The following is a 56,329-nucleotide window of genomic DNA, read 5'->3' on the forward strand; positions in this document are numbered from 1 at the left end:
CTGGAATGGCTGCCAATCGAATCGCAGTTGTAGCGTTGGCAATTCTCCAACTGTGGGAGCGACGTAAGTCGCGAATGCTTTTCAGCCATGTGGCCAACGGCAATCGCGACTCACGTCGCTCCCACAAATCCGGCAGGCATCGGCCAGTGGGGTAGAGGCACCGCCAAGCCGCTGGAATGGCTGCCAATCGAATCGCAGTTGTAGCGTTGGCAATTCTCCAACTGTGGGAGCGACGTAAGTCGCGAATGCTTTTCAGCCATGTGGCCAACGGCAATCGCGACTCACGTCGCTCCCACAAGATGCCACAAGGTCGATTCCGGCCGTCAGGCCACCTTGAGCGTGGTCAACAGTCCCTTGGCGGCATTGAAGCGATCCGCCGGTTCCACCATCGGCAGCTTGATGCGCAGTTTGTCCGGACCATCCATGCTGTAGATGCGCGGCTGTTTCTGAATCAGTTGGATGACCGACATCGGATCGATGTTCGGTTTGGCCTCGAACACGATGCGACCGCCGGCATCGCCCAGATCCAGCTTGCGGATACCCAGCGCGGTGGCGTCGAGTTTCAGTTCGGCGGCGGCGAACAGGTACTTCACCGGATCCGGCAGCAGGCCGAAGCGATCGACCATCTCCACCTGCAGGTCGCGCAGCTCGTCGCGGTCGCGCGCGCTGCTGATGCGCTTGTACAGGGTCAGGCGGGTATGCACGTCGGGCAGGTAGTCGTCCGGAATCAGCGCCGGCACATGCAGTTCGACCTCGGCGCCGCGCGCCTCCTGGCCCAGGTCCGCGTCCGGCAGCTTGCCCTGGCGGATCGAGCGCACCGCGCGCTCCAGCAGTTCGGTGTACAGGCTGAAACCGATCTCGGCCATCTGTCCGCTCTGGTCCTCGCCCAGCAGTTCGCCGGCGCCGCGGATTTCCAGGTCGTGGGTGGCCAGCAGGAAGCCGGCGCCCAGTTCGTCCATCGCCGCGATCGCGTCCAGCCGGCGCTCGGCGTCGGCGGTCATGCTGCGCTTGTCCGGCACCACCAGGTAGGCATAGCTGCGATGGTGCGAACGGCCGACGCGGCCACGCAACTGGTGCAGCTGGGCCAGGCCGAAGCGGTCGGCGCGATGGATGACGATGGTGTTGGCGTTGGGAATGTCGATGCCGGACTCGATGATCGTCGTACACAGCAGCACGTTGAAGCGCTGCTTCTGGAAGCCCAGCATCACCTGTTCCAGCTCGCGCTCGGGCATCTGTCCGTGGGCGACGCCGATGCGCGCCTCCGGAACCAGTTCCTGCAGATCGCGCTGCATGCGGCCGATGGTCTCGACGTCGTTGTGCAGGAAGTACACCTGGCCGCCGCGCGAGAGTTCGCGCTGGAAGGCTTCGCGCAGCAGGGTGCCGTCCCACGGGGTGATGAAGGTCTGCACCGCCATGCGGTTGGCCGGCGGGGTGGCGATGATCGACAGATCGCGCAGTCCCGCCATCGCCATGTTGAGCGTGCGCGGAATGGGCGTGGCGGTGAGGGTCAGCAGGTGGACATTGGCGCGCAGCGCTTTCAGCGCTTCCTTCTGGCGCACGCCGAAACGCTGTTCCTCGTCGACGATGACCAGGCCAAGATCCTTGAACTTCACGTCCGGCTGCAACAGCCGATGGGTGCCGACGATCACGTCCAGCGTGCCCTCGGCCAGCTTCTCCAACTCGGCCTTGATCTCCTTGGCGGTCTTGAAGCGCGACAGAACTTCCACCCGCAGCGGCCAGTCGGCGAAGCGATCGCGGAAGTTGCGGTAGTGCTGCTCGGCCAGCAGCGTGGTCGGCACCAGCACCGCCACCTGCTTGCCGGCGCTGGCGGCGGCGAAGGCCGCGCGCACCGCCACCTCGGTCTTGCCGAAGCCGACGTCGCCGCAGACCACCCGATCCATCGGCTGGCTGCTGCCCAGATCGCGCAGCACCGCCTCGATGGCGGCGTGCTGGTCCGGGGTTTCCTCGAACGGGAAGGCGGCGGCGAACGGTTCGTACATCGCCCGGTCCACCGGCAGCGCCAAGCCGGCGCGGGCCTGCCGGCGGGCCTGGATTTCCAGCAGTTCGGCGGCCACGTCGCGGACCTTCTCGGCGGCCTTCTTCTTGGCCTTGGTCCACGCCTCGCCACCCAGCGAATGCAGCGGCGCGGTTTCCACCGAGGCGCCGGAGTAGCGGCTGATCAGGTGCAATTGGGCGACGGGCACGTACAGGCGATCGCCCTTGGCGTATTCGATTTCCAGGTACTCGCCGGGCAGGCCGCCGGCTTCCAGCACCACCAGCCCGCGATAACGGCCGACGCCGTGATCCTCGTGGACGATCGGCGCGCCTTCGCTCAGCTCGCCCAGGTCGCGGATGATGCTGTCCGGCTCGCGGCCGGTGCGCTTGCGGCGATACGGCTGGGTGGCGCGTTCCGGGAACAACTGGCGTTCGGTGAGCACCGCCACGGCGGGCGCATCCAGGGCGAAGCCGTCTTCCAGCGGCGCGACCGCGATGCCGAAGCGGGCACCGTCGGCGAGGAAGGCGGGCAGGTCGTGCAGCACCGCCGGTTTCAGTTCGGCCGATTGCAACACTTCCAGCAGCGCCTCGCGGCGACCGGCGGAGTCGGCGGCGATCAGCACCCGGCCCGGATAGTGATCCAGGAACGAACGCAGTGCCTGGCCCGGCGCCTGATCCTTCTGCGCCAGCGGCAGCGTCGGCGAAGGCTGGTCGCCCAGCGGCGCGGCTTCGGCATGGCGCGGGTGATCCGTTCCGCAGACTTCGATGCGCGATGACTGGTTGAGGCGTTCGCGCAGGTTGTCCGGCGGCAGGTACAGCTCTTCCGGCGGCAGCAGCGGGCGCTCGATGTCGTGGCGGCGCTGCTCGTAGCGGCCCTGCGTCTGCGTCCAGAACGCGTCGGCGGCGGCGCTGGCGCCATCGGCCAGCAGCGGCAGGGCACGTTCGCCCAGGTAGTCGAACAGGGTGGCGGTCTGCTCGAAGAACAACGGCAGGTAGTACTCCACGCCGGCCGGCGCCAGCCCGGATTTCAGATCCTGGTAGAGCGCGCTGCGGCGGGTGTCGACGTCGAAACGGTCGCGCAGCAGGTTCATCGCACGCGCCAGCGAGGCATCGTCCAGCGGTACCTCGCGGCCGGGCAGCAACTGCACCGCATCGGTCCTTTCCAGCGAACGCTGGCTTTCCGGATCGAACTGGCGGATCGAATCGATGGTGTCGTCCAGCAACTCGATGCGCAGCGGCGCGTCGGCGCCCATCGGATATACATCGAGCAGGCCGCCGCGCACGGCGAAGTCACCCGGATCCAGCACCTGCGGCACGTGCCGGTAGCTGGCCGTTTCCAGCCGGCGCTTCTCGGCGTCGAAGTCCAGCACCTGTCCGACCCGGTAGTCGAAGCTGCCGCCGACCACGTGGCGCAGCGGCGGCAGGCGCTGCATCAGCGTCTGCACCGGCACCACCACGATGCCGCGCTTCAGCGCGGGCAGGCGGTGCAGCGCGGCCAAGCGCTGGGAAACGATGTCCGGATGCGGGCTGAAGCGATCGTAGGACAGCGTTTCCCAGTCCGGGAAAGGCAGCACCGGCAGATCCGGGCGTCCGTGTTCGCCCAGCAGCGTGCGCAGATCGCCTTCCAACTGGTGCGCCTGGTGGTTGTCGCGGGCAATCGCCACGATTGGACCGTCGTGGGCGAGCGCCGCGCGGGCCAGGAACCAGGCCAGCGCGGATGGCGAGGCCGGCGCCCGCCACCAGGCGCGCGACTGGGCGCCGCGGGGCAGGGGAGGAACGGGAGTGGAGGAGGCGGAATTCGGATCGGTGGTCATCGGTGCACAAAACAGCGGCAGCGCCGGAGGCGTCGTCCGCCACCAGCGCAAGGGACCGCCAGTCTACCGCGCCGCCGCTGCCGCCCGGGTAAACGTCGGCACCGGCACCGTCATCATTGCCGTCATTCGGCGGTGACCGGGTCGATCACCGCATGGACTTCGGCGATGCGATTGGCGGGGAAACCGCCCATCCGCGCGTGCTCGCGGATCAGGTCCTCGTTCGGCGCCACGTAGATGCAGTAAACCTTGTCGGCGGTGACGTAGCTTTGCATCCACTGTACCTGTGGGCCCAGGTCCTCCAGCACCTCGCAGGATTTGCGCGAGATGGCGCGCAGTTCCTCCGCCGGCAGCAGGCCGGCGCCGGGCAGATCGCGTTCGATCACATAGCGTGGCATGGGAATCTCCCGTGGTTCAGGGGCGTGCTTCGAACACCAGGTTGAACGGGGTCTGCGCCGCGCGCCGGAAACGGCCGAAGCCGCCGGCTTCCATCACCGCGCGCAGGCGCGCCTCGCCGGCCTGCGCGCCCAGCGCGGGGCCGTGGCGGGCCAGCGACACCGGCACGCAGATCTGCGAAGAAGCACCGTAGTAGACCCGGCCGACCGGATTGAGGTTGTCCTCGACGTTGTCGCCGGCGAACGGTTCCACCAGCAGGCAGTGCCCGTCCGGCTTCAGCGCCTGGCGGGCATGGCGCGCCGCGCCGACCGGATCGGCCATGTCGTGCAGGCAGTCGAAGAAGGCGATCAGATCGAAGTCATGCTCGCCGTATCCGGTGGCGTCGGCGACTTCGAAGCGCGCGTTCTCCAGCCCGGCCTCGCGCGCGCGCTCGCCGGCCACCCGGATCGATTCGGGATGGTAGTCGTAGCCGACGAAGCGCGAGCGCGGGTAGGCGCGGGCCATCAGCAGGGTGCTGGCGCCATGGCCGCAGCCGACATCGGCGACCTGCGCGCCGGCGGTGAGCTTGGCGACCACGCCGTCCAGCGCGGGCAGCCATTCGCCGAGCAGGTGGGCGTTGTAGCCGGCGCGGAAGAACCGTTCGGTGCCATGGAACAGGCAGGCGTGGTGATCGCCCCATTCCAGCCCCGCGCCGGTGCGGAAGTTGTCCACGGTGCGATCCAGCGCGTGGAATACCGCCTCGATGATGTAGTACGCGCCCGCCAGATCCACCGGACTGGCCGGGTCGGCCAGGCACAGCGCCTGTTCGGGCTCCAGCCGGTATTCGCCGCTGCCGGGATCGTAGGTGACGTAGCCGCCAGCGGCCTGATTGGCCAGCCATTCGCGCAGGTAGCGTTCGTGGGTGCCGGTGCGCTCGGCCAGCGCCGCGGGCGTGAGCGGCCCCTCCGCCAGCGCCTTGTACAGGCCCAGCCGATCGCCTGCCAGGATCAGGGTGGCGCTGATCGCCGCGCCGAGGTCCTCGACCGCCTTGCCGAGGAAGGTGTTGAGCCGGGTTTCGTCGATGCCCATCGGGGAGCCCTCCGACCGCGCGCGACAATGCCTGTCGCAGGCCTCCCCTGACAGTCATGATGACGGCGATGTGGGTGGAGGACGGCCGTCCGCCGGTCGGAAAGTGGTCCGCGCGGGGGCTTCCGGATCAGCTTCCGGATCAGGCGACTTCGTTGAGGTCCAGCACCACCCGCACCAGGCCCGGCGCGGAGTCGGCTTCGCGGACCTGCTTGAAGCCCAGCGACTGGGCCAGTTGCAGCATCGGCAGGTTGCTGTCCAGGACGTCGCCGTAGAGCCGGTCCAGCTTCTTCGAACGCGCCCACTTCACCAGCCGGCGCATCAGGTGGCGACCCAGGCCCTGGCCGGCGATGAAATGGCTGACCAGGATGGCGAACTCGGCCTCGCGGGTGCGGTTGACCACAGACGCGCGCGCCACCGCGCCGACCAGCGCTTCGCCCGGCGGCAGCGATTCGGCGGCGACCAGCGCGAACTCGGTCTGCGGATCCGGCTGGCTCAGGCGCTGGGCCATTTCCGGGGTCAGTTCGCGCAGGGCGTACAGGAAGCGCTGGCGGATTTCGTCCGGTCCGAGCAGGGTGAAGGCGCCCTGGATGGGACCGGCGTCCTCGGGTCGGATCGGGCGGATCAGCAACTCGCGCCCGCTGGGCAGGCGGAAGTGTTCATGCCAGGGGGGCAGTCGTTTCGGCGCGGTCATGTGATCATGCTCGCACGAAATCCCCCAGGCAGGCGAGGCGCCTGAACAGCGGTTCAGGCAGCGTGGCGTTTCCCGCGCAGCCGCCCGATCAGCACCGTGACCGCCACGATCAGGGCACCGGCGACGATGCCGACGCCGGCGTTGAACAGCATCGACAGCAGCCCGCCGAGCGCGCCCTGCGCGTACGGCTCGATGAAGTGGTGGAGGGCGCCGATGCCGTGCACCAGGATGCCGCCGCCGACCAGGAACATCGCGGCGGTGCCGGCGATGGACAGGAATTTCATCAGGTAGGGCGCGCTGTGCAGGATGCCGCGGCCCAGGGCGCGCTTGAAGCGCGGCCAGCCGCCCGCGCGCTCGTCGCGGTTCAGCGCCAGGCCGGCGTCGTCGAGCTTGACGATGCCGCCGACCAGTCCGTACACGCCCACGGTCATGATCAGGGCGATGGCGACCAGCGTGAGCAACTGTTCGATGAAGGTTCGCCCGGCCAGGGTGCCGAGCGAGATGACGATGATCTCCGCCGACAGGATGAAATCGGTGCGGACCGCGCCACGGATGCGCTGCTGCTCGAAGGCGACCATGTCGACCTGTTCGTCCTGCACCGCGCGCACGCGTTCGGCGTGCTCCTGTTCGTCCTCGCCCTTGCCGTGCAGGAACTTGTGCGCCAGCTTCTCGACGCCCTCGTAGCAGAGGAAGGCGCCGCCGAGCATCAGCAGCGGGGTGATCAGCGGGATGTTGATCCCGCGTCCGTGCAGCCAGGTTTCCAGCGCGCTGATCGCCAGCGCGGCCGGTACCAGGATTGCCTTGTTGACCATCGATCCCTTGGCCACCGCCCATACCACCGGCAGTTCGCGGTCGGCCTTGATGCCGGAGACCTGCTGGGCGTTGAGCGCCAGATCGTCGCCAAGCACGCCGGCGGTCTTCTTGGTGGCGATCTTGGTCATCGCCGAGACGTCGTCCAGCAGGGTGGCGATGTCGTCGATGAGGGCGAACAGGCTGGATCCGGCCATGGAGGGATGCGCGAGGAGGGGAGCGGCGATTCTCGCACAGCCTCCCGACGGGATCGTGGCGGGCGCGCCTAGCCCGGACGTTTGCCGGGCGCGGCGGCGGTTTCGCGCTTGATCCACTCCAGCCGGCTGCTGGCGCCGGCTTCGCCCAGCGCGGTCTGCAGGGCGGGCAGCACCGGCGCGATGGCGGCGTCGAACTGCCAGGGCGGATTGATCACCAGCATGCCGCTGCCGTTGAGCCGCAGCGGCGAATCGTCCGGACGGACCTGCAATTCGGCTACCAGCGCCGACTTGGCCGGCAGGGCGGCCACCTTGCGGAAGAACGGCAGCAGGCTGCGCCGCTGCTTGATCGGATACCAAACCGCGTAGGTCGCGGCGGGCCAGCGTTGCAGGCCTTCGCGCACGGCATCGAGGATCTGCGGATACTCCGCGTCCTGCGCCTCGTAGGGCGGATCGATCAGCACCAGCCCGCGCGCGAAGCGGGTTTCGCCGAGCCGTGGCGGCAGCAGGGCGCGCATCGCCGCATAGCCGTCTCGCGCATGCACCGCCACCCGCGGGTCGTGGGCGAACAGCGCCTTCAGTTCGGCCGCTTCCTCGGGTTGCAGTTCGCAGGCGGCCAGCCGGTCCTGCGCGCGCATCGCCTGCGCCGCGAGCAACGGCGAACCCGGATAGGCCACCAGCGCGCCCACCGGGTTGTCGGCCTGCACCGCGCGCAGGTAGTCCTCCACCGGCGCGGGCAGGCGGGCGCTGTCGAACAGGCGGACGATGCCGCCATCGGCCTCGGCGGTCTTGCGGCTCTCGCTGGCGCCCAGCAGGTAGCGCCCGCGGCCGGCATGCGTGTCCAGCACGAAGAACGGCGTGTCCTTTCGCTTGAGTGCATCCAGCAGGGCCAGCAGCAGGACGTGCTTGAGGACGTCGGCGTGATTGCCGGCGTGGAAGGCGTGGCGATAGTTCATCGGTGAAGTATGCCGGGATTCAATCCGTCGCCGGGAAAGCATCGGCGAGGTTACCGGTACCCGGTGACGCTTCGGCCTGTTCCCGCAGCCAGGCGCGCACGCGCGCCACCGCGTCGTTGCCCGCGTGTCGTGGCGGCCAAAGCACCCGGATCGGATGGCCTTCCAACACCGGACCGAAGGGTTGCACCAGGGTGCCGTCGCGCAGTTCGCCGGCCACCAGCGCCAGGTTCGCCAGCAGCACGCCCTGGCCCGAGATCGCGGCGACGATGGCATGCGACTCGTCGGAGAACATCCGTTCCGGCGCGTCGCCGGCGGCCACTCCGGCCTTGCGGAACCACGGCGGCCAATCGGGCGTGGCGCGATCGCGCTGCCGCCACTCGAAGCGCAGGCGCGGGAACGAGGACAGCCGCGCCGGATCGTGCAGGTCCAGGCGCGGACTGCACACCGGCGCGAAACGGCACGCAAGCAGATGGTCCGCGTGCAGGCCGGGCGGCGGCGTCCGGCCGTAGCGCAAGGCCAGATCGACCTGGCCGGCGAGCAAATCCACCGGCGCGTCGGAGGCGTGCAGGTGCAGATCGATGTCCGGATGCGCATCGGCGAATGCCGGCAGCCGCGGCAGCAGCCATTGCGCGGCAAAGCCACGGGTGGCCGAAACCGTGACCGCCAGGCGCGGCGAGGGCGCGCGCAGCGCCGCCAGGGTCTGGCCGATGTTGTCGAAGCTGTCGCGCAGCACCGGATACAGCCGCTGGCCGGCCTCGGTGAGCGCCACCCGCCGGGCCTGGCGGGTGAACAGTGGCAGGCCCAGCCGGTCTTCCAGCAGACGGATCTGGTGGCTGACGGCGGTGGGGGTGAGCGCCAGTTCCTCGGCGGCCCGCCGGAAGCTCAGATGCCGTGCAGCGGCTTCGAACACGCGCAGCGCGTTCAGGGACGGTAGTCGGGCTATGGGATGAATTTCATTCATCTATGAGGGTTCGCAAATATCGTTTTTTCTGGGGGTTGGTCCCCGGGAAAATGCGCATCATGCACCTGTTCCGGTGCGCTGCCAAAGATGAACGAAAATGAACATCCTGTGCATCGACTCCAGTGCCCGCGCGGGCCGCTCGGACCAGCAGGCGCATGGCTCGCACACCCGCCGCCTCAGTGCCGGATTCCTCCGTCGCTGGAAGGCGCGGCGTCCGCACGACCGGGTGGCGCATCGCGACGTGGGCCTGCATCCGCCCGCGCCAGTGACCGGCGACTGGGTACGCGCGGCGTTCACCCGGCCGGAGCAGCGCGACGAGCGGATGCGCGAGGCCCTGCGCGAGAGCGATGACCTCGTGGACGAACTGATCGCCAGCGAACTGATCGTGATCGCCGCGCCGATGTACAACTTCGGCATGCCGGCCCAGCTCAAGGCGTGGATCGACAACGTGGTGCGGGTCGGGCGCACGTTCGGCTTCGACCGCAGTCGGGCCGGGGAGCCGTACTGGCCGATGCTGGCCGGGCAGGGCCGGCGACTGGTCCTGCTGGGCGCGCGCGGCGATTTCGGCTATGACCCGGGCGGACGCCTGGCGCATCTGAACCATGTCGAGGACGGCATCGCCGTGCCGCTGGCGTACCTGGGCATCGATCGGGTGGACCGCATCGCGGTGGAGTACGACGAATTCGCCGACGTGCGCCTGGCCGGTTCGCTGGCGGCGGCCGAGGCCGAACTGGATGCGCTGGTGCCACGCCTGATTGCGGAAATGGCCGATGGCGCCGGCGCATCCCCGGTCCGGATGGCGACAGGCTGAGGCAGGGCGCGTGGCGGCCCGCGCGGGGGCCGACTATCCTGTGCCGCATGCCGCTGATCCTGATTGCCGAAGACGAAGCCGCCATCGCCGACACCGTGTTGTATGCGCTGCGCAGCGAGGGACTGGAAACCGAGCATTGCCAGCTCGCGCGCGAGGTCGTGCCGCGGGTGCGCGCCGGTGGCGTGGACGTGGTGGTGCTGGACGTCGGCCTGCCCGACGCCAGCGGCTTCGACGTCTGCCGTGAATTGCGCGCCTTCAGCGACGTGCCGGTGATCTTCCTGACCGCGCGCAACGACGAGATCGACCGGGTGCTGGGGCTCGAACTTGGCGCGGACGACTATGTGGCCAAGCCGTTCTCGCCGCGCGAACTGGTGGCGCGGGTGCGCGCGCGGCTGCGCCGGTTGCATCCGGCCACGCCGGATGCGGGCTGGATCCGCCAGGGCGGTTTCGCCATCGATCGCGACGGGCACCGGATCCATTACCAGGATCGCCCGCTGGATCTGACCCGCTACGAATACGCCCTGCTGGCGGCGCTGCTGCAGCGGCCCGGCGCGATCCTCAGCCGCGCGCAATTGATGGATCGCGGCTGGGACAGCGACGCCGATAGCATGGACCGCACCGTCGATACCCACATCAAGACGCTGCGCGGCAAGCTGCGCGCGGCCGGCGCGGAGCCGGATCCGATCCGCACCCATCGTGGTCTCGGCTACGCCATCGAGCTCTGATCATGCGCCTGGGCGCCCGCCTGTTCCTCGCCTTCTTCCTGATTGTCGGACTGGCCGCGTTCTTCGTGATGCGGGTGTTCGTCAACGAGGTCAAGCCGGGCGTGCGCCAGGCGATGGAATCCACCCTCGTGGATACCGCCAACCTGCTGGCGGTGATGGCCGCGGACGATCTGAAGGCCGGCCGCATCGCCGACGGCGACTTCGCGGCCAAGATGTCCGAAGCCGCGGGACGTGATCTGCGCGCACGCATCTGGAGTTTCCCCAAGCGCCACATCGAGTACCGGGTAACCGTCACCGACGCGCGCGGCATCGTGGTCTACGACTCGCAGGGCCGCGACCTCGGCCGCGACAACTCGCGCTGGAACGACGTCTACCTGACCCTGCGCGGCGAATATGGCGCGCGCTCCAGCCCGGAGACGCCCGACGATCCGGAGCGCACGGTGATGCACGTGGCCGCGCCCATCCGCGACGGCGACCGGCTGATCGGCGTGCTGACCGTGGCGCAGCCCAACCACACCATCGATCCCTTCATCACCGCCAGCCAGCGCAGCATCATGCGCCGCGGCGCCTGGCTGATCGGCCTGTCCGCGCTGATCGGCATGCTGATCACCTGGTGGCTGGTGAGCGGCATCCGCCGCCTGAACCGCTACGCGCAGGCGGTGGCCGCCGGCGAGCCGGTCCCGCCGCCCAAGCCGCGTCGCGACGAAATTGGCGATCTGGGCCGCGCGCTGGAGGCGATGCGGCGCAAGCTGGAGGGCAAGGCCTACGTCGAGCAGTACGTGCAGTCGCTGACCCATGAGATGAAGAGTCCGCTTGCGGCGATCCGGGGCGCGGCCGAGCTGTTGCAGGAACCGCTGCCGGAAACCGAACGGCAGCGCTTCGCCCGCAATATCCAGACCCAGGAGCAGCGCCTGACCGAGACCATCGACAAGCTGCTGGCGCTGGCCGAGGTGGAACAGCACGGCTGGCTGCAGAAGCGCCAGACGATGATGGCGGACGAATTGCTGGAGGCCGTGCGCGAGGCCGCGGAGATGCGCGCCACCGGCCTGGATCTGCGCGTGCGCGGCGCCCCGGGCCTGCGCCTGAGTGGTGATCCCTTCCTGCTCCGGCAGGCACTGAGCAACCTGCTCGACAACGCCATCGCGTTCTCGCCGTCCGGCGCGGAGGTGGTGCTGGCCGCCGAGACCGCCGGCGATCGCGTCCAGCTGAGCGTGCGCGATCACGGACCGGGCATTCCCGACTACGCGCGCGAACGCATCTTCGAACGCTTCTATTCGCTGGCCCGTCCGGGCAGCGGCCTGCGCAGTTCAGGCCTGGGCCTGCCGTTCGTGCGCGAAGTCGCGCGCCTGCATGGCGGCGACATCGTCCTGCGCAACCATCCCGACGGCGGCGCCGAAGCCGTGCTGACCCTGCCCGCGGCCTGATCGAACCCTATCTTGTGGGAGCGACGTAAGTCGCGATTCGACCAAGCCGGGTTTCGCGACTCACGTCGCTCCCACAAAAGGGAGAAGGCGCCGGCCACCCACTTCACACAGACTTCAAATCCGCTTCCACGCCCGCCCACCGGCCGGCGCCAGGCTTTGTCCATCTCCACACCCGGATGGGCGAAGACATGAAGTCGTTGAAGCTGTTGTTGCGGTTCCTGACCGTGGGCGGTCTGGTGCTGCTGTTGATGATTCCCCTGCTGATGGTGCGCGGCGTGATCAGCGATCGCGAACGCTACCAGGCGCAGGCGGTCGAGCGCATCGCCGAGAGCATGGCCGGTCCGCAGCAGGTGATCGGGCCGTTGCGGGTGGTGCCGTGGCAGAAGACCAGCAACACCACGGTGGTCAACGCCGAAGGCAAGCCGGAAATTCGCCAGGAAACCGTGCGTGGCTACGTGCTGCAGACGCCCAAGACGCTGCAGGCGGGCGGCGGGTTGAAGCCGGCGCTGCGGCGCATCGGCCTGTATGACGTGCGCACCTACCAGTGGTCGGCGCGCATGAGCGCGCACTTCGAGTCGCTGGTGCTGGAGCAGACGGACGGCCGCACCTATGGCAAGCCCATCCTGGTGATGGGCTTGAGCGATGTGCGCGGACTGGTGGGGACGCCGGTCGTCAAGGTCGACGGACGTACGCTCGCCTTCGAGGGCGGCACCGGCGCGATGTCCGCGCGGATGAGCGGCGTCCACGCGGTGCTGGGCGGCGAGGGCGGGGTGCTCCTGCCGGCCAGCAACGTGCAACTGGACTTCGGCCTGGCCGGCACAGAATCGCTGGGCATCAGCCCGATCGCCGACAGCAACCGCATCGATGTCCATTCGGAATGGCCGCATCCGCTGTTCGGCGGTCGCTTCCTGCCGACCCAGCGCACCGTCGAGGCCAGCGGCTTCACCGCCAACTGGGAAATCTCCTCGCTGGCCAGCAACGCGCAGGCGCAACTGGCCAGCGCCGAAGGCGATTTCACCCGACGCATGCCGCTGACCGGCCAGGTCGCCATCGACGCATCCTCGGAAGGTCCATCGCTGACCCGCATCGACAGCGCCGACATCCACCTGGTCGATCCGGTGGACATCTATACCCAGGCCGATCGCGCCAGCAAGTACGGCATCCTGTTCGTGGTGCTGACCTTCGTCGGGTTCGCCCTGTTCGAACTAATCAAGCGCCTGCCGATCCACCCGCTGCAGTACCTGCTGGTGGGCCTGGCGCTGGCGATCTTCTTCCTGCTGCTGCTCAGCCTGTCCGAACACATCGCATTCTGGAAGGCGTACCTGGTGTCGGCGGTGGCGTGCATCGGCCTGCAGTTCTTCTACCTGTCCGGCGTGCTGCGCAGTTGGCTGCGCGCGGCCGGGTTCGCGACGATGCTGACCGCGCTGTACGGGGTGCTGTACATGCTGCTGCTGTCGGAGACCAACGCGCTGCTGATGGGCACGCTGCTGCTGTTCGGCATCCTGGCGGGGATCATGTGGATCACGCGCAAGGTCGACTGGTACGACCTGGGCAACGGGTTGCGCTGAGGCACACCCATGCTGGACCCGCAGACATTGCATCGCCGCGCGTGCCGCGTGTTGCCCGCCTGCCTGCACACCGAGGCCGTCATCGCCCTCGACGGCGGTGACGGCAAGCCAGCCGGTATCAGCGAACGCGCGCTCGCCACGCTGCTGCTGCCGCTGCGGCACGTGCACCGGGGTTGGCTGGGGTTCCGGTTGGCGGCGGAGACGCGCAACGCGCTGCGCCGCCGGCCGATGGTGTTGCTGCAGGACGCGACGCAGGCCAGGGAAGGCCTTTCGCGGCATGCCGTCCCCATTGCCTGGGGACCGTGGCAGGCGGCGGGCGAGCCACCGCGCGCCCGTCGCTTCATGACCTGCTCGCGGGATGGCCGCGCACGCCTGTGGGTGTTGCCCGAATCCGGAATCGTGGTCTATGACTGGGATGATCGCCGCTGCCTGCCGGCGGGAGGCGGCGAACGATGCCGGTGATGTTGGTGGGAACGGTCCTGGTCCTGCTGTTCTACGTCATGGCGGCGGTGATTTCATGGCGCTTGTATGGCGTACTGTTCCTGCTCCCGCAATTGCTGTTCTCGCTGCTGTGGTTGCAGCACTGCCATGCGTCATCGCAGCCGGGCCACGACGGGGGGCCGGGCGAAGGCCTTGGCGTGCTGATGGTGATGGCCGCGCAGGCGATGCTGATCGTGGGCGGCCTGCTTGCAGGCGTGGCGGTGGCGGCGGGGCGCGGGGTCGCCGGCGCGGGTATCGAGCCGCCACCGGGTGGGACCGGCGAGGATCCCACGCCGTGACCGCGCGTCGCCATGCCGGGGCTGCGGTAAAGTTCGCGGATGGATTCCCGCTTCGACATCCGTGTATTCCGTGGACCGGACATCGGACCGTGGCTGGCCGACGTGGCGCGCCTGCGCGTGGCCGTGTTCCGCGACTGGCCCTATCTGTACGAGGGTGATTTCGACTACGAGCGCGACTACCTGGCGGCCTACGCGGCGTCGCCGCGCAGCGTGTTCGTGCTGGCGCTGGACGGGGAGCGGGTGATCGGCGCGTCCACTGGGCTGCCGCTGCTGGATGACGGCGAAGCTTTCCGCCAGCCGTTCCTGGCATCGGAGATCCCGCCGGACGAGGTGTTCTATTTCGGCGAATCGGTGCTGTTGCCGGAGCATCGCGGTCGTGGCATCGGCCATGCCTTCTTCGATCGGCGGGAGGCGCATGCGCGCGCGCTGGGCGGATTCCGCTGGACCGGGTTCTGCGCGGTGGATCGCGACCCGATGGATCCGCGTCGGCCGGCGGAACATCGCGGCAACGACGCGTTCTGGCACAAGCGCGGCTACCGGCGCAGGGAGGGGATGACCATGCAGCTGGCGTGGGACGAAATCGGTCGCGGCGAAATCCCGCATGCGCTGACGTTCTGGCTGCGTCCGCTGGAGGCCGCGCCATGAAGGTGGCCGTGGCCAAGTATCCGATCCAGGCGCCGCGCGACTTCGCCGCCTTCGCCGAACGACTGGGGCGATTGCTGGGTGATGCGGCCGCACAGGGCGCGAAGGTGGCGGTGCTGCCCGAATACCTGTCGCTGGAACTGGCCGCGACCTTCGCGGCGGACGTAAGCGGCGATCTGGAAGCCTCGCTGGCGGCGACCCAGGCGCTGCACGCGGACTGGATGAGCTTGTTTCCGAGGCTGGCGACGGAACTGCGCCTGCATGTGGTCGCCGGCTCGTTCCTGCTCGCCGTGGGCGAACGGCGCTACCGCAATCGCAGCTACTGGTTCACGCCCGATGGCCGCCACGGTTGGCAGGACAAACTGCAGCTCACCGGTTTCGAGAAGACCACCGGCGTGATCGAGGGCGGCGACGCACTGAATGTGTTCGATGTCGAGGGCGTGCGGGCCGGCGTCGCGGTCTGCTACGACAGCGAGTTCCCGCTGCCGGTGCGCGCGCAGTACGAAGCCGGCGCACGCCTGCTGGTGGTGCCCAGTTGCACCGACACCGAGGCAGGCGCCACCCGCGTGCGGGTCGGTTGCCTGGCGCGCGCGCTGGAGAACCGTTTCTTCGTGGCCCAGGCGGTTACCGCCGGTATCGCCGAATGGAGTCCGGCGCTGGACGTGAATACTGGCGAGGCGGCCCTGTTCGCGCCGATGGATCGCGGTTTCCCCGCCGACGGCGTGCTGGCGCAGACCCGTGGCGACGAGGTCTGGGCCATCGCCGATCTCGATTTCGACGCGCTGGATGCCAGCCGCGGCCAGGCGCAGGTCGCCAACGATCAGGACTGGACCGGACAGGGCATTCCCGCACTGCAGCGCGCCCGCCGCGAACCGTTCCGCTGAGCCCGACTCTCGCCGGCTCTCAGCACGACCATGACTGATGGCAGGGGGACCATGACCTTTGGCCGGGGCAGACTCGATCCTTTATGCACATTCGGGGACGGACCCGGGGAGAGCAAGGGCGTGTTGAAGCGGAGCGTGATGGCGTTGTGCCTGGGCCTGGCCGGAATGGCGCAGGCGAATGAGCCGGTGGACCTGGACATGGTCAACCGCATCCGCCAGGAGGCATTCCACCGGTCGCAGGTGATGGCGACCTTCGGCCACCTGACCGAGGAAATCGGGCCGCGCCTGACCAACTCGCCGGGCATGGCGCAGGCCAATGCCTGGTCGCGCGGCAAGTTCACCGAGTGGGGTCTGTCCAATGTCCATGACGAGGCGTTCGACGACTTCGGCCGCGGCTGGACGTATCGCTCGGCGAGCGTGGAACTGCTGGCGCCGCGGGTGACCTCGCTGCGCGCGGTGCCCAAGGCCTGGACGCCCGGCACGCAGGGCCCGGTCGAAGGCGAGGCGGTGGTCGTCACCCTCAAGACCAAGGCGGACCTGGACAAGTACAAGGGCAAGCTGAAAGGCAAGATCGTCCTGCTCAGCGAAGCCCGCGAGTACAAGCCCGGCACCGAGCCGGATTCGCGCCGCTACGACGAAGCCGGCCTGACCGAGCTGCTGTCCTTCAGCGTGCCCAAGGACACCAATCCGGCCGATCGTGGCAAGCGACTGGCTGAGTACCGGCAGCGCCAGGATCTGGTGCAGGCGACCAACCGTTTCCTGACCGAGGAAGGCGCGCTGGCCGCGCTGAGCATCAGCGGCTGGGACAACGGCATCATCCGGGTCGGCGGCGGCGGTTCGCGTCGTGCCGGCGAGCCGGCCGGCATTCCGGAACTGGCGGTGGCGGCCGAGCACTACAACCCGCTGCTGCGCGCGATCGAGCGCAAGCAGGACGTGCGCCTGCGCATCAACGTGGACGCGCAGTTCACCAGCGAGACCAATGATCCCGGCTACAACACGATTGCCGAGATCCCGGGCAGCGGCAAGGCCGACGAGATCGTGATGATCGGCGCGCACATGGACTCCTGGCACGCCGGCACCGGCGCGGCCGACAACGCCGCCGGCGTGGCGGTGATGATGGAAGCCATGCGCATCCTCAAGGCGGTGGGCGCCAAGCCGCGCCGCACCATCCGGGTGGCGCTGTGGAGCGGCGAGGAGCAGGGCCTGATCGGTTCGGCTGCTTATGTCGCCAAGCACTTCGCCGACTATCCGGAAGCCACCGATCCGGAACAGAAGAAGCTGCCGCGCTACTTCCAGGAGCGCACCGGCCCGCTCCAGCGCAAGCGCGACTACGACAAGTTCTCGGCCTACTTCAACCTGGACAACGGCTCCGGCAAGATCCGCGGCATCTACGCGCAGGAAAACCAGGCGGCGATGCCGATCTTCGAAGCCTGGCTGAAGCCGTTCAACGATGTCGGCGCCACCATCGTGACCGTGCGCAACACCGGCAGCACCGATCACGTCTCGTTCGATCGCGTCGGCCTGCCGGGCTTCCAGTTCGTGCAGGACGGCCTGGACTATTTCAGCAACGTCCACCACAGCGATCTGGATACCTACGATCACGCCGCGCCGGAAGATCTGAAGCAGGCGGCGGCGATCCTGGCCTCGTTCGCCTACCACGCCGCGATGCGCGAGCAGAAACTGCCGCGCAAGCCGCTGCTGGAAAACTGAGCATCATCCTCGTGATGTGGAGAAGGCCGGATTCGCAGGAATCCGGCCTTCTTTTTTCCCAGCCGTTTTTCCGGTTCGCTCAGGCGAACAGCGACACGCCCGGCACCAGCCACAGCGACAACCCGGCCAGGGCCGAACCGATCACGGTGGCGGCCAGCACGTCGCTGGGATAGTGCAGGCCCAGCACCACCCGCGATACCGCCACGCAGGCCGCGAACGGAATCAACAGCACCGCCAGCGCGGGATAATGGGCCAGCGCGACCACGGTGAAGGCGACCGCATGCAGCGTATGCCCGGACGGGAAGCTGAATTCGTCCAGCGGCGCGATCCAGGCGCGGATCCGCACGTCCGAGGCGAACGGGCGCGGGCGCCGGGTCCAGCGCTTGAGCAGCTTGTACAGGGTCAGCGCGACCACGCCGGTGGCCGCCAGGTGCGCCGACGCGGCCAGGCCGTCCAGCCCGTCCGCGACGATCAGTGCGCCCATCAGCACGTACCAGAACACGCCGTCGCCCAGGCGGCTGATCACCGCGAAGAAGCGGCGCACGCCCTGCCATTCGCCCCAGCGGTTGGCGCGCAGGCACCAGCCTGCGTCGCGGCCCCGGAGCGCGTTACGCGGTAGCGACGTTCTCATGCGGCCTCCTTTGCGCGGCCAGACCGGCCAGCAGGTTGTCGAAATCGGTGGCGACCTGTTCCGGGCGCAGTACGCGCACGGCCTCGCTGGCATCGGCGCCCAGGCGCCGGCGCAGCGCTTCATCGGATCCCAGCTGCGCGGCCGCGGCCACGAACGCGTCGTCGTCGCTCACCGCGAAGCCGTGCACGCCGCTGCGCAGGTGCTCGCGCGCGGCGCCGTAGTCGAAGGCCACGGTCGGCACGCCGCTGGCCATCGCTTCCAGGGTTACGTTGCCGAAGGTTTCGCTATGGCTGGGGAACAGGAACAGATCGCCGCTGGCGAAATGCCGCGACAATGCCGCGCCGCGTTGCACCCCGCAGAACACGAAGTCCGGATTGGCCGCCGCCAGCCGCTCGCGCGCAGGACCGTCGCCGATCCAGACGAAACGCGCGTCGGGGCGGTCGCGCTGGATCGCGCGGAACGCCTGCACGGCCAGGGTGAGGTTCTTTTCCGCGGCGATGCGGCCCACGTAGATCGCCACCGGCGTGTCCGCGCCCGCGCCCCATTCGGCGCGCAGGCCGTCATCCCGGTGCGCCGGCGAGAACTGCGAGGTGTCGACCGCGCGCGCCAGCCGCACCACCCGGGCGAAGCCCTGCGCGGTCAGGAATTCCTGCAGCTCGCGGGTCGGCACCAGGGTGGCGTCGGCGCCGTTGTGGAAGCGCCGCATCCAGCGCATCGCGGTCTGTTGCAGGAACGCCGCGCCGTAGTCGCGCATGTATTCGTCGAAGCGGGTGTGGAAGCCGGTCGCGACCGGAATGCCCAGCCGCCGCGCCGCGCGCAGCGCCGACCAGCCCAGCGGGCCTTCCGTGGCCACGTAGATCGCATCCGGCGCCGATTCGCTCCACAGCCGGGCCAGGCGACGCGCCGCCGGCAGGCCGAATTTCAATCCGGGGTAGCGGGGCAGCGCCGCGCCGCGCACCAGGGTGGTGTCGTCGAGTTCGCGCGGGTCGCCTTCCTGCCGCGGCCGCACCAGCGAGACCCGGTGTCCGCGCGCGCGCAGACCCTGTTCCAGCCCCTGCACGGTCAGGGCAACGCCATTGACCTCGGGCGGATAGGTTTCGGTGACGATGGCGTACCGCATGCGCAACTCCACGTTTTGCGCATGGTGGAGACCGGCCATGAAACCCGCATTGCAGTTACATGGCGTTCGCGTGACAGGGCGCGGTGGGATTGGATTTCCGCGGAAGATGTCCTCAGGAAGCCAATGCGAGTTCAGATAGCAGTGACCGTTCCGGATAGCCCCCTTTAAAGAAGGGGGCGGGCACCTGCGGAAGCAGGTGACGGGGGATTTTGCTTTTGGCGCAAAAGCAAATCCCCCTCAATCCCCCTCAATCCCCCTTTTTCAAAGGGGGAGGCAAAAGCAGAAGCTCCCACAATCCCGAATCCCGAATCCCCGCCCTCAAGGCACCGGCCCGCCCCGCGCCGCGGTGAACAGCGCATACCATTCCTCGCGGCTCAGTTCGATGCGGTCGGCGGCGCAGGCCGCGGCCAGGCGATCGGGGCGGGTGGTGCCGATGACGGGTTGGATGCCGGCGGGGTGGCGCAGCAGCCAGGCCAGCAGGATGGCTTCGGGCGAAACCTCGTGGCGGGCGGCGACCAGGGCGACGGCTTCGGCGGTCGGACGCAGCGCGGGCTCGGCGGTCGCCGGGTGGGAGAGCCGGCCACCGGCCAGCGGCGACCAGGCCTGCAGCAGGATGCCCTGGCGCCTGCATTCGTCCAGCGTGCCGGCCGAGGCGGTGTAGGTGGTGCCGCGGGTGGCGGCGATCACGCCCTCGTTGATCAGGTGATGGTGCAGCAGGCTGATTTCGACCTGGTTGGCGACCAGCGGCCGATCGACATGCGCCCGCAGCAACGCGATCTGGCTGGCGGTGTGGTTGCTGACGCCGAAATGCCGCACCTTGCCGCTGCGATGCAGATCGTCGAAGGCACGGGCGACTTCTTCCGGTATGCCCAACGGATCCGGCCGGTGCAGCAACAACAGGTCCAGGTAGTCGGTACGCAGCCGGCGCAGGCTGCCCTCGACGGATGCGACCAGGTGCGCATGGCTGAAATCGTAGCGACCCGGCGAATCCGGTTGCGGGTCATGGGCGAAGCGGATGCCGCACTTGGATTGCAGGATCAGTTCGTCGCGGCGCGAGGGCGAGGCCGCCAGCCAGTCGCCGAACAACCGCTCCGACTTGCCGCGCGCATAGATGTCGGCATGGTCGAACAGGTTGATGCCCTGTTCCAGCGCGGTCTCGATGAGCTGCGCGGCTTGCCGTCGTTCTTCTGCGGTGGGATCGGTGTCGTCCCAGGCGCGGCTCAACTGCATGCAGCCGCAGGCGATGCGCGAGGCGCGCAGGTCGGTGTGGGGAATCGGATGGCGCCGCATGGGATGGGTTCCGGTCAGGACGCCGGATCATGCCAGAGCGGCGCGCCGCTCCGGCGGGATATGGTACGGCGGCGTCAGTGGACCCGCTTGCCCGGTGGATCCAGCAACGCCAGCAGCGCCGGCAATGACAGCGGCCGCGACAGGAAATAGCCCTGGGCGTCCGGCACGCCCAGGGCGCGCAACGCGGCCAGTTCTTCCGCCGTCTCCACGCCTTCGGCGACGATGCCGCTGTGGGTTTCGCGGGCGAAGGCGATCAGTGCCGCGGCCAGTGCGCGGCGTGGCGAATCGGTGTCGATGCTGCGGGTCAGGGTCATGTCCAGCTTGATGATGTCCGGGCTGGTGGCCAGCACGTGGCGCATGCTCGCGTAGCCGGCACCGGCATCGTCCACCGCGACGCGCACACCCTGCCGGCGCAGCGGCGCCAGCCGTTCGCGCAACACGGCGTAGTCTTCCACGTAATCGTGCTCGGTGATTTCCAGCACCAGCCGGTGCGGCGGCAGTTCGTCCAGGTAACCGGCGATCTCGCCGCTGATGAGCGTCTGCGGCGAGACGTTGACCGATACGTAGAAGTCGCCGGGGACGTGGCGCAGGCCGTCGAGCGCGGTGAGGATCGCGTTGAGTTCCATCCGCACACCCAGGCCGATTTCGCGCGCTTCGTTGAACCACAGGTCCGGTGGCCGTGGCGGGTTGATGTCGAACCGGGACAGGCATTCGATGCCGATGATGCGCTCCCCGGCCAGATGGTAGATCGGCTGGTAAACGATGCTGGGCTGGCCCATTTCGAGCACCGAGGTGATCCGCTCGACCTTTTCCTGGTGCAGGCGCACGGCATCCAGATCGCCGTCGATCTGGTAGGCAAGCAGATCCGCGAAGGCGCGCATCATGTGCAGGTCGCGTTCGCCCAGCGACAGGTGCGGGCGCAGGCTGAAACAGCAGAAGGTGCCGTAGACGCGGCCGTCGCGCAGGCGGATGGGAACGCTGATGTGCGCGCCGATGGGAACCAGCGCGGTCTCCGGAATCGCGGCCAGCGCCGGCACCGCGGCGGTATCCGGTATCAGCTGAGGGATGCGGCCCTCGACCACGCGCAGGCAGTAGCCTTCATCGAGCGGGCTGCTGTCGCCGGGGCGGATCGGCATCGGTTCAATCGAGCCCACCACGTGGCGGAAGGTCCGGTAGTGACCACCGAACTCGGAAATGAAGGCCACGTCCATGCCCAGATGGGTACGCACCGCGTCGAGCACGCGATCGACGTTGTGGCCGATGGCCAGCGCGCCGGGCCCGCCTTGGGCCAGGATGGCATTCCAGGGAGCGTCGTTCCGCATGACTTCCTCCTGAAGGCAAGGGCGGGAAACGATCGATGGACACGGGCGCAGGGCGGTTATGACGAGGCGGGATCGGTCCCCTGTCCGATCCGGCGCCGCCCGGCATGGCCTCGACGGTTTCCCGGGCGGAGTCTAGCGCGGGTGTTTGCGGTTTGCAGCGGCCGGGCGCCCCGGCTCAGGCGACGAAGGGCTTGAAGGTGATGCCCAGGCCCTGCATGTCCTCGGGCTCGCCGACCAGGTCCGACTTCAGCAGCGGCCGGGCCTCGATCCAGCGGCGGTCCACCACCAGCCGGAGTTCGTCGCCCTCTGCGGTGAGCTCTAGGCGGGGAATCGGCGCGGCCTCGTGCGCGCGATGCAGCAGCACCGCCAGCCGCAGCAGCGCGGCCTTGCGCTTGGCCGACAGCAGCAGGCGGTCGGGCAGGGCGTCGAACGCGGTCTTGGGAATGTTGCGGCGGTGCGTGCGCACCAGCGCCGCCAGGACCTGCTGTTCCTGCCGGGAGAAGCCGGCGATGTCAGAATTCTCCAGCACGTAGGCGCCGTGCGCGTGGTATTGGCTGTGGGCGATGACCAGGCCGATCTCGTGCAGGCGCGCGGCCCAGCCGAGCATGCGGGCGTCGTCGTCGTCCAGCTTCCAGGCACCGGCGACCTGCTCGTGCAGGCGCAGCGCGGTGGCCTCCACCCGCGCGGCCTGGATTTCGTCGATGCCGTAGCGCTGGGTCAGCGCGGCCGCCGACATATCGCGCGGATCGTTGTCGCTGCCGCGGCCCAGCATGTCGTACAGGATGCCTTCGCGCATGGCCGCCTTGCTGACCATCAGCCGCTGCAGGCCCAGCGCCTCGAAGGCGGCCTCCAGCACCAGCACGCCGCCGGCGATGATCGGGCGACGGTCGCTGGACAGGCCGGGCAGGTCGATGGCGTCGATGCGCTCGGCCTGCAGCAGGCGATCACGGACCTGCGGCAGGGCCTCGGCGGTGACCGCGCCCTTGGTCAGTTTCATCGCCGCGCAGATTTCGCCGATTGCCTTGTTGGTGCCGGAAGAACCGATCGCCTCCTGCCAGCCCAGCGAGCGGTACTGGCCAGCGAACTGCTGGAACTCGGCGGCGATTTCGGTGAGGGCTTCCTTCCAGCGCTTCTTGGACAGCTTGCCGCCGGGGAAGAAGCGGCGGGTGCTGGCGATGCAGCCGGCCTGCAGGCTTTCGCGTTCCAGCGTCTCCAGCCCGCGACCAATGATGAACTCGGTGGAGCCGCCGCCGATGTCGATGACCAGGCGCAGTTGCCCCGCCTTGGGCGGCTGCGCGTGGGCCACGCCCAGGTAGATGAGGCGCGCCTCCTCGCGGCCGGACACCACTTCGATCGGCTTGCCCAGGGCGGCTTCGGCCGGCACCAGGAAGGACTGCGGATCGGCCAGCTGGCGGACCGTGTTGGTGGCCAGCGCGCGTACCCGGCTGGCCGGGATGTCGCGGATGCGCTGGCCGAAGCGCGACAGGCAGTCCAGCGCGCGTTCGCGCGCGGCCTGCGACAGTCCGCCCTTGCCGTCCAGGCCGTCGGCCATGCGCACGGTCTCGCGCAGGCGATCGACCACGCGCAGCTGTCCCAGCGTGTAGCGCGCCACGATCATGTGGAAGCTGTTGGAACCGAGATCGATGGCGGCAAGCTGTTCGCCGTCATGGGGAGGCGGCGAGACGTGGGCGGAGACGGGCGGCATCGGAAAAGCCTAGAGGCAGAGACCGCGGCTTGGCAACGCGGCCCCTGCCATTTCAGGCACTTGCATCGCCCTCAGACCCCGGCCAGCAGGGTCGCCTGCGCCGAATGCGGTGCTTCGCCCTCGGCCGGCGCGACCTTGCGGTAATTGCCGTCGGCGTCCAGTGCCCAGGCGTTCTGGTTGTCGTCCAGATAGTTCTGCAGGCCGTCGCGGAACACCCGCCTGGCCAGCTCCGGATCCAGGATCGGGAAGCAGGTCTCGACCCGGTGCAGCAGGTTGCGCTCCAGCCAGTCCGCGCTGGCGCAATAAAGCTCGGGGTTGCCGTCGTTGCCGAACCAGTAGACCCGGCTGTGCTCCAGGAAGCGTCCGACAATCGAGCGCACGTGGATGTTCTCGGAAATCCCTGGCACGCCCGGCCGCAGGGCGCAGGCGCCACGCACGATCAGGTCGATGCGCACGCCCGCCTGCGAGGCCGCGTACAGCGCGCGGATCAGGCGCGGCTCGTTGAGCGCGTTGATCTTGGCGATGATGCGGGCCGGCTTGCCGGCCTTGGCCAGCTTCGCCTCGCGCTCGATCTTGCGGATGAGCCCGGCATGCAGGGTAAACGGGGATTGCAGCAGGCGCTTGAGCTTGGTCGACGGGGCCAGGCCGGACAACTGCTGGAACAGCAGGTGCACGTCGTTGCCGATGTCGGCGTCGGCGGTGATCAAGCCGAGGTCGGTGTAGGCGCGGGCGGTGCCGCTGTGGTAGTTGCCGGTGCCCAGGTGCACATAACGGCGCAGCTTCTTGCCCTCGCGGCGCACGATCAGCAGCATCTTGGCGTGGGTCTTGTAGCCGACTACGCCATACACCACCTGCACGCCGGCTTCCTGCAGGCGATCGGCCACGCCCAGGTTGGCGTCCTCGTCGAAGCGCGCGCGCAGTTCCACCACCACGGTGACGTCCTTGCCGTTGCGCGCCGCCTGCACCAGCGCATCGACGATCGCCGAGTCCTTGCCGGTGCGGTACAGGGTCTGCTTGATCGCCAGCACGTTCGGATCCACCGCCGCCTGCTTGAGCAGCTCCAGCACCGGGGTGAACGCATCGAAGGGATGGTGCAGCAGCACGTCGCCGTCATCGACCTTGTCGAAGATGGCGTCGCTGTCGCGCAGGGTGCGCGGGGTGAAGACGGGGTACTTGAGTTCCGGGCGCTGCACCAGGTCGTACACCTGGATGACCCGGTTGAGGTTGACCGGCCCGTCGATCAGGTAGACCGCGTTGTCGGGCAGGGCGAAGTTCTGCAGCAGGGTGCGGATGATCGGCTTCGGGCAGTCCTGGGCGATTTCCAGCCGTACCGCCGGCCGGTAGCCGCGACCGATCAGTTCGTCGCGCAGCGCCAGCGCCAGGTTCTCTACTTCCTCCTCGTCGACAACCACTTCGGAGTTGCGGGTGACGCGGAACTGGTAGGAACCCTTGACCTCCATGCCCGGGAACAGTTCGTCGACGAACGCCGACAGCACCGAGGACAGCAGCACGAAGTCGTTCTCGCCGCCGGACACGCGCGAGGGCAGGTGGATGATGCGCGGCAGCGAGCGCGGCGCGCGCACGATCGCGAGGTGGCCGGCACGACCGAACGCGTCCTTGCCCTTCAGCACCACCACGATGTTGAGGGACTTGTTGAGGATCTTCGGGAACGGGTGCGCCGGGTCCAGGCCCAGCGGCGACAGCACCGGCATGATCTCGTTGCGGAAATAGGCGCGCAGCCAGCGCGTCTGCCGCGCGCTCCAGGCGCCGCGTCCGAACACCCGCACGCCGGCTTCGTTCAGCGCCGGCCGCAGCACCTCGTTCCAGCACTTGTACTGCGCATCCACCAGTTCCGCGGCGCGATCGTGGATGCGGTTGAGCGCGACGGTGGGGCTCATCCCGTCGGCGCCCGGCGGCAGGCCGAAGTCCTGCGCATGGCGGACGGTGGCCGCGCGGATCTCGAAGAATTCGTCCAGGTTGGTGCACGAGATGCACAGGAAGCGCAGCCGCTCCAGCAGTGGCACTTGCGGGTCCTGCGCCTGCGCCAGCACGCGGAAGTTGAAATCCAGTTGCGACAGTTCGCGATTGAGGTAGAGCGAGGGATCGCGCAGGGCGTCTTCGTTGCTCAGATGGTCTGGCGTCGTGTCGATGGCGGCGTTCATGCGATCTGGCCGTGGGGCAGGGAAGGGGAGGGGGCGGGAACGCGCGGATGCACGCGCTCGCCGCCGAAGTGCACCGAGAACACGCTACCGTGGCCGACCTCGCTCTGGATGTCCAGCCGCGCCTGGTGCAGGTTTAGCACGTGCTTGACGATCGACAGGCCCAGGCCGGTGCCGCCGCTTTCGCGCGAGCGGCTGGTGGACACGCGGTAGAAACGCTCGGTGATGCGCGGCAGGTGCGCGGCCGGAATGCCGTAGCCGGTGTCGCGCACGCTCAGCATGGCACCGTCGCCCTCGCGCACGAAGCGCACGGTGATGCTGCCGCCGGCCGGGGTGTAGCGGACGGCGTTGCTGACCAGGTTGGAGAACGCGCTGTGCAGCTCCTTGTTCGATCCCCACAGATCCACGCCGGCTTCGTCTTCCACCACCACGATGTGGCGCTTGTGGCTGAGCGCCTCGGCCTCGCGGCGCAGGGTCGCCAGCATCGGCGCCATCGCCACGCTTTCGTCCGGCAGGCTGTCCTGTGCTTCCAGCCGCGACAGGGTCAGCAGATCCTCGACCAATTGGGTCATGCGCTGGGACTGTTTCTGCATTTCCGCCAGCATCGGCGCCCATTCCGGGAAGTCCTGCGGGTCCAGCATGTCGAGATAGCCGTGGACCACGGTCAGCGGCGTGCGCAACTCATGGGAGACGTTGGCGACGAAGTCGCGGCGCATCTGTTCCAGCCGCAGCATCTTGCTGACGTCGCGCGCGACCAGCAGCCAGTACTGGTCGGAATAGGGAATCAGGCGCAGGTTGAGGCGCAATTGCGGATCCACCGGCGAGGCGGCATCCAGCATCGGCTCGGCATTGCGGCCGGCGGCCAGCCAGTGCGACATCGGCAGCGGTTGCAGGCGATCGCCGATCGGCGCGCCGATGTCGGTCGGATACTGCAGCCCCAGCAGGCTGGTGGCGGCCTTGTTGAACCATTGCACGCGCTGGTTGTTGCGTTCCACCACCACCACCGCGTCCGGCAACGCCGCGGCGGCGGCGCGGTAGGCACGCAGCATGTCCAGCAGCCGGCGCTTGCGCGCGCGCATTTCCGCATGGCCGCGGAACAGCAGCCGATCCAGTTCGTTCCAGACGCCGTTGCCGCGCGCGGGCTCCAGTCGCTGGCGCGCGGTCAGCCGCACCAGCACCTTGCGCAATCGCCAGTAATGCCAGGCCACCACGCCCAGCGCGGCCAGGGTGACGACCGGCCAGACGTGGCCAATCAGCAATCCAATGACCACCGCCAGGGCCAGCACACCCGCCAGTTGACCGAGCGTCTTGAACCAGGCGGAGCGTATGTATTGGGGCATGGGCCGATTGTAGGCAGTTATTTATGACAGCCAGCGGGAGCAGGCGGGGGAAACATCGAATCCAGAATCCCCCAAGCCGAATCCCGCGCCTAGACCGACGCCGAGAACCGGTAGCCGGAACCACGCACGGTCTGCACCATGTTCTCCAGGCCGTGCGGTTCCAGGGTCTTGCGCAGGCGGCGGATGTGCACGTCCACCGTGCGCTCCTCCACGTACACGCTGCCGCCCCAGACGTGGTCGAGCAGCTGCGTGCGCGAATAGACCCGCTCGGGGTGGGTCATGAAGAAATGCAGCAGGCGATACTCGGTCGGGCCGATCGGCACCGGGGTATCGCCGGCGAACACCCGGTGGGCGGCGCCGTCTATGCGCAGCGGGCCGATGCCGACGCTGCCGTCCTCGTCGTCCTCGCGGGAGCGGCGCATGACCGCCCGGATGCGCGCCAGCAGTTCGCGTGCCGAGAACGGCTTGACCACGTAGTCGTCGACGCCGGCTTCCAGGCCGCCGACCCGATCATTCTCCTCGCCGCGGGCGGTGAGCATGATGATGGGGACGTCGCGGGTCATCGCGTCCTTGCGCCAGCGGCGCGCCAGCTCCAGGCCGCTGGTGCCGGGCAGCATCCAGTCCAGCAGGATGAGGTCCGGCACCCGGTCGGCGATGGCGTTCTGGGCCTCGCGGGCGTCACCCGCATGCACGGGTTCGTAATCGCCCTTGCGCAGGGCGAAGGCGACCATGTCGCGGATGGCCGGCTCGTCGTCAACGATCAGGATGTGCTTCTGCACGCGATTACCGTCGTCTGTGGGGTACCGCACCAGTAGACGACAATTTTATGACGGAAACATGACATGCCGCGCGCCCGTCATATGACAGTCGGGGCCGCTGGTCGCCGCCGGGAGCCCCGGCGGCCGGGCTAGCGGCGTTCGATGTCCGGGTCGCGCACGCCCTGGCGCCGCAGTTCGAGCACCTGCGGGGTGATGACGGAGATGCGGGCGTCGATGCGGGCGCGGGCGTAGTAGTCCAGATCGCTGCGCTTCTTGAGATTCTGCAACTGGATGAGCGCCTGTTCAGGCCGCCCATTGAGGAAGGCCGCCTCGGCGAAGGCTTCGCCGGCGCGGACCGGGTCGCCGGCCAGCTCGTTGGCCCGGCCGAATTCCTGCTGGAACACCGGATCGTTGCCGGCCCGGGACAGCAGCGGACGCAGCACCGCCTGGGCGTGCCGGCCAGCTTCGGCGCCCCCCTGCTCGTTGAGGACGCGGGCGAAAGTCAGCGCGATGGGGCGGTTGTTCGGCATCTGCTGGAGCAGGCGGGCGAGCCGTTGGTTGGCCGCCGCGGTGCGGCCCGCGCGGGATTCGGCCTCGGCGGTCGCCAGTTCCAGCCACAGGTTGCCCGGATGCTCGGCCAGCAGCGGGGCCAGCTCGGTCAACGCCACCTCCGGCCGTCCCGATCCCAGGTGGGCCAGGGCCAAGCCATAACGCTGGGCATCGTCCAGGCCCTTGCCGGATTCCCGGCGGATGGTCTCGTAGTCGCGGGCGGCGCCGTCGGCGGTGGTCGCGCTGAGCACCCGCAGGCGTTCCCGGGCCCAGTCGAAGTCACCGGTGGGGCCACGGCTGAACAGGTCGCCCGGCAGGCGCACGGACAGGGGCAGCAGCGGATTGTCGCTGTCCTTTTCCGGTGCGACCACGCGCTTGGGATCGAACTGTTCGACCCGCTCGCCGCCGCCCGGAACCCGGGTGATCAGGGTCAGGTTGTCCTTGCGCATCTGCTCGGCGCGTTCCTTGGCCTCGCTGATCCGGGTGGTGGTGACCGGGTGGGTCATCAGGTAGTCGGGGTACGCCTCGCGGCCGGTGCCGCGGTTGGCGCGGGTGGCCTGGGCCATGCGGGCGAAGAAGCCGGCCATGGCGTCCACGTCGTAGCCGGCGCGCGACAGGGTGCGGATGCCCAGCCGATCGGCCTCGGATTCGTTGGAACGGGTGTAGTCGATCTGGCGTTGCTGCATCAGGCCCATGCCGCTGGCGACCGCCGCCATCGAGGCGTCGCCGCTGGAATTGCCGCCGGCGCTCTGCGCCAGCACGATCGCGCCCAGCATCCCGAGCAGGATCGGAATCTGATCGCGCTCGGCCCGCTCGACGCCGCGCAGCACGTGCTGCTGGGTGACGTGGGCAATTTCGTGGGACAGCACCGCGGCGACTTCGTCCTCGCGCTCGGCGGTCAGGATCAGGCCCGCGTTGGTGCCGATGTAGCCGCCCAGCGTGGCGAACGCATTGATCTGCCGGTCCTTCATCAGGAAGAACGTATAGCTCTGGCGCGGCGAGTCGCTTTCCGCGCCCAGCCGGGTGCCGACCTTCTGCAGCCAGTCGTCCAGCAGCGGGTCTTCCAGCAGGTAGCCGTAGTTGCGCAGCTCGCGCAGCATCATTCCGCCGTACTCCGCCTGGCGCGCCGGGCTCAACACCTCGCCGGCGGAGGAACCGATGTCCGGCAGGCGCACGTCCTGCCCTTGCGCCAGAGGCGCGGCCAGGAGCACGGTGAGGGCGGTGGAAAGCAGCGGAAGGCGCAAACGGAACTCCGTTGTCGGACAATGGCGGCAGGCTTGCGAGCGGCAGGATGACGCTTTGCCGCCGGCAGCGAGTGAACATGCGGTTAACCGGACCCACGGCCCGCACTGTTCCACTCGGCCGGCTGGAAAGCGCGCCATCGGCCACCCATATTGCCCTCAGACCCGACTTTGAACGCGTTGTTCCATTCAGGAGGATTCCTTGAGCGACACCGAGACCGGCGGCCCCGCCATCACCCTCTACACGACCGCGATCTGCCCTTACTGCGTGGCCGCGAAGAACTTCCTCAAGAGCAAGGGCCAGAGCTGGAAGGAAGTCCGCATCGACCTGGAGCCGGACGAGCGCGAACGCATGATCGCCCGCGCGCGCCGCACCAGCGTGCCGCAGATCTTCATCGGTGAGACCCACGTCGGCGGCTACGACGACATGATCGCCTTGCATCGGGCCGGCAAGCTGGAGCCGCTGCTGGCCGGAGAGGGCGCATGAGCGGCGGTGAAAAGGACCGTCTGCGCGAATTCACCGAATTCCGCCAGCGCATGAACGAGCGCATCCTGGCCGAACCGAACCAGGTCGTCCGCCGCTTCTTCGCCCTGGATACCCAGACCTACCAGCCCGGCGCGCTGGATGTGAAGACCAAGGAACTGCTCGGGCTGGTGGCGTCGATGGTGCTGCGTTGCGACGACTGCATCAGCTACCACGTGGCCCAGTGCAAGGACGCCGGCGTCAGCCGCGACGAGTTCTTCGAGACCTTCTCGGTCGGGCTGGTGGTGGGCGGCTCCATCGTCATCCCGCACCTGCGCAGGGCGGTGGACTTCCTGGATCAGCTGGAGGCCGGCGCGGCCGACGCGCCTTCGGCGCACGGCCACGATTGACCCGCGAATCGGCCCCGCGCCGGCGCCGGCGCGACAAAGCCGGTTTTCCGCTCCTCCGACGATGGTCGATTTGGGACCGTACAGGGGGTTCAGGCATAATTGCCGGACTTGAAACCCCCTCCGCGCCTGCATCCCGGTTCCCGGCCCGCACGGCGCCCCTGTTCGGAATCCCAAGCAAATGACCCAGACGATTACGGTCATCCGCGGCGACGGTATCGGCCCGGAGATCATGGACGCGACCCTGCACGTGCTCGAAGCCCTGAAAGTGGGCCTGAGCTACGAGGAAGCCGATGCCGGCATGGTCGCGCTGGAAAAGCACGGCGACCTGCTGCCGCAGGCGACCCTGGACTCGATCCGCAAGAACGGCGTGGCCCTGAAGAGCCCGCTGACCACGCCGGTGGGCGAGGGCTTCAGCTCGATCAACGTGGCCCTGCGCCGCCATTTCGACCTGTACGCGAATGTCCGCCCGGCCAAGTCGTTCCCCAACACCAAGTCGCGCTTCCCCTCCGGCGTGGATCTGATCACGGTCCGCGAGAACACCGAAGGCGCCTACATCGGTGAAGGCCAGTCCATCTCCGAGGACGGCGAAACCGCGCTGTTGACCCAGAAGATCACCCGCAAGGGTTCCGAGCGCATCGTCCGCTACGCCTTCGACCTGGCCCGCAAGACCGGCCGCAAGAAGGTCACCGTGGTGCACAAGGCCAACATCCTCAAGACCACCTCGGGCCTGTTCCTGAAGGTCGCTCGCGAAGTGGCCGCGCAGTACCCGGACATCCAGTGCAACGAGATGATCGTGGACAACACCTGCATGCAGCTGGTGATGCGTCCGGAGCAGTTCGACATCATCGTCACCACCAACCTGTTCGGCGACATCATCTCCGACCTGTGCGCCGGCCTGGTCGGCGGCCTGGGCCTGGCCCCGGGCGCCAACATCGGCGTCGACGCGGCCATCTTCGAGGCGGTCCACGGCTCGGCCCCGGACATCGCCGGCAAGGGCATCGCCAATCCGTGCGCGCTCCTGCTGGGCGCGGCGCAGATGCTCGACCACCTCGGCCAGCCGGACAAGGCCGAACGCCTGCGCGCGGCGATCATCGCCACCCTGGAAGCCAAGGATTCGCTGACCCCGGACCTGGGCGGCGAGGGCACCACGATGTCCTTCGCCAAGGCGATCGCCAGCCGGGTATGATGTCCCGGCGGCGCCGGGTTTTACCGGGCTGAAACACGGAAACGGGGCGCCCAGCGTCCCGTTTTTGTTTGCGTTCGTCCCGCCCGCGGGGCTTGGACCGGGCCGTGGCAAGCCGGACAATCGCCGGTTTCCCGCACACCTCCGCCGCCCACGATGACCGTCCGCCCCAGCGCGCTCGCGCTGACCCCGCTGCTGCTGTTCCTGGCCCTGTTCTTCGGCGCCGGCCTTTATTACACGTCCCAGGGCGACGCCATGGGCTTCTACCAGTTGCGCGCGCCGGTGGCGATCCTGCCGGCGCTGGCGCTGGGGGCGTGGCTGGCCCATCGACGCGGCGTGGCGGCCTCGCCGACGCTGCTGGGAGGCATGGGCGATGCCAACGTGATGCTGATGTGCCTGATCTTCCTGCTGGCCGGCGCGTTCGCCACCGTGTCCAAGGCCATTGGCGCGGTGGATGCGGTGGTTGCGCTGGGACTGGGCGCGCTGCCGCCGTCGCTGATCCTGCCCGGATTGTTCCTGGTGGCTTCATTCGTGTCGCTGGCCATCGGGACGTCGATGGGCACGATCGCCGCCGTTGTGCCGATCGCGCTGGGCGTCGCCGACGCCGCTGGCCTGGATCGCACGCTGGTCGTCGGTGCGGTCATCGGTGGTGCGATGTTCGGCGACAACCTGTCGGTGATCTCGGATACCACGATCGCGGCGACCCGCAGCCAGGGCGCGGAGATGCGCGACAAGTTCCGCGAGAACTTCAAGATTGCGTTACCCGCCGCCCTGGCCACCGCGGTGCTGCTGGCGTTCCTGGGAGAGGGGGCGCCGGTGGAGGCGCCCGGCGGCGCGTCGCCCTGGCTGGTGCTGCCCTATGTACTGGTGCTGGTGCTCGCCCTGATTGGACTGGACGTGGTGGTGGTGCTGGCGATCGGCCTGGCGCTTTCCGGCGTTTTCGGCTTCGTCTTTGCCGGCGACTACACGCCGGTCGATCTTGCCGGAGACATCTACGCCGGATTCGAGAGCATGGTGGAGGTGACCCTGCTTTCGATCCTGATCGGAGGACTGGGGGCGCTGATGAAGGCGAGCGGGGGCCTGGACTGGCTGGCGCGGACGATTGCCCGTTTCGCCCGCGGCCATACCGGGCGGCGCTCCGGCGAATTCAGCATCGCCGCGCTCTCCGCCGGGACTGATGTCCTGACCGCCAACAACACCGTGGCGATCCTCATCACCGGCAGTCTCGCCAAGGACATCGCCGAGCGCCACGGCATCACGCCGCGTCGTTCGGCCAGTCTGCTCGACATCTTCGCCTGCGTGGTGCAGGGCGTGCTTCCTTATGGCGCGCAGATTCTGCTGGCATCGTCGCTGGCGGCCGTTTCGCCGCTGGCGCTGGCCGGCAGCGTCCACTATTGCTGGCTGCTGGTCGCGGCGGCCGTGGTGTTCATGCTGCTTCCCGCGCGCCGCTCAACTGCCGTGGCGGGTACCGGCTGAGCGGCGCGTCGCATCCAGGGCAGCAAAAAGAAAACGGGGCGCCTTGCGCCCCGTTTCTTGTTTTACCGGCCTGGAGATTCAGTTGCGCGACTGCAGCTTGGACAGCAGGCGCAGGAACTCGATGTACAGCCAGATCAGAGTGACCATCAGGCCGAACGCCGCGTACCACTCCATGTACTTGGGTGCGTTCTGCTCCACGCCGGTCTCGATGAAATCGAAATCCAGCACCAGGTTCAGCGCCGCGACCACCACCACGAACAGGCTGAAGGCGATGCCGATAAGACCCGAGTCGTGGATGTAGGGAATGTTGATGTTGAAGAAGCCCAGCACGATCGTGGCCAGGTAGATCAGCGCGATGCCGCCGGTGGCCGCGACCACGCCCAGCTTGAAGTTCTCGGTGGCCTTGATCCAGCCCGAGCGGTAGGCCATCAGCAGCGCGAACAGGGTGCCGAAGGTCAGCAGCACCGCCTGCAGCACGATGCCGTTGAACTTCACCTCGTACATCGCCGAGATGGCGCCGAGGAACAGGCCCTCGGCCAGCGCGTAGAGCGGGGCGGTGACCGGTGCCCAGGTCTTCTTGAAGATGGTGATCATGGCCAGCACGAAGCCACCGATGAGCCCCCCCAGGATGTACAGCATCGCCCCCGGCGCGAGTTCGCCGGTCGGGGTGAGCGCCGTGTTCCAGGTGTAGGTGGCGGTCAGCACGCACAGCAGCAGCAGGATGCCGGTCCGGTTGACCGTGCCGTTCAGGGTCATCGCGCCGGCATCGCGCGAAACCACCGCGCCGCTGCCCAGGTCGAGGAAGGTGGACTCCTTAAGAGCCGGATTGCCGCTGCGCATCATGGTTCCCTCATGGTTGATTCGGACTTCTGTCCCCAGCCGCGGAGCATAGCCGATGCCCGTGACCGGACGCGGCGTTTGACAGGAAGCCGGCAGATTCCGACAATAGACGGCCTTGTCGACGCTGCCTGGCGCCGATGCCGGGGCCCTCGTCGGGGTATAGCGCAGTCTGGTAGCGCATCTGCTTTGGGAGCAGAGGGTCGGGGGTTCGAATCCCTCTACCCCGACCAGTCTGGTTCGTCCCGACGACAGGGATGCGACAATCCGGTCCGGGCGCCCGTAGCTCAACCGGATAGAGCACCGGCCTTCTAAGCCGGCGGTTACAGGTTCGAGTCCTGTCGGGCGCGCCATCCGGCGCAAGCGGCGGACAAAGCGGTAGAAAAAAGTTTCAGTGGTGGCTGTAGCTCAGTTGGTTAGAGTACTGGATTGTGATTCCAGATGTCGGGGGTTCGAGTCCCCTCAGCCACCCCACCCACATGTAAGTTATTGATTAATAAGGGTTCCGATATTTGCGTATCGGGACCCTTGCTCTTTCTAAGTTACGCAAATATTTGATTTGACAGGAATATTGGGGTTCGAGTCTCCTCAGCCCAACGAAAGCAATTAGGGCAACCCTTATGGCTCGTTGGTACAAGCTGCATACGTTTAAGCAAAGTTCGACCACACGCGGCTGGCCTCAGCACGTTTTGGAGGTCTGGGAAGGAAAGGGACCTCCGCCAGCAAACTGGCTGCCACCTAACTCCGGGCGCCTACTAGCGCTGCTCTTTAAAGAAGAACTGCTACAGAAGCTCAATGCGTTATCAAATGCTCCTGGGCATCCCATGCACGCGGACAAGCTGCCAAAGCGAAAGAAACGAAAGGTAGATAAGGATCCCTGAGGCGTGTTCGCTCTCGGACTGCAGGATGTTGACTCTCAGCGAACATGGTGCTAGTATGGCTTCGCGGTTGGGTAAGACGAAGAGTTGGCACGTTGTGGTTGTAGAAGGGGGCGTAAAGCCTGTGGAGGTTTCGGCCTCTAACCCTCACAAAGTCGGCATGGCCGCGCGGATTCACGGATCCGGTCGTTTCATGGTGCTTTTGTGACTTAGACGTCTCCGAGAGGAAGACGGGTTGTGTGAGAGGGACCTAGCGCGAAACTACCTTCGAAAGTGTTTTAGGCCTAAGGCGCAGTGCCGAGAGGCGAACCAAAGTTTTCAGATCCCGGTTCGTCACTAACCTTAGGAGATTTTATGAAACACGAAGATAGTAGTACCAATCGCAGTTCCGCGTTGTCCAAGCCAAAAGCTCGTTTTCCTTGGGAGAAAATTCTCAAGGGTGTCTTTTGGACAGTCAGAATTGGGTTCGACCTGTATAAGGTTTGGCTCAAAATGATTGAGTTCTTTATGGACTAACCTCTCATCTCAATTTTCCTAATGGAGGAAAAGTCATGTTTGGTGAAGCGCTCCGTTTGGTAAGGACATTTCATGATGTCAACCAATCCGAGTTGGCTGAAGCGCTCGGCATTTCCCGGTCGTATCTCTCTGAGATCGAGTCCGGCAAGAAGGTTCCGAGTCTAGATTTGCTGCAGCGATATGCTGCGCATTTTGATATGCCGCTTTCTTCGCTTGTGCTTTTTGCAGAGAACTCTGACGAGAGCCCTGCTGAGCTTAAGGTTCGTACGATGCTGGGCGAGAAAGCGCTGGCGATTTTGCGTTGGATTGAGAACAAGGCGAACCTAGGTAAGGCGGCCTAAGTTCCATGGCAAAAACCTTGAAGCTTCACGAGTCTCCGCTCTATCGGCTCACTAGCAAAAAGAAGCTTGCTGCCCTCTTTGGCGTCAAGGTTGCCGACATCAAATTCTTACGAAAACTCGATGGCAACTATCGAGTTTGGCCGCTGAAACAAAAACACCAGGACGTCTTGGCTGGCATGCCTGTCAGTGACAAGGTGCGTATGGTGCAACAACCTAAGCCGACACTGGATGCTTTTCAGCGGAGGCTGGCGAAGTTTCTTGGTGCAATTGAGAAACCTGACTATGTTTACTCAGCAACCAAGAAGCGCTCCTATTTGGAAAACGCTCTAGTACACAGACATTCACAGCCGGCCTTGAAGGTGGACATTAGGTCTTTTTATCCATCGGTCAAACGAAGGGCGGTGAAGTCTTTTTTTGAAGAACAGTTGGGGTGTGCAGAAGATGTAGCACATGTCCTTTCTGAGCTTTGTTGCCATGAAGGCAAGCTTCCTACGGGTAGTGCCCTCAGTCCGGTCCTGTCTTACTTTTCATGCGCGCCGATGTTTGCACGGATAGCGGCGTTGGCTGATGCAAAAGGCTTAAGGTTCACTCTCTATGTGGACGATATGGTTTTTTCTGGAACGGGATTGGACGATAAATTTTTGGCTCAAGTGCTAAATGAGCTCAATCGTGAGGGATACTCGGGTCACAAGGTTCGCTTTTATAAGGCGAGGCGACCGAAGGTCATTACCGGGGCGGTGGTATGGCCCTCCCGAGTGGATGTGCCACATAAGAGACGCTGGAAGATGAGGCTCTACGAAAGGGCCCTGAAGGTGGCAAAGCCGGAAGACAAAGCCATTCTCGGCAGAGCATTGTTGGGGCAGTATCGCGAGAGTAGTCGGATCAACCCGAGCTTTAAGGTTGCGGCGTCTCGACTACAGAAGTTCATGGACGACATGGGGGGGAAGACCAAAGCGGCAAAGCCTAGGAAGCGCCCGCGTGGTCGATCGTCCTACTCCTTGTTTCTTTCCAGAATCAGCAGGCTGAGGGCTGAAGTTGCCGCCGTTAGGACCGTAGCTGGCTCGGCCCCTTGATGCCATGGTCTCAAAGGGTTGCCCATTCAGGTCTGCTGGCTTAACATGCGCGCCCTCACCTGATAGGGCACAGCCCTCAGGGGTAGGGGAGCCGACAGCGCCAGGGTTCGTGGTCCGCTGGATACGGCACCCCACCCAGCAAGGCTTTCGCGCAAGCGGGGGTTTGTAAGAAAAAGAAGATGCGGTTACACTACGCGTCCAGTTTTTGGGGCCGTTAGCTCAGTTGGTAGAGCAGTTGACTCTTAATCAATAGGTCCAAGGTTCGAATCCTTGACGGCCCACCAAACAGAACGCCCGACCGCGAGGTCGGGCGTTTTCTTTTCCGGGATGCTCCGTCGGCCTTCCCGGCTGGGTAGAATGCCGGCGCACCTGCGAAAGTGGCGGAATTGGTAGACGCACTGGATTTAGGTTCCAGCGGGTAACCCCCGTGAGGGTTCGAGTCCCTCCTTTCGCACCACGTCCTTCCGGACGTTTCCGGGACCGGCCCGGAATCCGGGGCCCCGGCCATTTCCCCGGATTGCCCCGAAATTCCCTTCCCCGGCGCCTGCGGTTGGCAGGAAAGCCCGGAATAGGCGAAACTATTCCGTTCCGCCGGTCGGCACGTCGCGTGTCCGCGGGCGACCCGAATTCATCAACATCATGCCCGGGCATGGGACCCGGGCAGCAGGAGCCAGTGAGTATGCAAGTTTCGGTCGAATCGGTCGGCAACCTCGAACGCCGCATGACCTTCAGCCTGCCGGCTGAGCGTCTGGATACCCACATCGGTGGCCGCCTGCGCGAAATCGCGCGCACCGCCCGCATCAAGGGTTTCCGTCCCGGCAAGGTGCCCACCAAGGTGATCGAGCAGCGCTTCGGCCAGCAGGTCCGCGCCGAGGCCCTCGACGGCCTGCTGCGCGAGACCTTCAACAACGCCGTGCGCGACAACGATCTGCAACTGGCCGGCAATCCCCGCATCGAGAAGAACGGCGAGGGCGAGCTGGATTTCATCGCGACCTTCGAAGTGGTGCCGGATTTCGGCGAGATCGACGTGACCAAGCTCAACGTCATCCGCCACACCGCCGAAGTGGCCGACGCCGACATCGACCAGATGGTCGAGAACCTGCGCCTGCAGCGCCGCACCTTCGAGGTGGTGCAGCGCGGTGCGAAGGACGGCGACCGCGTCGAACTGGAAACCTGGTCGCAGGCCGGTGACGAACGCCTGCCCGCCGAGGGCGCGGAAAAGGGCGCCACCCTGATCGGCTCGGGCGTGATGTTCGCCGATATCGAGAAGGGCCTGATCGGCCTGGCCGCCGGCGAGGAGAAGACGATCCAGGTGCAGTTCCCCGCCGACTGGCGCGTGCCGCAGCTGGCGGGCCGCCAGGTCGACGTCTACGTGAAGGTCACCGAAGTGGCCGAGTCGGTGCTGCCGGCGGTCGACAAGGACTTCATCCGCAGCTTCGGCGTGAAGAGCGGTGACGCCGAACAGTTCCGCCGCGACATCCGCAGCAACCTGGAGCGCGAGCTCAAGGGCGCCCTGATGGGCCGCCTGCGCCGGGAAGTCGGCGAGCAGCTGATTGCCGCCTGGGCGCACGTGGAAATGCCGCCGCGCCTGGTCGAGAACGAGGCCCGCGCGATGGTCCAGCAGACCGCCGATCAGGCCGCCCGCAACGGCCAGCAGGTGCAGATCCCGCCGAACGCCCATGAGGGCTTCATGGATGCGGCCCGCAAGCGCGTCCTGGTCGGCCTGCTGGTGGGCGAGGTCGCCCGCCGCAACCAGCTGCGCCTGGATCCCAAGCGCCTGAACGAGACCCTGCGCCTGATCGCCTCCACCTACGAGGAACCGGAGCAGGTCATTGAGTTGTACCGCAACGATCCCCAGTTGATGGGGGGACTGCAGTCGCGGGTGATGGAAGAGCAGGTGATCGACTGGATCGCCGAGCGCGCCCAGCACACGGAGCAGTCGCTGAGCTTCCAGGAAGCCATCCGGAACTAACGGCGGTTCGCCGGGATCGATGAGACCCCAGCCCGTCCCGGTCCGGCTATCCTAGGCCGGACCCCTCCACGACAATTTGGGCGCGAAAAAGCCGATGAGCATTGAAACCAAAGCCTTGAACCTGGTGCCGATGGTGGTCGAACAGACCAGCCGCGGCGAGCGCGCCTACGACATCTATTCGCGCCTGCTCAAGGAACGCATGATCTTCCTGGTCGGCGGCGTGGACGACCAGGTGGCCAACGTGATCGTGGCGCAGATGCTGTTCCTCGAGGCCGAGAACCCCGAGAAGGACATCAGCCTGTACATCAATTCGCCCGGCGGCGTGGTCACCGCCGGCATGGCGATCTACGACACCATGCAGTACATCAAGCCGGACGTCAGCACCGTCTGCATCGGCCAGGCCGCCAGCATGGGCGCGCTGCTGCTGGCCGCCGGCGCCAAGGGCAAGCGCTATGCGCTGCCCAACTCGCGGGTGATGATCCACCAGCCGCTGGGCGGCTTCCAGGGCCAGGCCACGGACATCGACATCCATGCCCGTGAAATCCTGACCCTGCGTTCGCGCCTGAACCAGATCCTGGCCAAGCACACCGGCCAGGCCCTGGAAACCATCGAGCGCGACACCGAGCGCGACAATTTCAAGAGCGCCTCCGACGCGCAGGCCTATGGCCTGGTCGACCAGGTGCTGGAACGCCGTCCTGAAGAGACCATCCAGCCGGCGTGAACCCCGGGCGCGGACCCTGTTTGCCGCGCCTGCCACCCCCTCCGCGGACCCGGCTGACAGGCCGGGGCCGTGTGCTATTCTCCGACCGAGTCCGCCTAGCGGGCAGGGTGACCGAGTAATCGAAGCATGAGCGAAGACCGTCAGGGCCGTACCGGCGACAGCAGCAAGATCCTGTATTGCTCGTTCTGCGGCAAGAGCCAGCATGAAGTCCGCAAGTTGATCGCGGGCCCCAGCGTGTTCATCTGCGATGAATGCGTCGAGCTGTGCAACGACATCATCCGCGAGGAACTCGAGGAGAAGGCGCAGTCCGCCCGCAGCCACCTGCCCAAGCCGCGCGAGATCCTGGAAGTCCTGGATCAGTACGTGATCGGCCAGCAGCGCGCCAAGCGCACCCTGGCGGTGGCGGTCTACAACCACTACAAGCGCATCGAGAGCCGGCAGAAGAACGACGACGTCGAACTGGCCAAGTCGAACATCCTGCTGGCCGGCCCGACCGGTTCCGGCAAGACCCTGCTGGCCGAGACGCTGGCCCGCCTGCTCAACGTGCCGTTCACCATCGCCGACGCCACCACCCTGACCGAGGCCGGTTACGTGGGCGAGGACGTGGAAAACATCATCCAGAAGCTGCTGCAGAAGTGCGACTACGATGTCGAGAAGGCGCAGCAGGGCATCGTCTACATCGATGAAATCGACAAGATTTCGCGCAAGAGCGAAAACCCGTCGATCACCCGCGACGTGTCCGGCGAAGGCGTGCAGCAGGCGCTGCTGAAGCTGATCGAAGGCACCGTCGCCAGCGTGCCGCCGCAGGGCGGTCGCAAGCATCCGCAGCAGGAATTCCTGCAGGTGGACACCAAGAACATCCTGTTCATCTGCGGTGGCGCGTTCGCCGGCCTGGACAAGATCATCCAGCAGCGCTCCACCGAGGCCAGCGGGATTGGCTTCGGCGCCAAGGTCCGCAGCGCCGAGCGCAAGACCGAGACCGGCAAGCTGCTGTCCGAGGTCGAGCCGGAAGATCTGATCAAGTTCGGCCTGATCCCCGAGTTCGTCGGCCGCCTGCCGGTGGTCGCGACCCTGGAGGAACTGGACGAGCCGGCCCTGGTCAAGATCCTCACCGAGCCCAAGAACGCCATCACCAAGCAGTTCAAGAAGCTGTTCGACATGGAAGGCGTGGAACTGGAGTTCCGCCCGGACGCGCTGTCGGCGATTGCCCGCAAGGCGCTCAAGCGCAAGACCGGCGCGCGCGGCCTGCGCACCATCGTCGAGTCGGTCCTGCTGGACACTATGTACGACCTGCCGTCGCTGGAAAACGTGAGCAAAGTGGTGGTGGACGAATCGGTCATCGAACACAAGTCCGAGCCGTACCTGATCTACCAGAATCCGCCGGCCCAGAAGGTCGCCGCCGCGGAATGAAGCGAGGCCGAGCATTCGGTGCAAGTATTTGATTCAATTAACATTTAGAGGTTGCACTTGCATCCTCCCGACAATGGCCCCATAACGGGGCCATTGGCTTTTTGGCCTCCGTAATTCCGCATCCGCTGGAGCCCCCATGCCCCGCCGTACCCCCACCGAAATTCTCGACCTGCCGGTCCTGCCGCTACGCGACGTAGTGGTGTTCCCGCACATGGTCATTCCCCTGTTCGTCGGCCGCGACAAGTCCATGCGCGCGCTGGAGCAGGCCATGGAAGCGGACAAGCGCATCCTGCTGCTGGCCCAGAAGTCGGCCGAGACCGACGATCCCGTGGCCGCCGATCTCTACAGCATCGGCACCCTGGCCCAGGTCCTGCAATTGCTGAAGCTCCCCGACGGCACCATCAAGGTGCTGGTCGAGGGCGTCTCCCGCGTGAAGGTTTCCAATGTCGTCGAGCGCGACGGTTCGCTGTACGGCGAAGGCGAGGAAATCGAATCCACCGAAGGCCGCGAGCCGCGTGAAATCGAAGCGGTGGCGCGTTCGCTGATGGGCCTGTTCGAACAGTACGTCAAGACCAACCGCAAACTGCCGCCGGAACTGCTGCAGACGCTGGCCGGCATCGATGAACCCGGTCGCCTGGCCGACACCATCGCCGCCCATCTGGGCGTGCGCCTGAGCGACAAGCAGCGCCTGCTGGAAACCATCGGCATCGGCGAGCGGCTGGAATTGCTGGTCGGTTTCGTCGACGGCGAAATCGACGTGCAGCAGCTGGAAAAGCGCATCCGCGGCCGGGTCAAGTCGCAGATGGAGAAGAGCCAGCGCGAGTACTACCTCAACGAGCAGATGAAGGCGATCCAGAAGGAACTGGGCGAGCTCGACGACGCGCCGAACGAGCAGGAGGAACTGGCCCGCAAGATCGCCGAGGCCGGCATGCCCAAGGCGGTCGAGACCAAGGCCAAGAACGAACTCAACAAGCTCAAGCAGATGTCGCCGATGTCCGCCGAGGCGGCGGTCGTGCGCAATTACCTGGACTGGCTGCTGGGCGTGCCGTGGAAGAAGCGCAGCAAGGTCCGCAAGGACCTGAAGGTCGCGCAGGAAACCCTGGACGCCGACCATTACGGCCTGGACAAGGTGAAGGAACGGATCCTCGAATATCTCGCCGTGCAGTCGCGCGTGCAGAAGATGCGCGGCCCGATCCTGTGCCTGGTGGGGCCGCCGGGCGTGGGCAAGACCTCGCTGGGCCAGTCGATCGCCAAGGCGACCAACCGCAAGTTCGTGCGCATGTCGCTGGGCGGCGTGCGCGACGAGGCCGAGATCCGGGGCCACCGCCGCACCTACGTGGGTTCGATGCCGGGCCGCATCGTGCAGAACCTCAACAAGACCGGCAGCAAGAATCCGCTGTTCGTGCTGGACGAAATCGACAAGATGTCGATGGACTTCCGCGGCGATCCCTCGTCGGCGCTGCTGGAAGTGCTGGATCCGGAGCAGAACAGCGCCTTCAACGATCACTACCTGGAAGTGGATCTGGACCTGTCCGAAGTGATGTTCGTCGCGACCTCCAACTCGCTCAACATCCCCGGCCCGTTGCTGGATCGCATGGAAGTCATCCGCATCCCGGGCTATACCGAGGATGAGAAGCTCAACATCGCCCTGCGCTACCTGCTGCCCAAGCAGATCAAGGCCAACGGCCTGAAGCCGGAAGAGCTCACGATCGCCGAGGACGCCATCCGCGACCTGGTGCGTTACTACACGCGCGAATCCGGCGTGCGCAACCTGGAACGCGAAATCGCCAAGATCTGCCGCAAGGTGGTCAAGGAAATCGCGCTGGCCGGCCCGCAGCCGGCCAAGAAGAAGAAAAAGGGCGCACTGGTGCAGGTCAGTTCGAAGAACCTGGACAAGTATTCCGGCGTGCGCCGCTTCGATTTCGGTCGCGCCGAGGAGCAGAACGAGATTGGCCTGGTCACCGGGCTGGCCTGGACCGAAGTGGGCGGCGATCTGCTGCAGATCGAAGTCGCGCTGGTGCCGGGCAAGGGCCTGTTGACCCTGACCGGCCAGCTGGGCGACGTGATGAAGGAATCCGCGGCCGCCGCGATGTCGGTGGTGCGCGCGCGCGCCACCGCACTGGGCATCGATGCCGAGTACCTGCAGAAGCACGACGTCCACCTGCACGTGCCCGACGGCGCGACGCCGAAGGATGGTCCCAGCGCCGGTGCCGCAATGGTGACCGCGCTGGTGTCCACGCTGACCCGCACGCCGGTGCGTGCCGACGTGGCGATGACCGGCGAGATCACCCTGCGCGGGCGCGTGTCCGCCATTGGTGGCCTGAAGGAAAAACTGCTGGCGGCGCTGCGCGGCGGCATCACCACCGTGATCATCCCGGAAGAGAACCGCAAGGACCTCGCCGACATTCCCGCCAACGTCACCCAGGGCATGAAGATCGTGCCGGTCCGCTGGATCGATGAGGTGCTGGATCTCGCGCTGGAACGGCCGCTGGCGCCCACCGCGGCGCCGACCGAGGGGGGCAAGCCGCGGCGCGTGCCGGCCCGCCGCAAGGCGCCCGTGCAGCCCGACGTCAAGCACTGAATCGCGGCATACACGGAAGGTAAAAAACCCGCAAAACCCGCGTCATTATTGGGTTTTCGGCTTGCGTGCCTGTATACCCGCTGGTATAACGGCGTCACCCGCAAACACGATGAGCATCGTTCTCGTCGTGTTCGTGGAAGACGACCGGAAGCGCGTGACGATCAGATTCCCGCGCATTCCGGTTACACATTCCGCGGTTGTTCCGCAAAAGGAGTTTCTACATGAACAAAACCGAATTGGTTGATGCCGTCGCCGACGAAGCCGAAATGTCCAAGGCTGAAGCTGGACGTGCCGTCGACGCCGTGATTTCCAGCATCACCAAGGCCCTGAAGAAGGGCGACAGCGTGACCCTCGTGGGCTTCGGCACCTTCCAGGTGCGCAAGCGCGCCGCCCGTACCGGCCGCAACCCGAAGACCGGCGACACCATCAAGATCAAGGCTTCCAAGAATCCCGCCTTCAAGGCTGGCAAAGCCCTGAAGGATGCCGTAAACTAATCGACTCGCTGCTGCCGAGTGAGTCCGGTCGGTTGAACGGGTGCTTAGCTCAGCGGTAGAGCGTCGCCCTTACAAGGCGAGGGTCGGGGGTTCGAAACCCTCAGCACCCACCAAACCGGACCAACTGTTTAAGTTTCCGCGGAGTGGTAGTTCAGTCGGTTAGAATGCTGGCCTGTCACGCCGGAGGTCGCGGGTTCGAGTCCCGTCCACTCCGCCACGAACATGAAAAACCCCTGAGAAGTCAGGGGTTTTTTGTTGCCTGTCGGTCGCGCGAAAGATGGCGATGGTGGTTGCTTCCAGCGTCCGGAGCGATGCGGATGTCGCGTAGCGCCCCGCGGACCAATCGCGTCGTCGTGGATGGCGCCTCGCTTGAATTTCCGTCAGTCCGGCGCGGACGATGCGCGGTACTCGCGACCCTGAAGGTCGATGTAGAACTCATCCCCATCGAGACGCACGCGCGCAAGGCCATCGCGGAAACGGAATTCCGAGTCATAGCGGAACGGGATGACCCGTTGTCCGCGCGTATCGAGAGCTCCCCATTGCTTTTGCCCGTTGCTGGCGGCGATCAGACTCTCTCCCCAAGGCGAAACCTCGCTCAGGCCGCAATGGAGTTCCGCCCCCGCGTGATCGAGGAGGCAGCGGGTGTCGTCGTCCCGTCGCACGACCAGCAGGCGGAGCGGCAGTTCGGGAGAGGTATATTTCAGGTACTCGAAGCTTGGCCGATCCGCGGTCACGACTTCCACGTTGCGCGCCGCATCCAGGATGCCCCAGCCGCCGACGACGCGATGAACCACGAAAAAATTGTCGTATTGATATCGGAGATCGTCATAGATGCCGAACGGGACCATTTGCCGGCCATCGGTACCGAGCACACCGACGCTCTTGCGGTCCGGGGCGCGTACCACGCGAAGCTCCCGGGAATCCGACGACGGCTCCCGGAAACGGCTGGACGCCACGTCGTAGCGATCCGGATAGTCGCCGCCGCAAGGGCGTGTGTGGCCGTCCGGAGAGATGAGATAACACTTCCGGCTTCCCGTGGAATGAAACGGATTCAAATCGATGAATCCGCTTCGGGTGGACGGTTTGACGATGGCGCCCCAGGCCACGCCGTCCCTGAATGGCCTGGCTTCGGTGAAACGCGGATGCACGATCCAACGGCCCCGCAGATCGATATAGCCCCATTTCCCGCCCGATTTCACCGCGGCCCGGTCTTCGGTGAACGGCTGCGCATCTTCGAAGGTTTTCGAGAACGGGGTCTGCCCATGAGCATCGACAAAACCGAACCGGCCGTCGGCATGGAGATAAGGGATGAAGGAAGTCGCGGCGTTCACCGGATGTCCGGACTCGGCGGCGCCATCGGCGGAACGACCGGAGGCGATCATCGAGATGGGCAGGAGTAGCCAGGTGAGGAGCCGAAGCAGGCGGGAAGGCGGCATGACACAAGAGCAATGGCAGTGCGAACAGAGGTCGATTCTATCGGGATGACTCCGGGGCCCGTTTGCATTGTTCGTTCTCAAGATCGACGAATGAGGGTCGCTCGTGTCGAGGAATCTCTTGCCCATGCGGGAAGAAAGGGCGGCGAGCGAATCCGCTCCGATTCGGTTGTGGCCGGAAAGCACCTGGCGCCGCCATAGGGGGCCGATTTATGGGAACGAATGCTCTGCGCGGCTGCGGCTGCGTGGCTGCCGTGGGGGCGGGCGCGGGCGCAGCAGGTCGTCGAGAGGGAGGGAGGTGCGCCACGGTGGACGAGTCCCGGCGGGACAGGGAACAACCCGCTCCGAACGAAACAGGTCTGGCCGACCTTTCACCGGGAAGGGTGCGGCAGGGATGACGCCGAACGCACGCCGGGGGCCCCCGCGACCGCCGCTGCCCGGTCATTCCGGCCAGGCCGCCGGAGGCGCGGCGGAAGCAAGCGACGGGCTCCCGTGGCCCCTTGGCAACCGCGGGCAGGGAGAGATGCGGTCCCTGGGCACGGTGCCGACAGGGGACCGAACCTGAAAAATCTGTTCGACCGGTCTGGCACAATTTCCGGAAGCCCCGTACAATGGTCGACTCAGCGCGGAGTGGTAGTTCAGTCGGTTAGAATGCTGGCCTGTCACGCCGGAGGTCGCGGGTTCGAGTCCCGTCCACTCCGCCAGTTATCCCGGAAAGCCCGCGAAAGCGGGCTTTCTGCTTTTCCGGGGACCGCTGCCGGCGTCCGTGGATGAACGGGCCCGGGCGGTGCGGCAGGGTTGCGGCGAACCACCGCGAAGCGCGGTAAACTGCGCGGCTACTGAAATCGAGCCACGCATCGATGCTGCAAAAACTCCGCGATAAGACATCCGGGTGGATCGCCACCCTCATCCTGGGCCTGCTGATCATTCCGTTCGCCTTTGTCGGCGTGAACGAATACATGACCGGCGGCACGGCCAACGATGTCGCGACCGTCGAGGCGCCGCCCACCTGGTGGAAATCCGCGCCGAACTGGTGGCCGGTGTCCAGGCTCTGGCAGCGCAAGGAAATCACGGTCGACGAATTCCGTACGACCTTCGAGGCCGCGCGCCAGCAGCAGCGCCAGATGCTGGGCGAGAATTTCGATGCGCGCGAGTTCGAGAGCAAGGAAAACAAGCTCAAGATCCTCGAGCAGCTGATCAACCAGCGCGTGCTGGCGTTGGCTTCCGAACGTGCGGGCGTGGTGATCGGCGATGCCGCCGTCAACCAGGCCATCGCCGCCGAACCGGCCTTCCAGGTCGACGGCAAATTCAATGCCGAACGCTACCAGCTGGTGCTGGCTTCGCAGGTGCCGGCGCTGTCGCCGCTGAAGTTCCAGGAGCAGGAACGCGAGCGCCTGAAGATGATGGTGATGCCCGAAGGCATCGGCACCTCCGATTTCGTCACCAAGGGCGAACTGGAGCGGTTGTTCAAGCTGCTGGCGCAGACCCGCGACGTGGGCCTGGCGCTGGTGCCGCCGGCCGCACCGGATACCGCGCCGGTGTCCGACGCCGATATCCAGAAGTGGTACGACGGCCACAAGGCCGATTACCGCCAGCCGGAAACGGTCTCGCTGGAGTATGTCGAGGTCAACGGCGCGACCCTGCCGGGTGCCGTGGCGCCGGACGAGGCGACCCTGCGCAAGCGCTATGAAACCGAGAAGAACCGCTTCGTGGCGCCGGAACAGCGCGTGGTATCGCACATCCTGATCGGCGCGCCGGCCGGTGCCGACGCCGCCACCTTGAAGAAGGCCGAGGACAAGGCCGCCGCGCTGGCCGCGCAGGCCAGGCAGGGCGCCGACTTCGCCGCGCTGGCCAAGGCCAATTCGGAAGATCCGGGTTCCAAGGACACCGGCGGCCTGCTGCCGGCGTTCGCGCGCGACGGATCGATGGTCAAGCCGTTCGAGGACGCCGCGTTCGCCATGCAGGCCGGCGAGATCCGTGGCCCGGTCAAGAGCGACTTCGGCTATCACGTGCTGAAGCTAAACGAGATCAAGCCGGGCCAGGGCAAGAGCTTCGAGGAGGTCCGCGACGAACTCGCCCGCGAGCAGGCCACCGCCGACGCCGAGCGGGCCTACAACGAACTGGCCGGCAAACTCGTCAACGAAGTGCTGAAGAACCCCACCGCGCTGGAGCCGGCCGCGAAGGCCGTTGGCCTGCCGGTGCAGAAGATCGGGCCGTTCTCGCGCGCCAACGCCAGCGGCATCGCCGCCAACCCGGCGGTGCTGCGCAGCGCGTTCTCCGAGGCGCTGGTGCAGGACGGTACGGTCAGCGATCCGATCGAGATCGCGCCCAGCCACAGCGTGGTGATCCGCGTGGTCGGCCATACGCCGGAGCAGCCGCAGCCGCTGGCCCAGGTCCGTGACGCGGTGATCGCCGCGATCCGCGCCGATCGCCAGGAGAAGGCCACCGCCGCCACCGCCGACGCGGTGCTGGCGCGCATCGCCAAGGGCGAGACGCTGCAGGCGATTGCCACCGCCGACAAGCTCCAGTTCAACGAAATGCCGGGCATGCCGCGCGGCATGCCGGTGCCGACCGCGGAGGGCAACGAGGCGATCTTCGCGGTGCCGCGTCCGGCCGCGGGCAAGGCGTCGACCGGCAAGGTCGCGCTGGGCGGTGGCGCGTTCGCCGTGTTCGCGGTCACCAAGGTCACCGACGGCGATGCCGCGCAGGTGCCGGCCGAGCAGCGCGATGGCATGAAGCAGCAGCTGATCCAACTGGGCGGCGGCGTCGCCACCCAGGGTTTCATCGACACCATGCGCAAGCAGTACAAGGTCACCGTGATGGAAGATCGCCTCTAAGGCGTTCGACCCCGACGCGGTGAACGAAAAAGCCCGGCAAACGCCGGGCTTTTTTTATCGGATCTTTTGCGCCACACGGCATCGGCACGGAGCCGGCATGACCTCGATCCGGAAGGACCGAGAGCCGTCCTGTCGTCAGGGCTGGCTTTCGTCCAGCGCCAGCACCATGCCCGGGCGCAGGATGGCGTCGGACTTCAGGCCATTGCGCGATAGCAACTGCTGCGGCCTGAGGCCGTACCGCCGCGCGATGGTCCAGGCGGATTCGCCGGCGCGGACGGTGTGCGAACGACGGGATGCGCTGGCGACGGTGGTGTCCCGCGACGGCGGCGAAGCGCTTGCGGCGGCGCCGATGCCAGCGGCGGACGGACCGGGTCCGGGCTCCGCTTCGACCGACGCCTCGGCAAGCCGGGGCGAGGACGCCGCCACGATGCCCTGGGAATCGGGAGCGAGAATCCTGACCGGCTTGTCCAGGCGCGGGACACCCTTGCCCAAGGCCGGATTCAGGCGCTTGAGCAGGGCGCTGTCGTGACCGTTGGCCTCCGCCCAGCGCTCCAGGCTGGCGGCATCGCGGGGCAAGGCGTGCGCGGACAGGCGAGGCACTGGACGGTCCAGCCGTTTCAGCCATTCGCCGCGATCGTCGGCCTGTTCGAAGATGCAGGCCAACGCATGCAGCTTTTCGACGTAGGCGTAGGTGATGCTGGACAGCCCGGGCAGCTCGGCCGGGCGGGCGTTCTGCGCATTCATGCCGGCGCGGCGCATCGATTGCAGCACCCGGTACTCGCCGGCGTTGTAGGCCATCACCGCCAGCCGCCAATCGCCGCCGAACATGCCATGGAGGGTCTTGAGGTAACGCACCGCGGCCTGGGTGGAATCCACCGGCGAGAGCCGGCCGTCGTAGCTTTCGCGCACCGGCACACCATGGTTCCGTGCGGTGATGCCGATGAACTGCCACAGGCCCGCGGGACCGCTGGCGTTGCGCGCGCCGGGCTTGTAGCCGCTTTCCACGAAGGGGATGAGTGCGAACTCGGTGGGCAGGTGCGCCTCGCGCAGCGCGTCCACGACATAACCGAACAGCGGTAGCACGTCGTCCGATTTGACCAGTTGGCTCGGCGCGTGGGCGAAGTGCTTCTTCCAGCGCGGGCCGGTGGCGGCGGCATCGCATTGCGGTTCGGCCAGGCCGTCGCGGAACCGCTGGTAGATTTCCAGCCCGCTTTCCTGCTGGCTGGGGGGCACCGTGACCAGTTCGATCGGGGGGGCCGAAGGCTGGCTCGCCTGTGCCGGCGACAGTGCCAGGCCCAGGCCGGCGCTGCAGGCCAGCGCGAGCAGGCCGGCTCGCAGGCCAGGAAGCGGGCCGCGCCGGTTCATGCGCGGAACTGGTCCTTCCAGCGCCGCAGTTCGGCGAAGGTCTCGACCCGGTCGGTGGGCGCGCGCCCCAGCCGGTGCGCCACGGCCGCGCGCACGGCCTCGCTGTCCACCCGCAGGAACGGGTTGGTCGCGGTTTCCTGGGCCAGGGTCGACGGCAGGGTCGGACGGCCGGCTTGGCGCATGACGTGGACTTCCTCGGTTCTGCGACGCAGGGCCTCGTTGGCGGGATCCACCGCGCGGGCGAATGCGGCGTTGGCCAGGGTGTACTCGTGGCCGCAGCAGACCGCGGTCGAGCCGGGCAGGGCGGCCAGGCGGTCCAGCGAACCCAGCATCTGGGACGGCGTACCTTCGAACATGCGCCCACAGCCCAGGCTGAACAAGGTGTCGCCGCAGAACAGGTGATCCTGGTCCTGGCCTCCGCCCAGATAGGCGATGTGGCTGCGGGTATGGCCGGGCACGGCCAGCACCTCCAGGCGCCAGTTCTTCAGCGCCACGCGGGCGCCATCGCCCACCCGCACACAGTCGAACGGAATCCGCTCGTCCTCCGGCGCGTAGACCGGCAGGGTCGGCCAGCGGGCGCGCAGCGCCGCCACGCCGCCGATATGGTCGTTGTGGTGATGGGTCAGCAGGACCGCCGCGGGCCACAGGCCCTGGTCGGCGGCGGCCAGGACCGGCGCGGCGTCCCCGGGGTCCACGATCAGCGCATCGCCGTCGTCGTCGGCCAGCGCCCAGATGTAGTTGTCGTCGAAGGCGGGCAGGGCGGTCAGGCGCATGGGCGATGGTTTTGGGGAGGGACGCTGGAAGGGTCGTCCACTACAATCCCGAACATGCCTGCCTTCGAGTTCAGCCGTCAACCCGATGCCCTGGCATGGTTCGATGCCGGGCGCGGGCAGGCCCTGCTGGCAGCCGAGACCGTCGCCGCCGGCCAATGGCTGACGCTGCGGCCGGCCCAGCCGGCGCTGTGGCTCTCCCCGGCCCCGACGCGCCCGCCGGTCGTGCTCCACGGCTTCAGCCGGCAGTTGTGGCTGTGGCGGCATCCGGACGGCTTCAGCGGCGATCTGCGCTGCGAACTGCCCTTGCCGCTGCCCAGCGAGGCCTTCGGCAGCATCGTCGTCCAGCACGTGCCGGAGGCCGGTTCGGCGACGGATCTGCTGGGCGAGTGCGCGCGCGTGCTCGCCCCCGGCGGACGCCTGCGCCTGTACACGCTCAACCCCCTCAGCCCGTACCGGTGGCGCTGGCGCGGTGCCGCCCTGCGGGTCCGCGATGCCGCCAGCTGGCAGGGCGCGCTTCGCCAGGCCGGCCTGCACCCGCTCGCCGCCGGAGCCGGCTACCAGGGGCCGCTGCTGCGCGGCACCGCGATGGCGCCGCACCTTTCCTTCAACCGGTTCCGCGCGGTCTGCGTGCTGGAAGCCGAAAAACGCGTCGCCGCCCTGATTCCGCCCGCGCCGGCCCGGCGTCGCTGGAACACCGGCGCGGCGCACGCCTGAACCCACAACCCACAGGAAGCAATGAAGCAGATTTCCATCCATACCGACGGCTCCTGCCTGGGCAATCCCGGGCCCGGGGGCTGGGCCGCCCTGTTGCGCTACCAGAAGAAGGAACGCGAACTTTCCGGGGGCGAAGCCCAGACCACCAACAACCGGATGGAGTTGATGGCGGCGATCGTGGCGCTGGAGACCCTCACCGAGGGATGCGCGGTCGCGCTGTACATCGATTCCCAGTATGTGCGCCAGGGCATCACCGAATGGATGCCCAACTGGGTGCGGCGCAACTGGAAGACCGCCGCCGGCGACCCGGTCAAGAATCGTGATCTGTGGGAGCGCCTGCACGAGGCGACCCGGCGCCATCGCATCGAATGGCACTGGGTGAAGGGCCACAACGGGGACCCGGACAACGAACGCGTCGATCAGCTGGCGCGCATGCAGGCGCTCAGGTTCCGAGACGGCGGCGCGGTAAAGTAAGCGGCATGAATCTTTCACCCGTGCTCGAAACCGAGCGCCTGCGCCTGTTCGAGCTGTCCGAGCATGCACCCGGCGATACCGCCTTCGTGCTGGAACTGCTCAACGACCCGGATTTCCTCCGCTACATCGGCGACCGCGGCGTGCATTCGCTGGCGCAGGCAGTCGACTACCTGCGCGACGGACCGGTGGCGAGCTACCGGCTCAACGGTTTCGGCCTGTATCGGGTGGAACGGCGCGAGGACGGCGCGGCGGTGGGCATGTGCGGGTTGATCAAGCGGCCGCCGCTGGCGCACCCCGATCTCGGTTACGCCCTGCTGCCGCGTTTTCGTGGCCATGGTTACGTGGCCGAGGCCGCGCGGGCAGTGCTCGCTGCGGCGCGCGAACAGGGCATCGCCACCGTGCTGGCGGTGGTGGACCCGGACAATGCGGCCTCGATCCGGACCCTGCAGGGCCTGGACTTCGGGTACCGTGAAATGGTCCGGCTGGCGGCGGACGACATCGAACTGAAGTTGTTCGCCTGGCAATCAGACAAGCAATAGGCAAGACAGACGCATGCGACAGATCATCCTCGACACCGAAACCACCGGCCTGGAATGGAAGAAGGGCAACCGCATCGTGGAAATCGGTTGCGTCGAACTGCTCGAACGCCGGCCCACCGGCCGCACCTACCACCAGTACATCCATCCGCAGCGCGAGTTCGAGCAGGGCGCGGCGGAGGTCACCGGCCTGAGCCTGGATTTCCTGTCGGACAAGCCGCTGTTCGCGCAGATCGCCGACGAGTTCCTCGCCTTCATCGACGGCGCGGAACTGATCATCCACAACGCCGCGTTCGACGTGGGCTTCCTCGACTACGAACTGTCGTTGCTGGGCGAGCACTACGGGCGCCTGCAGGATCGGGTGACCGTGGAGGACTCGCTGCTGCTGGCGCGCCAACGCTTCCCGGGACAGCGCAATTCGCTGGACGCGCTGTGCAAGCGGCTGGGCGTGGACAACACCCATCGCCAGTTGCACGGCGCGCTGCTCGACGCCCAGCTGCTCTGCGATGTCTACCTCGCGCTGACCGCCGGCCAGCGGGAAATCGGCTTTGCCGGCCTGGACGAACCGAGTTCCGGCGCGGCGGTGGTGGCGGCCGATTTCAGCGGCCTGGCCGCCGGCCCGCGCCCGCGCGTGCAGATCGGCGCGGCGGAACAGGCCGCGCACGAGGCGCGCCTGGAAAAGCTGCGCAAGAAAGCCGGCAAGGCGTTGTGGGACGAACTCGACAACCCGGCCATGGCCGAAACCGCCATCGCCTGAATCTCAGGCGGAGCAGGCAACATACCTCGTAGCGCCGAGCTTGCTCGGCGAACCGGGGCGGGAGATCCGGGGGCAAGCGGAGCAAGCTCCGCTCTACGTCAGTGGCAGCGCACCAGGATGGCGGTGACGTTGTCCGAACCGCCGCCATCGAGGGCCGCGGCGATCAGGCAATCCACGCATTCCTGCGCGCTGCAGTCGGACAGCCTCAGGGTGTCCGCGATGCTGCGATCGTCCACTTCCTCGGTCAGCCCGTCGCTGCACAGGAGCAACTGCATGCCCGGACGCAGTTCGCCGGTGAGGGTTTCCACGTTGAGGTGGGTCGGGTCGGTCACGCCCAGCGCCTGGGTCACCACGTTGCGGTGCGGATGCGAGCGTGCCTGTTCGCTGGTCAGCGAACCCTGTGCGATCAGTTCCTGCACGTAGCTGTGGTCCTGGCTCAATTGAGCCAACTGGCCGTCGCGCCACAGGTAGGCGCGGCTGTCGCCGACCCACGCCACCTCGAAACGGTTGCCCTGGACCCGCGCGGCGACCACCGTGGTGCCCATCGGCAGGGTGTCGTTGCGGCGCCGGGAGGTGCGGATGATTTCCTCGTCGGCGATGCGGATGGCCTGGTGCAGCGGCGTGCCATCGCGGATCTCGCGCACGATGGTCTCGCGCGCCAGCGCGCTGGCCACCTCGCCGCAGGCGTGCCCTCCCATGCCATCGGCCACCAGCCACAGTCCCAGCTCGCTGTCGCCGTAGTAGGTGTCCTCGTTCAGCTCCCTTCTGAGGCCTACGTGGGTGATGTGCCCGAATTCGATCATTGATGTCCTGATGGTGGGAGCGGGGGAGGGAAGTTCCCTGCTGGTTGATACGGAATGATCCGGGCGAAACGGACAGCGGGCAAGCAAAAGCGAGCCCGGGAGAGTTTTCGTTCAGTGGGAAACGACGAATCCGGCCGGAATCTTCAGCTTCGGCTTGTCGGCGGAGGGCCCGACCCGTATCATTCACGCCCCCGGCCGCGCGCCGGGGACCACCGGAGAGGTGGCAGAGTGGTTGAATGTACCTGACTCGAAATCAGGCATACGTTAATAGCGTATCGGGGGTTCGAATCCCCCCCTCTCCGCCAGATACGCAAGGGCCCCCGCAAGGGGGCTTTTGCGTATCTGGCGGAGTGTGGGGATCTGGAGAGAACCCCGACGGGTTCGACAGAACGGCGCAGCCGTTCTGCACGGCGAAGCCGCTCGCAGGGCGAGGCACGCAGTGCCGAGTGAATCCCCCCTCTCCGCACGTTACAGGGCCCCCGCAAGGGGGCTCTTGCGTTTCGGGAACTTCTCAGACCCGACCAGTCACCGGAATCAGCGCGCCGGTGATCGCGGCGGCCGGTTCGGACAGCAGGAACCGGACCACCCCCGCCAGTTGTTCCGGGGTCACCCAGCGCGAGGTGTCGGCGTCCGGCATGTCGGCGCGGTTGGCGGGGGTGTCGATGATGCTGGGCAGCAGCGCGTTGACGGTGATGCCGCGATCCTTGAATTCCTCCGCCATCGCCTCGGTAAGGCGCGCCACGCCGGCCTTGGAGGCCGCGTACGCGCCCATGCCGGTGCCGGCCTTGACCGCGCCGGCCGCGCCGATATTGACGATGCGGCCGCCGCCGGCGGCGAGCAGGAACGGCAGCGCGGCCTGGCTGGCGGCCACGGCCGTGCGCAGGTTCAGCCGGTAGAGCCGGTCCCAGGTGTCCAGGCTGCCCTCGGCCAGGGTTTCCCAGTGGAAGCCGCCGGCGATGTTCACCAGCGCGTCGATGCCGCCGAGCGCCTGCCTGGCCTGCTCCAGCGCGGTTTTTGCCGCCTCGGCATCGGCCAGGTCGATGCCGCCGAAGGCATGCACGCCGGCGGTGGTTTCGGCGGGAGCGGGCGCGTGATCCAGCGCTGCCACCGTCGCACCCGAAGCGACCAGCGATTGCACTACCACCCGGCCAAGCGCGCCGAAAGCGCCGGTGACGACAACCCGTTGGGCCGATGAATTCATGGAGGACATCCCGATGCGGAAAGCGACCATGTTAGCGCCGTGCGAGCGGGCGTGTATCCGCCATCCGGTACACTGGCCGTCCCGTTTTCGCGGTGCCGCGCCATGTCCGAAATCCTCGTCCCCGTTTCCTTCGGCGAACTGCTCGACAAGATCGCCATCCTGCAGATCAAGTCCGAGCGGATGAGCGACCCGGCCAAGCTGGCCAACGTGCGCAACGAACTGAGCGCACTGGAAAAGACCTGGATGGCGCATCCGGCGGCGGTCAACAACATCAGTGAACTGCGCGCCCAGCTCAAGGCGGTCAACGAGCGCCTGTGGGTGATCGAGGACGACATCCGCGTCAAGGAGAAGGCGCAGGCGTTCGATGAGGAATTCGTCCGCCTGGCGCGCAGCGTCTACTTCGAGAACGACGAACGCGCACGCATCAAGAAGGACATCAACCTGGCGCTGGGCTCCAGCTACGTGGAAGAGAAGTCCTACCAGGACTACAAGACCGGCGCGACGCCGTAACCACCGCGCGCGGGACTACACCAGGCAGGTCGGTTCCTGCGTGCCGAATCCCCGCGCCAGATCCCACACCATTTGCGCCGCGGGTATCGCCTGCGCGCCGGACACGTTCTGGCCGGCCCACAGCGGCGAATAGTCGCCGCTGCCACGCGTCTCGGCCGCTTGCCGCAAGGGCGCCATGGCCGCACTTGCGAGCGGAAACGCGGGCGCGTCAGTCGCCATCGGCCCCAGCGTGCGCATCGCGTGGTTGACGATGCCGCGCGCGGGACGTCCGGTGAACACGTTGGTCAGCGCGGTGTGCGCCGCCGCCGGGCTTTGCAGGGCCGCGCGGTGCAGCGGACCGGTATCGGCCTCGGGGCATAGCAGAAAAGCGGTGCCGACCTGCACGCCCGCCGCGCCCAGCGCCATCGCCGCCGCCACGCCGGCCGCGTCGGCGATGCCACCGGTCGCAATTACCGGGCAACGCACCGCTGCGACGATCTGCGGCAACAGGGTGAAGGTGCCGGACTGGGTGGTGAGGTCGTCGGTGAGGAACAGGCCGCGGTGCCCGCCGGCTTCCAGTCCCTGCGCGATGATTACATCGACGCCGCGCGTCTCCAGCCAGCGCGCCTCCTCCACCGTGGTGGCCGAGGCCAGCAACTTGCAGCCCCATTCGCGCAGCGGCGCGATCAGCGCCTCATCCGGCAGCCCGAAATGGAAGCTGATCACGGGCGGGTGCAGTTCGCGCACCAGCGCCAGCAGATCGGCATCGAAAGGCCGCCGTCCCGCGCCGGCCGGAAAGGCATCCGGATCCAAGCCAAAGCGGGCGTAGTCGGCGGTGAGTCTGAGCCGCCAGGCGGCTTCGCGCGCCGGATCCGGTTGCGGCGGCGCATGGCAGAAGAAATTGAGATTGAATGGCGCTTCGGTCTGCGCGCGGATGGCCGCGACTTCCGCGCGGACGGCGTCCGCTGACAGCATCGCGCAGGGCAGGGCGCCTAGGCCACCGGCCTGGCTCACTGCAATGGCCAGCGGGCTGCCCTGCACGCCGGCCATTG

At 67.0% G+C, this 56,329-nt stretch carries 49 protein-coding genes and 9 tRNA genes (1 of these 58 cut by a window edge); 35 read left to right on the forward strand and 23 right to left on the reverse strand.

The genetic code is table 11. The features are described from left to right. Positions 1-323: 323 nt before the first annotated feature. The 7 genes from mfd to IB228_RS12795 form a co-directional block, all read right to left on the reverse strand. Positions 324-3,809, reverse strand: a complete 3,486-nt coding sequence (gene mfd / locus IB228_RS12765) for a transcription-repair coupling factor (protein ID WP_192198795.1) — start codon at positions 3,807-3,809, stop codon at positions 324-326. Between the two features lie 122 nt (positions 3,810-3,931). Continuing rightward, the gene (locus tag IB228_RS12770) at positions 3,932-4,204 is read right to left on the reverse strand and encodes a DUF4242 domain-containing protein (RefSeq protein ID WP_183637807.1); all 273 of its coding nucleotides are present in this window, start codon (positions 4,202-4,204) and stop codon (positions 3,932-3,934) included. Positions 4,205-4,220: 16 nt separating this feature from the next. Continuing rightward, positions 4,221-5,270, reverse strand: a complete 1,050-nt coding sequence (locus IB228_RS12775; protein WP_183637802.1) for a class I SAM-dependent methyltransferase — start codon at positions 5,268-5,270, stop codon at positions 4,221-4,223. Positions 5,271-5,409: 139 nt separating this feature from the next. Continuing rightward, positions 5,410-5,961, reverse strand: coding sequence for a GNAT family N-acetyltransferase (locus IB228_RS12780; RefSeq protein ID WP_183637798.1), 552 nt, complete (start codon positions 5,959-5,961; stop codon positions 5,410-5,412). A 53-nt stretch (positions 5,962-6,014) separates the two neighbouring features. Beyond that, positions 6,015-6,968 carry a DUF808 domain-containing protein gene (locus tag IB228_RS12785; protein WP_192198796.1) on the reverse strand — a complete coding sequence of 318 codons (954 nt, stop codon included), beginning with the start codon at positions 6,966-6,968 and terminating at the stop codon, positions 6,015-6,017. Positions 6,969-7,036: 68 nt separating this feature from the next. Further along, positions 7,037-7,921, reverse strand: a complete 885-nt coding sequence (gene rlmJ, locus IB228_RS12790; protein ID WP_192198797.1) for a 23S rRNA (adenine(2030)-N(6))-methyltransferase RlmJ — start codon at positions 7,919-7,921, stop codon at positions 7,037-7,039. A gap of 19 nt (positions 7,922-7,940) precedes the next feature. Continuing rightward, complete coding sequence (locus tag IB228_RS12795) at positions 7,941-8,882, reverse strand: LysR substrate-binding domain-containing protein (RefSeq protein WP_192198798.1); 942 nt, start codon at positions 8,880-8,882, stop codon at positions 7,941-7,943. 97 nt (positions 8,883-8,979) lie between these two features. Between IB228_RS12795 and IB228_RS12800 the strand changes: the two genes are divergently transcribed. From IB228_RS12800 to IB228_RS12840, 9 genes are all read left to right on the forward strand, one after another. After that, positions 8,980-9,693, forward strand: a complete 714-nt coding sequence (locus IB228_RS12800) for an NAD(P)H-dependent oxidoreductase (protein ID WP_183637785.1) — start codon at positions 8,980-8,982, stop codon at positions 9,691-9,693. 47 nt (positions 9,694-9,740) lie between these two features. Continuing rightward, a complete protein-coding gene (creB, locus tag IB228_RS12805) occupies positions 9,741-10,418 on the forward strand; it encodes a two-component system response regulator CreB (RefSeq protein ID WP_192198799.1) in 678 nt (225 codons plus the stop codon). Between the two features lie 2 nt (positions 10,419-10,420). After that, positions 10,421-11,842 carry a two-component system sensor histidine kinase CreC gene (gene creC / locus IB228_RS12810; RefSeq protein ID WP_183637779.1) on the forward strand — a complete coding sequence of 474 codons (1,422 nt, stop codon included), beginning with the start codon at positions 10,421-10,423 and terminating at the stop codon, positions 11,840-11,842. A 188-nt stretch (positions 11,843-12,030) separates the two neighbouring features. Beyond that, positions 12,031-13,410, forward strand: coding sequence for a cell envelope integrity protein CreD (gene creD / locus IB228_RS12815; RefSeq protein ID WP_183637776.1), 1,380 nt, complete (start codon positions 12,031-12,033; stop codon positions 13,408-13,410). Between the two features lie 9 nt (positions 13,411-13,419). Then, entirely contained in the window at positions 13,420-13,872 is a 453-nt protein-coding gene (locus IB228_RS12820) for a hypothetical protein (protein ID WP_183637774.1), read from the forward strand. Continuing rightward, positions 13,872-14,189, forward strand: a complete 318-nt coding sequence (locus IB228_RS12825; RefSeq protein ID WP_192198800.1) for a hypothetical protein — start codon at positions 13,872-13,874, stop codon at positions 14,187-14,189. The genes IB228_RS12820 and IB228_RS12825 overlap by 1 nt, the downstream gene beginning before the upstream one ends. Before the next feature lie 39 nt (positions 14,190-14,228). Then, positions 14,229-14,834 (forward strand): GNAT family N-acetyltransferase, encoded by a 606-nt coding sequence (locus IB228_RS12830; protein WP_192198801.1) that lies wholly within the window; start codon positions 14,229-14,231, stop codon positions 14,832-14,834. Continuing rightward, positions 14,831-15,715, forward strand: coding sequence for a carbon-nitrogen hydrolase family protein (locus IB228_RS12835; protein ID WP_192198802.1), 885 nt, complete (start codon positions 14,831-14,833; stop codon positions 15,713-15,715). The genes IB228_RS12830 and IB228_RS12835 overlap by 4 nt, the downstream gene beginning before the upstream one ends. Positions 15,716-15,835: 120 nt before the next feature. Then, positions 15,836-17,425 carry a M20/M25/M40 family metallo-hydrolase gene (locus tag IB228_RS12840; protein ID WP_183637764.1) on the forward strand — a complete coding sequence of 530 codons (1,590 nt, stop codon included), beginning with the start codon at positions 15,836-15,838 and terminating at the stop codon, positions 17,423-17,425. Between the two features lie 79 nt (positions 17,426-17,504). On the opposite strand, the gene IB228_RS12845 is transcribed toward IB228_RS12840, so the two are convergent. The 9 genes from IB228_RS12845 to IB228_RS12885 form a co-directional block, all read right to left on the reverse strand. Beyond that, on the reverse strand, positions 17,505-18,056 hold the full coding sequence (locus tag IB228_RS12845; RefSeq protein ID WP_192198803.1) for a phosphatase PAP2 family protein: 552 nt from the start codon (positions 18,054-18,056) through the stop codon (positions 17,505-17,507). After that, the gene (locus tag IB228_RS12850; RefSeq protein WP_192198804.1) at positions 18,034-19,176 is read right to left on the reverse strand and encodes a glycosyltransferase family 1 protein; all 1,143 of its coding nucleotides are present in this window, start codon (positions 19,174-19,176) and stop codon (positions 18,034-18,036) included. The genes IB228_RS12845 and IB228_RS12850 overlap by 23 nt, the downstream gene beginning before the upstream one ends. Positions 19,177-19,494: 318 nt before the next feature. After that, the gene (locus tag IB228_RS12855) at positions 19,495-20,466 is read right to left on the reverse strand and encodes an aldo/keto reductase (protein ID WP_192198805.1); all 972 of its coding nucleotides are present in this window, start codon (positions 20,464-20,466) and stop codon (positions 19,495-19,497) included. Between the two features lie 74 nt (positions 20,467-20,540). Next, entirely contained in the window at positions 20,541-21,788 is a 1,248-nt protein-coding gene (locus tag IB228_RS12860) for an EAL domain-containing protein (RefSeq protein WP_192198806.1), read from the reverse strand. A 175-nt stretch (positions 21,789-21,963) separates the two neighbouring features. Next, a complete protein-coding gene (gene ppx, locus IB228_RS12865; RefSeq protein ID WP_192198807.1) occupies positions 21,964-23,493 on the reverse strand; it encodes an exopolyphosphatase in 1,530 nt (509 codons plus the stop codon). 71 nt (positions 23,494-23,564) lie between these two features. Next, entirely contained in the window at positions 23,565-25,655 is a 2,091-nt protein-coding gene (ppk1, locus tag IB228_RS12870) for a polyphosphate kinase 1 (protein ID WP_183637747.1), read from the reverse strand. Next, complete coding sequence (gene phoR, locus IB228_RS12875) at positions 25,652-26,992, reverse strand: phosphate regulon sensor histidine kinase PhoR (protein WP_192198808.1); 1,341 nt, start codon at positions 26,990-26,992, stop codon at positions 25,652-25,654. Before phoR ends, ppk1 begins: the two co-directional genes overlap by 4 nt. An 89-nt stretch (positions 26,993-27,081) precedes the next feature. Next, positions 27,082-27,771: a phosphate regulon transcriptional regulator PhoB gene (gene phoB / locus IB228_RS12880; protein ID WP_141456251.1), complete on the reverse strand. Its 690-nt coding sequence runs from the start codon at positions 27,769-27,771 to the stop codon at positions 27,082-27,084. A 128-nt stretch (positions 27,772-27,899) separates the two neighbouring features. Beyond that, positions 27,900-29,543 carry a M48 family metalloprotease gene (locus tag IB228_RS12885; protein ID WP_225562447.1) on the reverse strand — a complete coding sequence of 548 codons (1,644 nt, stop codon included), beginning with the start codon at positions 29,541-29,543 and terminating at the stop codon, positions 27,900-27,902. Between the two features lie 199 nt (positions 29,544-29,742). Between IB228_RS12885 and grxC the strand changes: the two genes are divergently transcribed. The 4 genes from grxC (at position 29,743) to IB228_RS12905 (ending at position 33,072) form a co-directional block, all read left to right on the forward strand. After that, entirely contained in the window at positions 29,743-30,027 is a 285-nt protein-coding gene (grxC, locus tag IB228_RS12890) for a glutaredoxin 3 (RefSeq protein WP_221188916.1), read from the forward strand. Continuing rightward, positions 30,024-30,413, forward strand: coding sequence for a carboxymuconolactone decarboxylase family protein (locus IB228_RS12895; protein WP_183637738.1), 390 nt, complete (start codon positions 30,024-30,026; stop codon positions 30,411-30,413). Before grxC ends, IB228_RS12895 begins: the two co-directional genes overlap by 4 nt. A gap of 178 nt (positions 30,414-30,591) precedes the next feature. Continuing rightward, positions 30,592-31,599: an isocitrate dehydrogenase gene (locus IB228_RS12900; RefSeq protein ID WP_183637735.1), complete on the forward strand. Its 1,008-nt coding sequence runs from the start codon at positions 30,592-30,594 to the stop codon at positions 31,597-31,599. Positions 31,600-31,752: 153 nt separating this feature from the next. Continuing rightward, positions 31,753-33,072 carry a Na+/H+ antiporter NhaC family protein gene (locus tag IB228_RS12905; protein ID WP_183637733.1) on the forward strand — a complete coding sequence of 440 codons (1,320 nt, stop codon included), beginning with the start codon at positions 31,753-31,755 and terminating at the stop codon, positions 33,070-33,072. A 78-nt stretch (positions 33,073-33,150) separates the two neighbouring features. Here IB228_RS12905 and IB228_RS12910 read toward each other — a convergent pair whose 3' ends face one another. Then, a complete protein-coding gene (locus IB228_RS12910) occupies positions 33,151-33,915 on the reverse strand; it encodes a Bax inhibitor-1/YccA family protein (RefSeq protein ID WP_183637730.1) in 765 nt (254 codons plus the stop codon). Positions 33,916-34,065: 150 nt separating this feature from the next. On the opposite strand from IB228_RS12910, the gene IB228_RS12915 reads away from it, so the two are divergent. From IB228_RS12915 to IB228_RS12980, 14 genes are all read left to right on the forward strand, one after another. Next, positions 34,066-34,142 (forward strand) — tRNA-Pro (locus IB228_RS12915). 43 nt (positions 34,143-34,185) lie between these two features. After that, positions 34,186-34,262: transfer RNA gene (locus IB228_RS12920), tRNA-Arg, on the forward strand. 44 nt (positions 34,263-34,306) lie between these two features. Beyond that, positions 34,307-34,383: transfer RNA gene (locus IB228_RS12925), tRNA-His, on the forward strand. Between the two features lie 955 nt (positions 34,384-35,338). Beyond that, entirely contained in the window at positions 35,339-35,644 is a 306-nt protein-coding gene (locus tag IB228_RS12930) for a helix-turn-helix transcriptional regulator (RefSeq protein ID WP_192198809.1), read from the forward strand. Positions 35,645-35,649: 5 nt separating this feature from the next. Next, positions 35,650-36,717 (forward strand): reverse transcriptase family protein, encoded by a 1,068-nt coding sequence (locus tag IB228_RS12935; RefSeq protein ID WP_192198810.1) that lies wholly within the window; start codon positions 35,650-35,652, stop codon positions 36,715-36,717. Between the two features lie 208 nt (positions 36,718-36,925). After that, positions 36,926-37,001: transfer RNA gene (locus tag IB228_RS12940), tRNA-Lys, on the forward strand. Between the two features lie 87 nt (positions 37,002-37,088). Beyond that, positions 37,089-37,174 (forward strand) — tRNA-Leu (locus tag IB228_RS12945). 222 nt (positions 37,175-37,396) lie between these two features. Then, on the forward strand, positions 37,397-38,689 hold the full coding sequence (gene tig, locus IB228_RS12950) for a trigger factor (RefSeq protein ID WP_183637727.1): 1,293 nt from the start codon (positions 37,397-37,399) through the stop codon (positions 38,687-38,689). A 94-nt stretch (positions 38,690-38,783) separates the two neighbouring features. Beyond that, a complete protein-coding gene (gene clpP, locus IB228_RS12955; RefSeq protein ID WP_183637724.1) occupies positions 38,784-39,410 on the forward strand; it encodes an ATP-dependent Clp endopeptidase proteolytic subunit ClpP in 627 nt (208 codons plus the stop codon). 126 nt (positions 39,411-39,536) lie between these two features. Beyond that, positions 39,537-40,820 (forward strand): ATP-dependent Clp protease ATP-binding subunit ClpX, encoded by a 1,284-nt coding sequence (gene clpX, locus IB228_RS12960; RefSeq protein ID WP_183637721.1) that lies wholly within the window; start codon positions 39,537-39,539, stop codon positions 40,818-40,820. A 136-nt stretch (positions 40,821-40,956) separates the two neighbouring features. After that, a complete protein-coding gene (lon, locus tag IB228_RS12965; protein WP_183637718.1) occupies positions 40,957-43,401 on the forward strand; it encodes an endopeptidase La in 2,445 nt (814 codons plus the stop codon). 221 nt (positions 43,402-43,622) lie between these two features. Beyond that, positions 43,623-43,895, forward strand: a complete 273-nt coding sequence (locus IB228_RS12970) for an HU family DNA-binding protein (protein WP_141456262.1) — start codon at positions 43,623-43,625, stop codon at positions 43,893-43,895. 38 nt (positions 43,896-43,933) lie between these two features. Beyond that, positions 43,934-44,008 (forward strand) — tRNA-Val (locus IB228_RS12975). Positions 44,009-44,035: 27 nt separating this feature from the next. Next, positions 44,036-44,112 (forward strand) — tRNA-Asp (locus IB228_RS12980). A gap of 163 nt (positions 44,113-44,275) precedes the next feature. Here IB228_RS12980 and IB228_RS12985 read toward each other — a convergent pair. After that, entirely contained in the window at positions 44,276-45,331 is a 1,056-nt protein-coding gene (locus IB228_RS12985; protein ID WP_192198811.1) for a WG repeat-containing protein, read from the reverse strand. A gap of 624 nt (positions 45,332-45,955) precedes the next feature. On the opposite strand from IB228_RS12985, the gene IB228_RS12990 reads away from it, so the two are divergent. Both IB228_RS12990 and IB228_RS12995 read left to right on the forward strand, forming a co-directional pair. Next, a tRNA-Asp gene (locus tag IB228_RS12990) sits at positions 45,956-46,032 on the forward strand. A gap of 156 nt (positions 46,033-46,188) precedes the next feature. Next, positions 46,189-48,165, forward strand: a complete 1,977-nt coding sequence (locus IB228_RS12995) for a peptidyl-prolyl cis-trans isomerase (protein ID WP_183637712.1) — start codon at positions 46,189-46,191, stop codon at positions 48,163-48,165. A gap of 135 nt (positions 48,166-48,300) precedes the next feature. Here IB228_RS12995 and IB228_RS13000 read toward each other — a convergent pair whose 3' ends face one another. Together IB228_RS13000 and gloB are read right to left on the reverse strand one after the other, a co-directional pair. Continuing rightward, on the reverse strand, positions 48,301-49,530 hold the full coding sequence (locus IB228_RS13000; protein WP_192198812.1) for a lytic transglycosylase domain-containing protein: 1,230 nt from the start codon (positions 49,528-49,530) through the stop codon (positions 48,301-48,303). Continuing rightward, complete coding sequence (gloB, locus tag IB228_RS13005) at positions 49,527-50,303, reverse strand: hydroxyacylglutathione hydrolase (RefSeq protein ID WP_192198813.1); 777 nt, start codon at positions 50,301-50,303, stop codon at positions 49,527-49,529. The genes IB228_RS13000 and gloB overlap by 4 nt, the downstream gene beginning before the upstream one ends. A 54-nt stretch (positions 50,304-50,357) precedes the next feature. On the opposite strand from gloB, the gene IB228_RS13010 reads away from it, so the two are divergent. The 4 genes from IB228_RS13010 to dnaQ are packed head-to-tail and all read left to right on the forward strand — an operon-like array spanning position 50,358 to position 52,784. Next, positions 50,358-51,017: a class I SAM-dependent methyltransferase gene (locus tag IB228_RS13010; RefSeq protein ID WP_225562448.1), complete on the forward strand. Its 660-nt coding sequence runs from the start codon at positions 50,358-50,360 to the stop codon at positions 51,015-51,017. A 21-nt stretch (positions 51,018-51,038) separates the two neighbouring features. Then, the gene (gene rnhA / locus IB228_RS13015) at positions 51,039-51,491 is read left to right on the forward strand and encodes a ribonuclease HI (RefSeq protein WP_183637704.1); all 453 of its coding nucleotides are present in this window, start codon (positions 51,039-51,041) and stop codon (positions 51,489-51,491) included. Between the two features lie 5 nt (positions 51,492-51,496). Further along, complete coding sequence (locus IB228_RS13020) at positions 51,497-52,030, forward strand: GNAT family N-acetyltransferase (RefSeq protein ID WP_183637702.1); 534 nt, start codon at positions 51,497-51,499, stop codon at positions 52,028-52,030. A gap of 13 nt (positions 52,031-52,043) precedes the next feature. After that, positions 52,044-52,784 carry a DNA polymerase III subunit epsilon gene (gene dnaQ, locus IB228_RS13025; RefSeq protein WP_192198814.1) on the forward strand — a complete coding sequence of 247 codons (741 nt, stop codon included), beginning with the start codon at positions 52,044-52,046 and terminating at the stop codon, positions 52,782-52,784. A gap of 98 nt (positions 52,785-52,882) precedes the next feature. Here dnaQ and IB228_RS13030 read toward each other — a convergent pair whose 3' ends face one another. Further along, on the reverse strand, positions 52,883-53,587 hold the full coding sequence (locus tag IB228_RS13030) for a PP2C family serine/threonine-protein phosphatase (protein ID WP_141456270.1): 705 nt from the start codon (positions 53,585-53,587) through the stop codon (positions 52,883-52,885). Positions 53,588-53,801: 214 nt separating this feature from the next. Between IB228_RS13030 and IB228_RS13035 the strand changes: the two genes are divergently transcribed. Next, positions 53,802-53,892: transfer RNA gene (locus IB228_RS13035), tRNA-Ser, on the forward strand. A gap of 206 nt (positions 53,893-54,098) precedes the next feature. On the opposite strand, the gene IB228_RS13040 is transcribed toward IB228_RS13035, so the two are convergent. Next, positions 54,099-54,788, reverse strand: a complete 690-nt coding sequence (locus IB228_RS13040; RefSeq protein WP_192198815.1) for an SDR family NAD(P)-dependent oxidoreductase — start codon at positions 54,786-54,788, stop codon at positions 54,099-54,101. Positions 54,789-54,890: 102 nt separating this feature from the next. Between IB228_RS13040 and IB228_RS13045 the strand changes: the two genes are divergently transcribed. Beyond that, positions 54,891-55,298, forward strand: coding sequence for a DUF6165 family protein (locus tag IB228_RS13045; protein WP_183637696.1), 408 nt, complete (start codon positions 54,891-54,893; stop codon positions 55,296-55,298). A gap of 15 nt (positions 55,299-55,313) precedes the next feature. Here IB228_RS13045 and IB228_RS13050 read toward each other — a convergent pair whose 3' ends face one another. Beyond that, positions 55,314-56,329: the 3' portion of a nitronate monooxygenase gene (locus IB228_RS13050; RefSeq protein WP_192198816.1), read on the reverse strand. The gene runs 49 nt beyond the window's last position; the window shows 1,016 of its 1,065 coding nt (coding positions 50-1,065); its start codon lies off the right edge, out of view; its stop codon occupies positions 55,314-55,316.

It is taken from the genome of Pseudoxanthomonas sp. PXM04, from assembly GCF_014851695.1.
Taxonomy (GTDB): Bacteria; Pseudomonadota; Gammaproteobacteria; order Xanthomonadales; family Xanthomonadaceae; genus Pseudoxanthomonas_A; species Pseudoxanthomonas_A beigongshangi.

Coding starts and splice junctions, on each gene's coding strand:
- mfd (WP_192198795.1), bottom strand. CDS start 3,809: ATGACCACCGATCCGAATTCCGCCTCCTCCACTCCCGTTCCTCCCCTG.
- IB228_RS12770 (WP_183637807.1), bottom strand. CDS start 4,204: ATGCCACGCTATGTGATCGAACGCGATCTGCCCGGCGCCGGCCTGCTG.
- IB228_RS12775 (WP_183637802.1), bottom strand. CDS start 5,270: ATGGGCATCGACGAAACCCGGCTCAACACCTTCCTCGGCAAGGCGGTC.
- IB228_RS12780 (WP_183637798.1), bottom strand. CDS start 5,961: ATGACCGCGCCGAAACGACTGCCCCCCTGGCATGAACACTTCCGCCTG.
- IB228_RS12785 (WP_192198796.1), bottom strand. CDS start 6,968: ATGGCCGGATCCAGCCTGTTCGCCCTCATCGACGACATCGCCACCCTG.
- rlmJ (WP_192198797.1), bottom strand. CDS start 7,921: ATGAACTATCGCCACGCCTTCCACGCCGGCAATCACGCCGACGTCCTC.
- IB228_RS12795 (WP_192198798.1), bottom strand. CDS start 8,882: ATGAATGAAATTCATCCCATAGCCCGACTACCGTCCCTGAACGCGCTG.
- IB228_RS12800 (WP_183637785.1), top strand. CDS start 8,980: ATGAACATCCTGTGCATCGACTCCAGTGCCCGCGCGGGCCGCTCGGAC.
- creB (WP_192198799.1), top strand. CDS start 9,741: ATGCCGCTGATCCTGATTGCCGAAGACGAAGCCGCCATCGCCGACACC.
- creC (WP_183637779.1), top strand. CDS start 10,421: ATGCGCCTGGGCGCCCGCCTGTTCCTCGCCTTCTTCCTGATTGTCGGA.
- creD (WP_183637776.1), top strand. CDS start 12,031: ATGAAGTCGTTGAAGCTGTTGTTGCGGTTCCTGACCGTGGGCGGTCTG.
- IB228_RS12820 (WP_183637774.1), top strand. CDS start 13,420: ATGCTGGACCCGCAGACATTGCATCGCCGCGCGTGCCGCGTGTTGCCC.
- IB228_RS12825 (WP_192198800.1), top strand. CDS start 13,872: ATGTTGGTGGGAACGGTCCTGGTCCTGCTGTTCTACGTCATGGCGGCG.
- IB228_RS12830 (WP_192198801.1), top strand. CDS start 14,229: ATGGATTCCCGCTTCGACATCCGTGTATTCCGTGGACCGGACATCGGA.
- IB228_RS12835 (WP_192198802.1), top strand. CDS start 14,831: ATGAAGGTGGCCGTGGCCAAGTATCCGATCCAGGCGCCGCGCGACTTC.
- IB228_RS12845 (WP_192198803.1), bottom strand. CDS start 18,056: ATGAGAACGTCGCTACCGCGTAACGCGCTCCGGGGCCGCGACGCAGGC.
- IB228_RS12850 (WP_192198804.1), bottom strand. CDS start 19,176: ATGCGGTACGCCATCGTCACCGAAACCTATCCGCCCGAGGTCAATGGC.
- IB228_RS12855 (WP_192198805.1), bottom strand. CDS start 20,466: ATGCGGCGCCATCCGATTCCCCACACCGACCTGCGCGCCTCGCGCATC.
- IB228_RS12860 (WP_192198806.1), bottom strand. CDS start 21,788: ATGCGGAACGACGCTCCCTGGAATGCCATCCTGGCCCAAGGCGGGCCC.
- ppx (WP_192198807.1), bottom strand. CDS start 23,493: ATGCCGCCCGTCTCCGCCCACGTCTCGCCGCCTCCCCATGACGGCGAA.
- ppk1 (WP_183637747.1), bottom strand. CDS start 25,655: ATGAACGCCGCCATCGACACGACGCCAGACCATCTGAGCAACGAAGAC.
- phoR (WP_192198808.1), bottom strand. CDS start 26,992: ATGCCCCAATACATACGCTCCGCCTGGTTCAAGACGCTCGGTCAACTG.
- IB228_RS12895 (WP_183637738.1), top strand. CDS start 30,024: ATGAGCGGCGGTGAAAAGGACCGTCTGCGCGAATTCACCGAATTCCGC.
- IB228_RS12900 (WP_183637735.1), top strand. CDS start 30,592: ATGACCCAGACGATTACGGTCATCCGCGGCGACGGTATCGGCCCGGAG.
- IB228_RS12905 (WP_183637733.1), top strand. CDS start 31,753: ATGACCGTCCGCCCCAGCGCGCTCGCGCTGACCCCGCTGCTGCTGTTC.
- IB228_RS12910 (WP_183637730.1), bottom strand. CDS start 33,915: ATGATGCGCAGCGGCAATCCGGCTCTTAAGGAGTCCACCTTCCTCGAC.
- IB228_RS12930 (WP_192198809.1), top strand. CDS start 35,339: ATGTTTGGTGAAGCGCTCCGTTTGGTAAGGACATTTCATGATGTCAAC.
- IB228_RS12935 (WP_192198810.1), top strand. CDS start 35,650: ATGGCAAAAACCTTGAAGCTTCACGAGTCTCCGCTCTATCGGCTCACT.
- tig (WP_183637727.1), top strand. CDS start 37,397: ATGCAAGTTTCGGTCGAATCGGTCGGCAACCTCGAACGCCGCATGACC.
- clpP (WP_183637724.1), top strand. CDS start 38,784: ATGAGCATTGAAACCAAAGCCTTGAACCTGGTGCCGATGGTGGTCGAA.
- clpX (WP_183637721.1), top strand. CDS start 39,537: ATGAGCGAAGACCGTCAGGGCCGTACCGGCGACAGCAGCAAGATCCTG.
- lon (WP_183637718.1), top strand. CDS start 40,957: ATGCCCCGCCGTACCCCCACCGAAATTCTCGACCTGCCGGTCCTGCCG.
- IB228_RS12970 (WP_141456262.1), top strand. CDS start 43,623: ATGAACAAAACCGAATTGGTTGATGCCGTCGCCGACGAAGCCGAAATG.
- IB228_RS12985 (WP_192198811.1), bottom strand. CDS start 45,331: ATGCCGCCTTCCCGCCTGCTTCGGCTCCTCACCTGGCTACTCCTGCCC.
- IB228_RS12995 (WP_183637712.1), top strand. CDS start 46,189: ATGCTGCAAAAACTCCGCGATAAGACATCCGGGTGGATCGCCACCCTC.
- IB228_RS13000 (WP_192198812.1), bottom strand. CDS start 49,530: ATGAACCGGCGCGGCCCGCTTCCTGGCCTGCGAGCCGGCCTGCTCGCG.
- gloB (WP_192198813.1), bottom strand. CDS start 50,303: ATGCGCCTGACCGCCCTGCCCGCCTTCGACGACAACTACATCTGGGCG.
- IB228_RS13010 (WP_225562448.1), top strand. CDS start 50,358: ATGCCTGCCTTCGAGTTCAGCCGTCAACCCGATGCCCTGGCATGGTTC.
- rnhA (WP_183637704.1), top strand. CDS start 51,039: ATGAAGCAGATTTCCATCCATACCGACGGCTCCTGCCTGGGCAATCCC.
- IB228_RS13020 (WP_183637702.1), top strand. CDS start 51,497: ATGAATCTTTCACCCGTGCTCGAAACCGAGCGCCTGCGCCTGTTCGAG.
- dnaQ (WP_192198814.1), top strand. CDS start 52,044: ATGCGACAGATCATCCTCGACACCGAAACCACCGGCCTGGAATGGAAG.
- IB228_RS13030 (WP_141456270.1), bottom strand. CDS start 53,587: ATGATCGAATTCGGGCACATCACCCACGTAGGCCTCAGAAGGGAGCTG.
- IB228_RS13040 (WP_192198815.1), bottom strand. CDS start 54,788: ATGAATTCATCGGCCCAACGGGTTGTCGTCACCGGCGCTTTCGGCGCG.
- IB228_RS13045 (WP_183637696.1), top strand. CDS start 54,891: ATGTCCGAAATCCTCGTCCCCGTTTCCTTCGGCGAACTGCTCGACAAG.